This is a genomic window from Martinezella sp. CNPSo 3890 (assembly GCF_057784455.1).
In genome coordinates, this window is sequence record NZ_JBXSOR010000017.1 from 1 (window position 1) to 56,918 (window position 56,918).

A 56,918-nucleotide genomic window follows, 5' to 3' on the forward strand; every position below is an offset into this window, starting at 1 on the left:
TTCTCCCCGCTGGGGAGAAGGGGGACAGCGGCGATCTCCGCTCATATGCGATACCCCTGCCTTGAGGGGGGAGGGTCGGACCGAAGGTCCGGGGTGGGGTGACCATTGCAGACCTAAAGCCCACTCTCGGGTTCCACCCAACCCGAGCCCCTCAAGGGGAATGCCGAACCGCATCAGTCCGCCTTGTGGTTGCCCTTCGGAAACTGCGAGGCAAGCTCCCTGTACCACTTGCCGCTCTTCTTGATGGTGCGCACCTGGGTCTCGTAATCGACATGCACGAGGCCGAAGCGCATGCGGTAGCCTTCCGCCCATTCGAAATTATCCATCAGGCTCCAGGCGAAGTAGCCGCGCATCGGATAGCCGTCCTTGATGAGTTCGGCGACGACACCGAGATGCTCCATATAATAATCGAGACGAGGCTGGTCATCGACCTCGCCGTTGACGACGCCCATGTTGTAGCAAGCGCCGTTTTCGGTGATGTAGCACTCCGGCAGGTCGTAGCGCCTGTTGAGGTCTTCGACGACATGCTTCAGACCCGGCGAATAGACCTCCCAACCGATATCGGTCCTTACGTCGCTGACCGGCGGCGCTTCCTTCGTCCAGGGGAAATCGCCGCTCTTAGAGGCGTCGTCGGAGACGCGCATCGGCATATAATAGTTCAGCCCCCACCAATCGAGCTTTTGGTTAATGGTCTTGAGATCGCCATCCTCGATGACGGGCATGCGATCGCCGAGCGCCTCGACGAATTCCTTTGGATATTCACCCTTGAAGATCGGATCGAAGAAAGCGCCATTGTGGAACTGATGCGCGCGTTCTACCGCGGCCAAATCCTCGGGGGTGTCGGAGCCCGGCAGGATCGAAGCGGCGTTGAGCACGATGCCGACAGGCACCTTCGGCGCGACGGAGCGGATCGCCTCGACGCCAAGGCCGTGGGCAAGGTTCATATAGTGCATCGCATAGAGCGCCGCCTGCATGTTGCGCTCGCCGGGCGCATGGACGCCATAGAGGTGGCTCAGCCAAACGATACACCAGGGCTCGTTGAAGGTGGCGACAGAATCCAGGCGGTCGCCGAGGCGGGCCATGACGGTCTTGGTGTAGCGCTGGAAGGCATGCGCCGTCGAGCGCGCCGTCCAGCCGCCATCGCCGGCAAGCGCCAACGGCAGATCCCAATGGTAGAGGGTCGCAAAAGTCTTGATGCCGCGCGCCTTGCAGCCATCCACCAGGCGATCATAGAAATCGAGGCCGGCTTCGTTCACCGGGCCGGTGCCTTCGGGGATGATGCGCGGCCAAGCGATCGAGAAGCGATAAGCCTCGATACCCATGTCCTTAATGAGATCGAGATCCTGCTCCAGACGGTTATAGTGGTCGCAGGCGATGTCGCCATTATTGCGCTGATAGACGCGGCCCGGCATGTTGGCGAAAGCATCCCAGATGGATGGCTTGCGGCCGTCGGCCTTGGTGGCACCCTCGATCTGGAAGGCGGCGGTGGCAACACCGAATGTGAAATCGCCGGGGAAGCGATCGGCAAGAAGCTTCGGATCGATCATGGTGAAAATCCCGTCTGTTATGGCTTCGTTGGCTGCGGTTTAACCAAGCGGCAGGACAAAGTACAGTGCCGGCACGGGAAAACTGCAACGTTGCAGGCGCCGACAAACCAGGCCGGCGAAAGGCGCCTGAAAAAACTTCACCGGCAGCAGCAACACTCTTCGCACGGCTTGATAACAGCAATGTCAACAGTCGTGACTTGTCTTTCGGTATGGGATCAATTGAGGGTAGCATCCAAACTTGACAGTGAAAGGACACAAATGCTCCCTGCGATCCACGCCCTACATCCTCATCTTCTGAGCCTGCTACGCATCGTTGCCTCGCTCGTGCTCTTCAGCTATGGAACGCAGAAGGTGCTGCATTTCCCGGCGGCCGAAAATGTGCACGCTGTCGGATCGCTGTCCTGGATCGCCGGCCTACTCGAACTCACTCTCGGCTTCCTCGCCCTGATCGGCTTCAAGACGCGGATTGCAGCGTTCATTCTGTCAGGCCTGATGGCCTTTGCCTATTTCCTGCGTCATGCGCCGCAGAGCTTCTATCCCGCCCAGAACGGCGGCACATCTGCTATCCTCTTCTGCTTCATCTTCCTGTTTCTCGCCAGCGCCGGCGGTGGCCGGCTGAGTGTCGACGCGCTGACCAAGCGCAGGCAGGACATCGCCATCTGAATAAGCAGGTTCGAGGCGGCAAAACCGCCTCGAACCTCCCCAAACCTAGAGCTTGACCCAGGCGCCATTGCGCTTCGAGGACGCGACGCAGGCTTCGACGAAAGCCACACCTTTCACACCGTCATCGACGGTCGGATAGATCACGGCAGGATCGATGGCCACGCCCTTCTTACGGGCGTTGATGGCACGCGCAGCCTCGGTATAGATTGTCGCGAAAGCTTCCAAATAGCCTTCCGGATGGCCCGAGGGTATGCGCGAGACGCGCGCGGCTGCAGCGCCGGAGCCGGCACCGTTGCGGGTGATCAGCCGCTTCGGCTCGCCAAACGGCGTGTACCAAAGATAGTTCGGATCGGCCTGCGTCCACTCGATGCCGCCCTTGGTGCCGTAAACGCGGAGCTTCAACCCATTCTCATGGCCGGGCGCCACCTGGCTGCACCACAGCATGCCCTTTGCCGGCTTTTCCTTGCCCTTCGCCTTGAAGCGCAGCAGCACATGGCCGTTATCATCGAGGCGACGTCCTTCAACGAAGCTGTCGAGATCGGCGGCAAGACTGTCGAGCTCGAGACCAGTCACGAAGGAAGCGAGATTATAGGCATGCGTGCCGATATCGCCGGTGGAGCCGCCGACGCCCGACTGGGCCGGGTCGGTACGCCAGGCCGCCTGCTTCTGGCCGGACTGCTCGATATTTTCCGTCAGCCAATCCTGCGGATATTCCGCCTGCACAACGCGGATATCACCAAGCTCGCCATTGGCGATCATCTCGCGCGCCTGGCGGATCATCGGATAGCCGGTGTAATTATGCGTGAGGATAAAGAGCGCGCCGCTCTCGTCGGCCACCTTCTTCAGCTTCTTGGCGTCGGCAAGATTGGAGGTCAGCGGCTTGTCGCAGATGACATGGATGCCGCGCCGCAGGAATTCCTTGGCGGCGTCATAATGGACATGGTTCGGCGTGACGATCGAAACCGCCTCGATGCCGTTCTTCAGCTTCGCTTCGCGGATCGCCATGTCACGGTAGCTGGAATAGGTGCGCGAGGGATCGAGACCAAGATCGCGGCCGGATGCCTGAGCCTTTTCCGGCGAAGACGAGAGCGCGCCGGCGACGAGATCGAACTGGTCGTCAATGCGCGCGGCGATACGATGCACCGCGCCGATGAATGCGCCGGCGCCGCCGCCTACCATGCCGAGACGAATGCGCGGCTCCCGCGTCTGTTCCGATGATCCTTCGATTGCCATTTTGTCCTCCTGAATGAATGGAATTGTACTTCCCTTCTCCCCTGCGGGGAGAAGGTGGCCCGAAGGGTCGGATGAGGGGGACTCAGCAGACACTGCCTTTCGCTTGTCGCTCAAGGCACTCGTCGCGACGCTCCTCGTCCCCCTCATCTGTCCTTCGGACATCTTCTCCCCGCTGGGGAGAAGAAAAAGAGATTACAGCCCCAGCATGCGCCGGTTCGCCGCCTGGTCGGTGCCGCTGCCGGCGAAGTCGTCAAAGGCCTTTTCCGTGACGCGGATGATGTGTGCCTTGACGAATTCGGAGCCTTCGCGGGCGCCGTCTTCGGGATGCTTCAGCGCGCATTCCCATTCGACCACGGCCCAGCCGTCAAAATTATTGGCGGTCATCTTGGAGAAGACGGCGCCGAAATCGACCTGGCCATCACCCAGCGAACGGAAGCGGCCGGCACGCTCGACCCAGCCCTGATAGCCGCCATAGACACCCTGGCGTCCTGTCGGATTGAACTCCGCATCCTTGACGTGGAACATCTTGATGCGGTCCTTGTAGATGTCGATGTTCTCGAGATAATCGAGGCACTGCAGGACGTAGTGCGAGGGATCGTAGAGCATGTTGGCGCGCGGATGGTTTTTCACGCGCTCCAGGAACATCTCGAAGGTGATGCCGTCATGCAGGTCTTCGCCGGGATGGATCTCGTAGCAGACGTCGACGCCGTTCTCGTCGGCATGGTTGAGGATCGGCGTCCAGCGGCGGGCAAGTTCTTCGAAGGCGGTTTCGACGAGACCTGCCGGGCGCTGGGGCCAGGGATAGATGAAGGGCCAGGCGAGCGCACCGGAGAAGGTCGCATGCGCCTTGATGCCGAGATGCTTCGACGCCGTCAGCGCCATCTTCACCTGTTCGACCGCCCATTCCTGCCGAGCCTTCGGATTGCCCCGCACTTCCGGAGCGGCAAAACCGTCAAAGGCTTCATCATAGGCCGGATGCACGGCGACGAGCTGGCCCTGGAGGTGGGTGGAAAGCTCGGTGACCTCGACGCCGTTGGCGCGGGCGACACCGGCGAACTCGTCGCAGTAATCCTTGGAGGAAGCCGCCTTCTTCAGGTCGATGAGCTGGCTTGCCCAGGTCGGAACCTGCACGCCGATATAGCCGGCGTCAGCTGCCCATTTCGTGATCGAATCCCACGAGTTGAACGGTGCCGCATCGCCGGCGAACTGGCCGAGAAACAGGCCTGGTCCTTTGATCGTCTTCATCTGTATTTCCTCCCTAATCGCGTTCTGTAAACGTTTCCGATGCCTTTCGGACCCATATCCGAGGCGGCTGAGGTGCCGCAGCCTCCAGAAACTATAGGGTCGTCGGGCTGAAAGTCGAATGCCTTGCGACCTAATCACGGCACGCCGCAGACGGCAAGAGGTACGTGCCGCAAAATTTCCATCCGCCACAAAACGAGGGCTGATGGAACACTTAAAAAACGCCCGCCGAAACCGGCGGGCGCCCTTGAAGATGAACCGAGGAACCGATCAGAACGGTGAATCGGGGAAGTAGAAGTCTTTGGCATTGTCCTTGGTGACGAGCGTCGCATCCAGGATGTAGTTGCCGCGAACCGGAACCTGATCGTAGAAGTTGGCAGCCGTCAGTTCCATGGCGGTGCCGACCATTGCCGGCGGGTAAAGGACGTCGACGGGGATCAGCTTGTCGCCATCCATGACCTTCTTGATCATGTCCTTCGAGCCGGCGCCGGCGATGATATACTTGATATCGGTACGCTTGGCCTGCTCGATTGCCTGCAGAACGCCGACGGCCATGTCGTCATCCTGGCACCAGACGACGTCGATCTTCGGGAACTTGGTGAGGTAGTCCTGCATGACCTTGAAGGCGTCGTCTCGGTTCCAGTTGCCATACTGGCGGTCAAGAACCTTGACGTTCGAGCCGGCAATGCCCTTGTCGAAGCCGTCCTGGCGCTGCTGATCGATCGGGATCGGCAGGCCGCGGATGACGACGACCTGGGCATCCGGCGTGTTGGCCTTGATGTATTCGCCCGCGACCTGGCCGAGCGCCGGATTGTTTCCGGCGACATAGAGGTCACGGACGGAATTGTCGTTGTTGCTCGGCGCACGGTCGACGAGCGCCACGAACTTGCCCTTGTCCTTGACTTCCTTGATGGCATTGACGAGCGGATCCGGATCCGACGGCAGGATGACGAGCGCATCGATACCCTGCGTCTCAAGGTCCTGCACGGCGTTTGCCTGGCTCGCCGCGTCAGGCGAGGTCTTGACGATGACGTTCAGCCCCGGATGCTCCGCCATCAAGAGCTTGGCGACGCGCTCGGCATGGAAGACCACGCCCGAGGTCCAGCCGTGATCGGCGGCCGGAATGGAAACGCCGATCGTCACCTTCTTGTCCTCGGCATGGACCGTGCCGGCCAGAGCCGCCATCACGACAGCCAAGCCTATGAGTCTCTTTCGCATATTTCTTCCTCCCAGATAGAGACAGGGCCTTGTCACCAAGAACCGGGCGCCCCCTGACCCGGCTATTCGCTATTTGCGGGCGAGTGAACGCTGAACCAGCATGGCGATGATGATGATCGCGCCCTGGATGGCGTTCAGCAGATACTCGCTGATGAAATTGGAAAGCAGCATGATGTTGCCGACGAGCTCCAGGATGAAGGCGCCACAGATCGTGCCCCATACCCTGCCCGCTCCGCCCTTCAGCGCCGTGCCGCCGACGACGACCGCGGTGATCGCCTGCAGCTCCCAGAGACTGCCCGTCGTCGCCGACGTCGAACCAAGCCGCGGCACATAGAGAAGCACGGCGATCGATACGCACAGGCCTTGGATGACGAAGGCGACGGTGCGCACGCGATTGACCGCCACGCCGGAATAGCGCGCAACGTCGCGATTGGAACCGACGGCGATGACATGCCGCCCATAGCGGGTGCGGTAGAGAATGAAGGCCGCAATGCCGGTGACGACAAGAATGACTACGATCGGCACCGGCACACCAAACACGGTGCCATAATAGGCGGGCTTGTAGAGCGCCTGCAGATTGGCCGGACGCAAGGTGATCGCACCGCCCTGCGACAGCCAGGTCGTCAAACCGCGATAGACACCCATGGTGCCGAGCGTCGCAATGAAAGGCTCGATCTTGCCAACGGTCGTGATCAGCCCGTTGGCCAGGCCGCACAATATACCGGCAACGATCGAGAACAGCACGGCCGCCGCCAGCATCAGGGCGGGATCGGCGATGGCGCCCGAATTCATCAGGAGGATCATCAGGCTCGCAACGAAGGCAACCATCGCGCCGACAGACAGATCGAGATCGCCGGCCGAAATGACGAAGGTGGCACCAACCGCGATGATGGCGATGAAGGCGCATCTCGTCGCAACATTGGTGAGATTGGTAATGCCGATGAAGTTCGGATTGACCAGCGCGCCCACGATCAGAAGCAGCACCAAGGCTGCAAACGGCGCCACGGCCCTAAGATCGACATCCCGCCAGGAGCGCCCTCGCCGGCCTGTCTTGCCGCTGCTGTCTTCACCCACGCTCATAACCAAAACCAACCTCCCGTCCCATGATTGCTGGGAATTCGCCTTGCTCCGCCGCCGCCCTTCAGGCAGCCGTCTTTTTCTTCAGGCCCGCCGCATAACGCATGATTTCCTGCTCGGTGATCTCTTCGCCTTCGAGCACGCCGACGATCCGGCCCTCGCGCATCACGGCAACCCGTGTGCAAAGCCCGATGACCTCGGGCATTTCCGAAGAGATCACGATGATCGAATGACCGTCGCGCGCCAGCGCGGAAATGAAATGATAGATCTGCTGCTTCGTACCCACATCGATGCCGCGCGTCGGCTCGTCGATGATGATGATCTGCGGCTCGGTCTCCATGATCTTCGCCAGAAGCAGCTTCTGCTGGTTGCCGCCGGACATGCGGCCGGCAACGATATTGCCGTCACGAACGCGTATATCAAAACGGCGGCGCGCCCGCGCCAGCGCATCGGCCTCGCTGGAGGCGCTCAGATAGCCGAACTTGCCATGCCGGTCGAGCGACTGCAGGGTTAGATTGACGATCATGCCGGAATTCAGAAGCAGACCCTTCGACTTGCGGTCCTTCGTCATATAGGCAAGCCCGGCATCGATGGCTGCATGCACATCATGCGGCGGCACCGTTTGGCCGTTGGCGACGACCTCGCCGGCGGCACGCGAGCGCAGACCGACGATCGCTTCCATCAGCTCGGTACGCCCAGAGCCGATCATGCCGGAAAAACCCAGGATCTCGCCTTTTCGCAGCTCGAAGCTCGCATCATGGACGTAGCCGGTCGAGACCGAGGCAACGCTGAGCACCACCTTCTCGTCGACATCCGGCTCGTTCTTGGCCGGATAAAGGCTGGAAAGCTCGCGCCCGACCATTAGCTGGGCGATCGATTCGCCATCGAGCAGCGAGGTCGGTGATGTCTTCACCCATTGGCCGTCGCGCAGCACCGTGACGCGATCCGTCAGTTCCATGACCTCATCGAGCTTATGGGAGACGAAGACGAAGCTCGTTCCCTGGTCACGCAGCTTGCGCACCTGCTTGAACAGGAAATTGGTCTCCTCGCGCGAGAGAACAGCTGTCGGCTCGTCCATGAAGACGATGCGCGCATCGCGGCTGATCGCCTTGGCAATTTCCACCATCTGCTTGTCGGCGATGGAGAGTGTGCTGATGATGGCGTTCTCATCGACATGCGAGCCGAGAAGGTCGAGCACGCGCCGCGTTTCCGCGCGCATGAGCTTGCGGTCGAGCACGCCGAAGCGCGTGACTTCGCGGCCAAGAAATAGACTCTCGGTGACGGTCAGATGTTCCGCAAGATTGAATTCCTGGTGGATGATGACGATGCCGAGCGCTTCCGCCGCCCCATTTGGCGGCAATTTCACCGGCTTGCCATCGAGGAGGATTTCGCCCGAGGTCGGCTGCTCGAAACCGGAGAGAACTTTTACCAGCGTCGACTTGCCGGCACCGTTTTCGCCCATCAGCGCATGGATTTCGCCGGCCCGAAGATCGAAGTTGACGCTGAACAGCACCTGCACGCCGTTAAAGGACTTGGAAATCCCTCTCGCAGACAGCACGACCGCACCGTCGACGGCTTCCGAACTCATTGAATCCTCCCTGCGGTCCCACCCGCTTTCCACGCTATGTAAACCTTTACATACATCGTGTAAAGGTTTACATCATTGGATATCGTACAAAATTTCGCGGTTACCTTTGACCTCCACGTAAGTCTGTGTAGTCTCCAGCCCGAGACGAGACCCCAAGGCAGAGCGCAGTGTCGAATTCCACGCCCGCAACTATCGAAGACGTCGCCCGAATTGCCAATGTTTCGATAGCAACGGTTTCGCGGGCCATCCATACTCCGGAGAAAGTCGCCAATTCGACGCGGCTGAAAGTCAATCAGGCTATCGCCGTTACCGGTTATACTACCAATGCCATGGCGCGCAGCCTGAGACTTGGCCGCTCGAACATGATTCTCGTCGTGGCGCCCGATATCGGTGATCCCAATTTCTCGAATATTCTGATCGGTCTGGAAAACGAGGCGCGCGCGCATGGCTATGGCATCCTGATCGGCCACACGCAGAACGATGCCCAGCGCGGCCTGGAATATCTGAAGTTCCTGAACTCTAACCAGGCGGCGGGATTGATCCTCTTCACCGGCATCCTGCCCTTCGGACATCAGACGATGACAGCGCGGTTGCCGCCGAGCGTCGGTGTCTTCGAACCGGTCTTCAACGGCGGCATCCCTTATGTCGGCGTCGACGATATTGCCGGCGCGCGCAAGGCCGTGGACCTCCTGATTGCCGAGGGCCATCGCAAGATCGCCTTCATCGGCGATTCCCGCACCCGCCTCGCCTACAGCCGCCGGCGCATGGGTTACGAGGCCGGACTGGATGCGGCCGGCATCGGACAGGACCTGCGCATCGTCTTGGACGGCGACGGCACCATCGAGAGCGGGCGACTCTCCGTCGAGCAGCTTTTCATGCGAGACACGCTCCCGACGGCCTTCATGTGTGTCAACGACCAGACCGCGATCGGCGTGATGATCGGCCTGAAGGCACGCGGCTACGATATCCCCGAGGATTTTTCGGTAACCGGCTTCGACGACGTGCCGCAGGCCGTCTTCATGACGCCGTCGCTGACGACGATCCGGCAACCCCGCACCGCCATCGGCAAGCATGCGATGGCGCTTCTGCTGGAACTGCTTTCGGATGGCGAGCCGGCCGAGACGGAGATCCTGCTGCGGCCGGATCTGATCGTGCGGAACTCGGTCGGAGCTCCGCCGCGCAGTCGGCGCTAGGCAGTCGCAACGATGCCGCTTGGCAGAATCACCCTCTATGTCCGCGATGTCGAAGCGACGATCAGCTTTTACGAGAAGCATTTCGGATTCAAGCCACTCCGCCTGGAGGGCGATCGGATTGTTGAACTGCTCGCGCAGGATGGCGGCGCCAATCTGATGATCCATCCGGCGGGTAAGGCGCAGAAAATGGGCCAGGTGCTGGTCAAGCTGGTCTTCGACGTCGAGCATGTCGAAGCTTTCCGCGCTAAGTGTGCTGAAGAGGGGCTGGAGTTCGGACCCTTGCATCAGGCCGACGGCTATGTTTTCGCCAATGCCAAGGACCCCTCAGGGAATCCCATAGCCATTTCCAGCCGCGCCTTCAGGCGATAATCCGGGAGGCGATGAAGATCGCCTCCCGGACGCATCGATCAAACGTAGCGATTGACGATGTTTTCCAGCAGTTCCTGCTTGCCGGACTTCGGCTGCGGGTTGACGTCCTTGGTCTCGACCCACTGGGCGATCTGGTCGAGCGAATATTCGCCGCGCAGCAGCTTCTGGCCTTCGGCCGAATCCCAGCCGGCGTAACGGTCGGCGAGCGGCTTGGAGAGCGCCTTGTCTTCGATCATCTTGGCAGCAGCCTTCAGGCCGCGAGCGCAGCAATCCATGCCGCCGATGTGGCCGATGAGCAGATCTTCCGGATCGAGCGACTGACGGCGCAGCTTGGCGTCGAAGTTCGTGCCGCCGGTCTTGAACCCGCCGCCTGCCAGAACCTGGTAATAGGCCAGCGTCATTTCCGGAACGTTGTTCGGGAATTGGTCGGTATCCCAGCCGGACTGATAATCGTTGCGGTTCATGTCGATCGAACCGAAGATCCCGAGCGCATTGGCGAGCGCCAGCTCATGCTCGAAGGAATGGCCGGCGAGAATCGCGTGACCCTGCTCGATATTGACCTTCACTTCGTTTTCGAGGCCGTACTTCTTGAGGAAGCCGTAGACCGTGGCGACGTCGTAGTCATACTGATGCTTGGTCGGCTCCTGCGGCTTCGGCTCGATCAGGATCGTGCCCTTGAAGCCGATCTTGTGCTTGTACTCGACGACGAGATTGAGGAAACGACCCATCTGGTCCATTTCGCGCTTCAGGTCGGTGTTGAGCAGCGTCTCATAACCTTCGCGGCCGCCCCAGAGAACATAGTTTTCGCCGTTGAGCTTGTGCGTGGCGTCCATGCAGGTCTTCACGGTCGCAGCCGAGAAGGCGAAGACATCCGGATCCGGATTGGTCGCAGCGCCCGACATGAAACGACGGTTGGAGAAGAGGTTTGCCGTGCCCCAGAGCAGCTTTACGCCGGTATCGGCCTGCTTCTTGGCGAAGTAGTCGACGATCTCGTTGAGGTTCTTGGTATTCTCGGCGAAATTCTTGCCTTCCGGACGTACGTCGGCATCGTGGAAGCAGTAGTAGGGAGCGCCGAGCAGCGTGAAGAATTCGAAGGCGACATCGGCCTTCAGCTTGGCGGCTTCCATCGTCTCGTTGAACCAGGGGCGCAGGAAGGTCTGGCCGCCGAAGGGATCGCCGCCCGGCCAGGTGAAGGTGTGCCAGTAGGCGACGGCGAAGCGCAGATGGTCTTCCATGCGCTTGCCGGCAACGACTTCGTCCTTGTTGTAATAGCGGAAGGCCAGCGGATTGGTGCTGTCTGGGCCTTCGTATTTTACCTTGCTGATGTCACCAAAAAATCCGGTGCTCATATCTCATCTCCTTGGGTTTGGTGTTTCGGTATTGTTTTGTCACTTTGATGCCCCCTCATCCGACCCTTCGGGCCACCTTCTCCCCGAGGGGAGAAGGTATGGGTGACCGCAGTAAGCTCCGTCGTCCCCTCTCCCCTCGGGGAGAGGGCTAGGGTGAGGGGGTTGACCTCAAACCATGCTCAGCGGCTTGATTGCCGGATAAACCGCCCGATAGCGCTTGTAGGCATCCGCATAAGCATCCGTCAGGGACGCAACCGGATCGATCGTGCCGGCCGTCTGCGGCGGGGTGCAGACTGCAACCGGGTCGGCGCCGGTCGCCGCAATCAGGCCGAGGCGTGCGGCACCGAAAGCGGCACCGAAATCGCCGTCCGCCGGCAGGTCGACGGGTACGCCGAGCGCAGTGGCGATCGAAGCCAGCCAGTAGCGCGAACGCGAGCCGCCGCCGATGGCGGTCACGCGCGCAATGTCGGTGCCGGCCGAACGCAGCGCTTCCAGATTGTCGCGAATGGCGAAGGACACGCCTTCGAGCACGGCTTGCGTCAGCACGGCGCGGCCGCTTTCATGGCCGAGACCGATGAAGGCGCCGCGGATGGTAGCATCGTTGTGCGGCGTGCGCTCGCCCGAGAGATAGGGAAGAAAAGTAACGCTCGTCGGCGCTTTCAACGTGTCGCCTAGCTCCGTGGTGAGTTCGGCAGCGGATCTGCCCGTCACATGCGAGTGCCAGTTCAGCGCATCGGTTGCCGAGAGGATGACGCCCATCTGGTGCCAGGTGTTCGGCAGCGCGTGGCAGAAAGCATGCACGGCGCTTTCCGGCTTCGGCAGATAGGAACCATTGGCGGCAAAGAGAACACCTGACGTCCCGAGCGAAACGAAGGCGGCACCGTGGCTGACCGTGCCCATGCCGCAGGCCGAGGCCGCATTGTCCCCTGCCCCGCCGGCAACGACGACGTCGCCTCCGATACCCCATTTCGAGGCTAGTTCCCCACGCAGCTTGCCGGCAACGTCGGTGCCTTCGACCAGTGTCGGCATCTGCTTCTCGTCGAGATTGGTTGCCGCCAGCAGCTCGGAAGACCATTTGCGCTTGCCGGTATCGAGCCAGGAGGTGCCGGCCGAGTCGGACATTTCCGACATGTGCTCCCCCGTCAGCCAAAGGCGCAGATAGTCCTTCGGCAACAGCACCCAGCGCACTTTAGCGAAAATCTCAGGCTCGTGCTTGGCGACCCATGCAAGCTTCGGCGCCGTAAAGCCGGGGAAAACGATATTGCCGGTCAAGGCGCGAAAACGCGGGTCCGCGTCAAGCGCGGCGGCCTCCTGGTAGCTACGGGTATCGTTCCAGAGGATGCAGGGCCGCAGCACCTTGTCATCGGCATCGAGCAGCGTCGCGCCATGCATCTGGCCGGAAAGGCCGATGCCGCGCGCAGCCGCCAGCTCCTTCGGATGCGCAGCCTTCAGCCCGGCAACTGCTTCTTCCGTCGCGCGAATCCAATGCGCGGGATCCTGCTCCGACCAGCCTGGATGCGGGCGCGACACGTCAAGCCCGCCATTGGCGGAGCCGATGATCTTCTGATTGCCGTCGATCAGCATCGCTTTGACGCCGGAGGTTCCGAGATCGAGACCCAAATACATCAGATATTACTCCCTATGCTCTGCCGCGTTCGAATGCTCAGGGCAGATTATCCTTCAAGAAAATGTCGAGCCGTATGCGCTCCTGATCGGCAATGACGGCCTGGCCGTCGGCTGTTGCCTTCATGACGCGGATGGCGCTGCGGACTTCATGGCCGGCATCCTGATTGAGGACGGCATCGATCGTGCCGTCCAACAGCGCCGCCCGGGTATGCTGCGTCAGCTCATGCACGACCACCGTCAGCTCACGCTCGGGCCGCACGGCTTTCAGGGCCGCAATCAGACCACGGTTGCCGGCACCGAGGCTGTAGATGCCGATGATACTCTTATTTGCGGAGAGCGCCTTTGAAACGAGCGATCGGGCCTGTTCGGGATCGTCACGTCCTTCCAGCACAGGCAGCAGCCGCAGCTTGGGAAACTCTTCTGCCATCACGGCAGAAAAGCCCTGCAGGCGCTCGCGATGATCGCGCACCAGCATCGAGCCGGCGAGAACGGTCAGATCGCCTTCACGACCGCCAAGGAAGCGCCCGAGCAGCCGCGCGGCGGTCCGTCCGGCGGCGATATTGTCGATTCCCGCATAGTGATGACGGGCGGAATCAGTGAGATCCGAGACCAGCGTAATGACAGGAATACGCTCCGAGACGAGACGGTCGACGGCGGCTCGCACTTCCGGCGCATCGGTCGCCACGAGAGCGACGCCGGCGATATCCTGCCCCTGCAAGGCGTCCAGTGCCGTGACCAGCGCCGGCACATCGAACGGCGGCACCTCGACGATGCGGATATCGGTGCGCTCTATGCTGGCCCGCAAGGTTGCCTGATGCACCTCGAATCGCAGCCCATGCATGAAGGAATTGTCGCCGGTCGGCACAATGAAAACAAGAGGATAGACACGGCTCTTGGCCAGGTTGGCAGCAGCGACATCGCGGATATAGCCGATCTGCCGGATAGCGGCTTCCACCTTCTCCCGCGTCACCAGCCGCACGCCTGGCCGCTGGTTGAGGACTCGGTCCACCGTGGCAAGGCTGACGCCCGCAGCGGCGGCGATGTCATGCACGGTCGGTCTCATGGGTTCCTCCTGCGGAAACCCTTACTGCGATTTTTGATGTACGTAAATCAAAAATTTCGGGCCGGTGAATTTTTCCAAACGACCCCCAAAAGAAAAAGGCCCCTCCGAGGAGGGGCCATGCCTTGGGAGCATTATCAAGAGCCGGATTAGTGGCCTCCGCCACCACCGCCGCCGCCCGCCGCATTCGGCTTGCTGAGCATCAGAACGCCGAGGATCATCGCGAGAAACAGCACGGTCAGCATCAGGAAAATATCCCCGAAGGACATCACGACCGCCTGCCGCGTCGCCATATTGACCATTTGCTTCAGGGCGGCCTGATCACCGTCCAAGCCCGCTGCATTGAAGCTGGCGGCCATGTTGTTCAATTGGGTAACGGCGGCATGGCTGCCCCAATGAACATGGTCGCGAAGGTTGAAATAATGCTGGTCCTGCCGGTTCGTCAGAAGCGTGTTGATGATCGCAAGACCGACGGCTCCGCCGAGATTACGCGTGAGATTGAACAGGCCTGATGCACCGCGCATACGGGCGGGCGGCATGGTTCCGAGCGCGATATTGTTGATCGGCACCATGCAGAGCATCAGACCGAAACCACGCAGAATTTGCGGGATGAGCAACTCCCAGAAATCCCAGTCCACCGTCAGGTGCATCATGATGTAGGTACCGGCCGAGAAACTGGTGAAGCCGATGATCATCAGGATGCGCAGGTCGACCTTGCTCGACAGGAAGCCGGCCAGCGGCGCCGTGAAGAACATGGTGAGGCCGGAGACAAACATCGTCTCACCGATCTGCAGCGAATCGTAGCCGCGAATGCGCGCAAGATAGAGCGGATAGATATAGGTGAGGCCATAGAGGCCAATGCCCATGACGAAGGAGAATATCGACCCGAAGGAGAAGTTCTTGTTCGTGAAGGCTCTGAGATCGACCACGGGGAATTCGACCGTGAAGGCGCGATAGAAGAAAATCACGGCACCGATAGCGGACGCGATGGCACCCGCAACGATGTAATTGTCGTTGAACCAATCATTCGTATTGCCTTCCTCAAGCACATATTCCAGCGCGCCGAGGAAAACACCCATCGAAATCAGGCCCCACCAGTCGAACTTCTTCATCAGCGACAGCTCGGGCTTGTCGAAGTCGATGAAATTCCAGGTGACGATGGCAACGATGATGCCGGGAGGAATATTGACCAGGAACAGCCAGTGCCAAGAGAAGGCATTGGACAGATAGCCGCCGACGGTCGGGCCGATGGTCGGCGCAAGCGTCGCGATGAGGCCGATGATCGGCGAGACGACGTTGCGCTTGGACGGCGGAAAGATGGTGAAGGCTGCCGCAAAGACCGAGGGGATCATGCCGCCGCCGATGAAGCCCTGCAGGGCGCGGTAGATGATCATCTGATCGATGTTGGTAGCGGTCGCGGCAAGCGCGCTCGATATGGTGAAGCCGGCGGCCGAGATCGCGAACAGATAGCGCGTCGAAATGATGCGCGCCAGCGTTCCCGACAGCGGGATCATGATGACTTCGGCGATCAGATAAGCGGTCTGCACCCAGCCGATTTCATCCGAGCCGGCGCTGAGGCCAGCCTGGATTTCGCTGAGCGAGGCGGAGACGATCTGAATGTCGAGGATCGACATGAACATGCCGAGCACCATCGCCAGAAAGGCGATGAGCTTTCTCGGCTCGATATGATCAGCCGTAGGCGCGGCGGGGCCGGCCGCGCGTGGGGGCGACCCGGCTGTAGTGCTGGCGGACGACATGGCGCGTCTCTCCCGAGCTCGATCGTTTACTTGTCCGGCGCCGTGCGGGTATCGACGTCGACGACGACGCTGAGGCCTGCGCGCAGACGGCCGGTATTGAGCGCGTCCTGTGGCAATGCGATACGGACAGGCACGCGTTGGATGATCTTGGTGAAGTTACCTGTCGCGTTTTCCGGAGGCAGCAGCGAGAAGACTGAGCCGGAGGCCGGCGAGATCGATTCTACGGTGCCGACGATCGGATGATCGCTGAAAGCATCGACGTGAACATTGACCTTGGAGCCGGGAACCAGATGCTGGATCTGCGTTTCCTTGAAATTCGCATCGATATAGAGCTGCTTGGTCGGTACGATCGCCATCAGCTTCTGACCGGGGGAGACGAGATCGCCTTCCTGCACCGAGCGATTGCCGACGATACCGTCATAAGGCGCCTTCAGCACGGTGAAGGACAGGTCGCGGGCAGCCTTGTCACGGGCGGCTTCGAGACCCTTGATCGTGCTTTCGGCCTGACGGCGCTGGGCCTGCAGCAGGTTGATGTTGGCCTGTGCGGATGCGATGGCGGCGTCGCCGCCGACCAGATTGGCCTTGGCCTGATCCAGCGCGATATTGGCGCTGTCCAAAGCGGCCGTGGTGCCGACCGACTTCGACTGCAGTTCAGCAGCGCGCGTCTGGGTAATCTGGGCGCCGCGGACCGTGGCTTCCAGGGCAACCTTCTGCGCCTGCGACTGGGCAAGGGCTGCCTGGCCGGCAGCGATCTGTGCATCGATGGTATGGAGTGAAAGCTGCTCGGTGTCGAGCGAGGCCTGAGCCTGGCCGAGCGCAAGCTTGTAGTCGCCGTCGTCGAGCGTTGCGAGCACGTCGCCGGCCTTGACCTGCTGGTTGGCCACGACGTTTACCTTGGCGACATAGCCCGTTACCTTCGGCGATATCGTGGCGATGTCGCCGCCGATATAGGCGTCATCGGTGGAGACCATGAAGCGGCCGTTCGTCCACCAGTCATAGCCATACCAGCCACCGGCTGCGAGAGCCGCGACGATGATGATCGGAAAAACCAGGCTGCGCCGCTTCTTCTCCGATGGCGGTGGGGCCGCAGGGGCCGGAGCAGCAGGCGCAGCCTGGGCGGGGGCAGGGTTGCTGCGCGTTTCGGCCGCTGGAGCCTCGGCAGGCGCACCGGTTTCCCGGGCTTCTACTTCTGCATCAGCAGGCTCGTTCACGATGCGCGCTACATTGTTTCCATGACTTGACGACATTTCCCTACCACCGAAAATCTGGCAAAATAATCGAACCGAACGGTTCGGTTCAATTGACATAGAGCCTTTCTCACGCCATATCAAGAGATATCGAACTGAGCGGTTCGATTTATTTCGCGAATCTGTTTAAGATTCAGAAAAAGTGATCGAGTATCGCGTAAAGGAGACAGTGAAAGAGCCGATGAAACACGAATCCCAAAATGCCGCCGTATTGAACGCGCCTGCGCCGGGCTCCGGAGGACGCTGGGCAGCCGGCGAGGACCCTGCCAAGCGTCATCAGATTCTCGAAGGCGCCAAGCGTGTCTTTATGAAAATGGGCTTCGATGCGGCGAGCATGAACGATGTCACCCGCGAGGCGGGCGTTTCCAAGGGCACTCTCTACGTCTATTTTGCCAACAAGGAAGATCTGTTCGCCGCCATGATGGAGAGCGAGCGCACCCATTTCGTCAACCTTGTCCGCAATGCCCTTTCAGACGAAGCGGATGTCACGACCTCGCTTTATGATTTCGGCATCGTCTTCGTCACGCACGTCACCTCGGATAAGACCATCAGCGCAATGCGCACGGTCATCGGCGTGCGCGAACGCATGCCCTCGCTCTGTCAACGCTTCTTCACCGGCCCCGAAAATCTGCGCACGGTGCTGCGCGGCTTCCTCGAGCGGCAGGTTGCCGCCGGCCATCTCAAGATCGACGACTTCGACATGGCTGCCCGCCACTTCCTGGAAATGGCCAGCGGCGGCTATTTCAAGCTGCGGCTCTTCGGCGACATGGAACAGCCGCCGTCGAAGGAAGAGATCGACTATGTCGTGCGCGGCGCCGTCCGCGTCTTCCTGGCAGGCTACGGTCCGGATCGCAAGGATTAGAGCAATTCCAGGGAAAGTGCGCAGCGGTTTTTCGTCCGGAATTGCGTGAATAGAGCGGTTCGGAGATTCCGTGAAAAACTGAACTGCTCTGGGATGAACAGGCCTCTCCCGCCGGCCGCAACGGTGTAGTCATTCAACTCCGCAATGGCGATCAAGCATTGCCGCCGCCACAGGCCTATGACTGGCCCGGCAACCAGGGGAGTTGAAAATGAGCGCGATCGGCAGAGCGATATGGTTTATCGAAAGCCATTTTAAATCCGACATCTCGCTCGACGAGATCGCCGAGACGGCCGGGCTGTCGCGCTTTCATCTCTCGCGCGTCTTCGGCATGACGACCGGTCACTCGATCAGCAGCTATATCCGGAACCGCCGCCTCAGCGAAGCGGCTCTCGCACTGATCGACGGCTCCTCTTCCATTCTCCAGGTTGCCCTCGATGCCGGCTACGGCTCGCACGAGGCTTTCACCCGTGCCTTCCGCGAGCAATTCGGCATGACGCCGGAAAGCCTACGCAAACAAGGACACGTTCGCAACCTCGCTCTACAGGAGCCGATCAGAATGGACGACACCCGCCTTCCCAAGCTCGATGCACCGCGCTTCGAGACCCATCCCGCGATGCTGCTTGCCGGTCTTGCGGAAACCTATGCCTATGAGGCGACAGAGGCCATCCCCTCGCTCTGGCAGAAATTCAACGAGCATTTCGGCCATATTCCCGGCCAGATCGGCAATGTCGCCTATGGCGTCTGCACCCAGGCGGAAGAAGGTAGCGAAAGCTTCCGTTATATGTCGGCAGCCGAAGTTTCCGCCGCCGACGGCTTGCCAGAAGGCTTCGTGACGGTGAAGCTGCCGCAGCAGCGCTATGCGATCTTCACGCATCGCGGCCATATCTCCGGCATTTCCGCCACGGTGCATCAGATCTTCGGCGAATGGCTGCCGCAATCGGGTCAACAGCATGCCGGCACGCCCGACATGATGGAACGCTATGACGACCGCTTCGATCCGCGCACCGGCATGGGCGTGACGGAAATCTGGATACCCCTGGACGCCTGAAAACCAAGCCTGGGAACAGAGCCCTTGAAAGGCCGCCGCCACGAAATTGGTGGCGGCGCTTGTACGGACGGTTGTGCTCCTTACATTACGGCCATTCTGGAGCGGCCGTGCTGGGGGTCAGCATCGGCGAATGCTGATCAAAGGGGACATTCAATGGATATCATGGGGCTGATACAGGACCCGGGAGCGTGGGTGGCGCTCGTCACGCTTGTCGTCATGGAGGTGGTCCTCGGCATCGACAACCTGATCTTCATATCGATCCTCACCAACAAGCTGCCGCCGGAGCATCGGGACAGAGCCCGCAAGATCGGCATCGGCCTCGCCCTTATCATGCGCCTCGCGCTGCTCGGAACCGTCGCCTGGATCGTCCAGCTGACCCAGCCCGTCTTCGAAATCTTCGGCCAGGGCTTCTCCTGGAAGGACATGATCCTCATCGGCGGCGGCCTCTTCCTCGTCTGGAAAGCGACGAAGGAGATCCATCACAACGTCGACCCTCAGGAACAGGGCGAGGATTTCATCGCCAAATCGACGACCACGACCTTCGCCTCGGCGATCGGCCAGATCCTGCTGCTCGACCTGGTCTTCTCGATCGACAGCATCATCACCGCCGTCGGCATGACGCCGCACCTGCCGATCATGTTCGTCGCCGTTATCGCCGCAGTCACGGTCATGCTGGTCGCGGCAAATCCGCTCGCCAATTTCATCGAGAAGAACCCGAGCATCGTCATGCTGGCGCTCGCCTTCCTGCTGATGATTGGCACGACGCTGATCGCCGAAGGCATGGGCGTGCATGTTCCCAAGGGCTACATCTACGCCGCCATGGCCTTCTCCGCCCTGGTCGAAGTGCTCAACATGATGGCGCGCAACCGCCGCAAGAAGGCATCCGGCGGCCATTGACCGAGAAAGCCGCGCCAATAACGAGGTGCGGCTTCATCACATCGGTCAATCCTGAACATGGATGTCGACCCACTGGCCGACATCGCCATGTCCGTAGATATCGACCTTGATCCAGACATTGCCGCGCACGATGAGGTTTCCGGCATCGTTTGCGATATTGCCATTGGCCAGCATGGCTTCCAGATTCTGACGATTGGAAGCCTGCGAGAAGAAACTGTCGCCCTGGTCGCCACGGTCGCGGCGGCGATAGGCGTGATAGTTGGCGCGGTCCTGGCGGATGATCTGCCAGGGCAGCGTCAGGCGTTCGCCTTTGGAATTGTAAAGATCGTCATTGCCGATATAGGCGCGGTAGGACTCGATCAGTCGGGCGGAACTGTCCCGTGTGATGGTCGATTGGGCCGCGGCTGCGTCGACCATCGAGACAGCCAATAGCAAGCACAAAATCAGTTTCTTCATGGTATCCCCGGAATGAACGATTGAAAACCTATTTTGCCACTGCCGCGAAAATTGCAAATCAAATTCGGCAAGCGTAAGGCTTTTCTTCTGAAACACTTACGAAGAGTAAAGACGCTTGGCGAAATTGGAAGGCCGGCCCTTTTCGATGCAGCACAGCGTCCTCGGTGCCTCTGCCTGCTCTTACGGCGCAGTTTCCCTTGACGTCATCCTTTGAATATGGCCTAAGGCCAGCCATACGGAAAACGCTGATAGAAGCGGCAAGACGCCCTTTTCCGGCCGGTTTCCTGATCCAGATAGACATTTTCGGCTGGACGGCGCTTGTCCCAAGCGCGGCCCGGCCTTTTATGACGGGCAAACAAAATGACCACTTCAGGCGTTCGCGTCCGCATCGCACCCTCCCCGACCGGCGAGCCGCATGTCGGTACCGCCTATATCGCGCTGTTCAACTATCTCTTCGCCAAGAAACACGGCGGCGAGTTCATCCTGCGCATCGAGGATACCGACGCGACCCGCTCCACCCCGGAATTCGAGACCAAAGTGCTCGACGCTCTGAAATGGTGCGGCCTGAAATGGTCGGAAGGTCCCGATATCGGCGGCCCCTACGGCCCCTATCGCCAGAGCGACCGCAAGGACCTCTACAAGCCCTATGTCGAGCAGATCGTCACAAACGGCCATGGCTTTCGCTGCTTCTGCACGCCGGAGCGCCTGGAAAAGATGCGCGAGGCGCAGCGCGCCGCCAGTCTGCCGCCGAAGTATGACGGCCATTGTCTGAACCTTTCGGCCGAAGAAGTGACCTCACGCGTCGCTGCCGGCGAGCCGCATGTCGTGCGCATGAAGATCCCGACCGAAGGCTCCTGCAAGTTCCATGATGGCGTCTACGGCGATGTCGAAATCCCGTGGGATGCCGTCGACATGCAGGTCCTTTTGAAGGCCGACGGCATGCCGACCTATCACATGGCCAACGTGGTCGACGACCATCTGATGAAGATCACCCATGTCGCGCGCGGCGAAGAATGGCTCGCCTCGGTGCCGAAGCACATTCTGATCTATCAGTATCTCGGCTGGGAGCCACCGGTGTTCATGCACCTGTCGCTGATGCGCAATGCCGACAAGTCGAAGCTGTCGAAGCGCAAGAACCCGACCTCGATCTCCTATTACACGGCGCTCGGCTATATCCCCGAGGCGCTGATGAACTTCCTCGGTCTGTTCTTCATCCAGATCGCCGAAGGTGAAGAACTCTTGAGCATGGATGAGCTTGCCGCAAAGTTCGATCCGGAAAACCTGTCCAAGGCCGGTGCGATCTTCGACATCCAGAAGCTCGATTGGCTGAACGGCCGCTGGATCCGCGAGAAGCTCTCGGAAGAAGAGTTCCAGCACCGCGTCCTGACCTGGGCAATGGAAAACGACCGCCTGAAGGAAGGTCTGAAGCTCTCGCAGTCGCGCATCACCAAGCTCGGCGAGCTGCCCGACCTCACAGGCTTCCTGTTCAAATCCGATCTCAACCTCGATCCTTCGGCCTTCGCCAAGATCAAGTCGACGCCGGAAGAACTGCTTGAGATCCTCAACACGGTGCAGCCGGACCTTGAAAAGATCCTCGAATGGAATGTCGAGACGATCGAAGCCGAGCTGCGCGCCATTGCCGACCGCATGGGCAAGAAACTGAAGGTCATCGTTGCCCCGCTTTTCGTCGCCGTATCGGGCTCCTCGCGCTCCCTGCCGCTTTTCGATAGCATGGCGATCCTCGGCCGCTCCGTCGTGCGCCAGCGGCTGAAACTTGCCGCGCAGACCGTTGCGACCCTCGTCGGCCCGAAGAATTGAACCGGACTTTAAAACCATGAACGACAAGACCGAAGCATCCGCCCTCTCCTCCGACGCAACGGAAGTTCGCCGCCAGAAGCTGAAGCTGCTGCGCGAACAGATCGGCGACGTCTATCCGGCACATTTCCACCGCACGATGACCAATGCCGAGCTGGCCGCGAAATACGAAGGCCTGGAGCCGGATACGGAAACCGGCGATGTCGTCACCGTTGCCGGCCGCGTCTATTCCTCGCGCAACTCCGGCATGTTCATGGATATCCATGATGCGTCCGGCAAGATCCAGATCTTCAGCCACAAAGACGTGACTTCGGAAGAGGCACGCTCGCTGCTGCCGATGATCGATATCGGCGACATCATCGGCGTCACCGGTGTCGTGCGCCGCACCAAGCGCGGCGAACTGACGATCAACGCCCAGCAGATCACCATGCTGACGAAGACGCTGCTGCCGATGCCCGAGAAGTGGCACGGCCTGTCCGATATCGAGCTGCGCTACCGCAAGCGCCATCTCGACATCATGACCAACGAGGAATCGAAGCTCCGCTTCCAGCAGCGCAGCCGCATCGTTTCCGGCATCCGCCGCTTCATGGAGAATGACGGCTTCATGGAAGTCGAAACGCCAATGCTGCATTCGGTTTATGGCGGCGCCACCGCCGAGCCGTTCAAGACGCATCACAACACGCTGAAGCTCGACATGTACCTGCGCATCGCGCCGGAACTCTTCCTGAAGCGCACGCTGGTTTCAGGCCTCACCGACAAGGTCTTCGAGATTAACCGCAACTTTCGCAACGAAGGCGTCTCAACCCGGCACAATCCCGAATTTACCATGATGGAGTGCTATTGGGCCTATGCCGACTACGAGGACATCATGGATCTCGTCGAGCGGCTGTTCTCGACGCTCGCCATGTCAATCCACGGCAGCACCGAATTCGCTTTCGGCGACAAGCAGATCTCCTTCAAGGGCCCGTTCCGCCGCGTGCCGATGCCTGACGCCGTCAAGGAAGCGACCGGCATCGACTTCCTCGCGATCAAGACCGACGAAGAAGCCCGCGCCGCTTCCAAAGCCGCCGGCTTTGCCGTCGAGAAAGACGCGACCTGGGGCGAATGCCTTGCCTTCATCTTCGAAGAGAAGGTCGAGGGTACGCTGATCCAGCCGGCGCACGTCACGCATTTCCCGAAGGACATCTCGCCCTTCGCCAAGGAAGTGCCGGGCGAACCGCGCCTTGTCGAACGTTTCGAGACCTATTGCAACGCCTGGGAACTTGGCAACGCTTTCTCGGAGCTCAACGATCCGGAAGAACAGCGCGCCCGCATGGTCGAGCAGCTCGAGCAGGCGCATGCGCGCGGCGAAAAGCAGAAGGAACTCGACGAAGAATTCCTCGACGCGATCGATCAGGGCATGCCGCCCGCAGGCGGTCTCGGCATCGGTGTGGACCGCCTCATCATGCTTTTGACCAACTCGCCGTCGATCCGCGACATCATCCTTTTCCCGGCCCGCCGCAACAAGGCCGATTGAGGCCGGTTCCGTCCCTCGAACATCAAAGGTGCGTATCATGACGGGTAAAGAGATATCGGCGGCAGATGCCGACAGCGAGCATCAGCGGCTGGCCGATATTGCCGAGATCGGCGACATCGATCTCTCACAATACGCACCGGGAACGTTCGGTTGCCACGAAGCGATGCACACGGCGTCGATCATGCTCGACATGACCGACGACCAGCTGCTGCAGCACCCCGCCATTCTGGCGAATCCGGACTTCTACCGTCTTGCCGGCGAAGTCCACGAGGCGCTCTTCGCGCTCTACCAGGCTATCGGCGAGAAACATCTGGCGGAATGAGGCATCAGCCTTTCCGCCAGATAGCGCAAATCCGCTTTTGATCAGTTGGTGACGGGCGAGCGGCGGTCGGCGGCGCCCGTCATGGTCGGGTCCAATCCAGGTGACGGGCTTTTTTCCTTGGCTCCGGCATCGGCGCCGATGAAATCACCATTCGCATCATAGCCCGGCTGCACATTGCCGGTCGATTTCGGTTCCGGCAGCTGCGGTTTGGCATCGTGGCCCTCCGCTTGATTTGCGGCCGCTTTCTCCTCCGCGGCGATCGCCGCCTTCATCTTGTCCTTCTTGGCGTCGCCGCCATTGTCTGCCGCCAGCGCATTGTCGCAGTCGGTCAGATTCTTCAACCCGGCGATCGCCGCATCGATATCCTGCGGCAGCATAGTAATCTGCTCACCATAAAACAGGCCGGCATTGCTCGCACCGCCATCATAATAGCGTGCCGTCAGCGGTGCCTCGGAGCTGCCATCGACAAGCTTGTCTGGATGCGGCACGTAAACGACATCGGCCCCCAGCGCCCGGCCACGCAAGTCAGACCGCAATGTCGGCCCATTTCTGTCGAGAACCACAACCTGAACGAGATCCGGTTTCTGTTCCTGATAGACAGCCTTGGCAACCCGGAGCGCAGTCCTGACACGCGTCAGCCCATCGGTCGGCTCCGTGCGGATATATTTGCGAACCCAGAAACGGTTATCCTTGCGGATCGTGACGAGATTGACGTCAGTGCACTGAAGCCCGTTAGGAGATGCGGAGGCAAGGCCGAGCAGCCTGTCCTTGCCGACATAAAGCGCCAATACGCCGGAGCAGCCTATGAGAAAGGCCACTCCGCCGATCATGACGACAAACTTCCGGGGTATCCGGAAAATGTGCAGTAAGGCGCTCACGCCAACTGCTCCAGCATAGACCACTCCAAGCCGACAAAAATGATCAACCCTCACGTTAGGGAATTGGCGTTTCGGAATACTTAAAACTGAGGTGAAACTTGTGCTGTCCTCGACATCGTTACCAAAAAAGGTCCAAACTTTCACACCTATGACGGGCGCTTGCCTTCCGTGCCGCGAACATGCTCTAACCTTGGCATGGCCTTCACCTTGAGACAGCTGCAATACTTCGTCGCCGTTGCGGAACAGGGCTCCGTGACGCGTGCCGCGCAGAACCTGTCCATCTCGCAATCCTCAGTCACCGAAGCTCTCAAGGAACTGGAAAGCGATCTCGGCGTGGAGCTGTTCGAGCGCCATCCGCGTGGCCTGTCGATCACCCACAACGGCCACCAGTTCCTGCGCCACGCAACGAAGATCCTGGCGACGGTCTCCGACGCGCGTACCAGCTTTTCCGGCAAGCAGAACGAGGCCGGAGGCACGCTGAATATCGGCGTGACATCGCTTGTCGCCGGCTATGTTCTGTCAGATCTTCTGGCGCGCTATCGCCGCGCCTGCCCCGGGGTCGAAGTCAGTGCCATCGAGGACAATGGCGGCTATTTGGAACATCTTCTGGTTGGCGGTGAACTCGATGTCGCCGTCATGGTGATCTCCAATCTTCGCGACCGCATGGCCCTGCAGGCCGAGATTCTGGAAACCTCGCCCTACCGCCTCTGGCTGCCGATGGGCCACCCTCTCGTCTCGGCCGATATCATCAGTGTTGCGGACATCACCCGCGAGCCACTGATCATGCTGACCATCGACGAAATCGAAGAAAACACCGGCAAGCTTTTGACCGCGCTCGGCGCCCGCCCGCATGTCGCGTTCCGCACCCGCTCTGTCGAGGCCGTACGCAGCCTGGTTGCCACCGGCGCCGGTGTCGCACTGCTGCCGGATCTCGTCTATCGTCCATGGTCGCTGGAAGGCGATCGCATCGAAAGCCGCGACGTCTCCGGTTCGCTGCCTGTAGTGCAGGTCGGCATGGTCTGGCGCAAGGGCTCCAGCCTGCCGCAAGCGGCCCGCGATTTCGTCGGTGTCGCAGAAAGCATGCGCTCGGGCCGGCAGCGGTAGCACGCAGTATTCTTCCAACCCGACTGAGGGGAATACAATCGAAGATTGCCGCAAATGGAGGGTCAGGTATGAAGACCGCAATCATATTCGACTGTGAGTTTCTTTGCCTCGAAGGGTCACAACGCCGGTCCTGGTGTGCGGCGCATGATCCCGATCCGGTCGTCGCGCAAGTCGGAGCCGTCAAGCTCAGCCTCGAAGACGATTTCGCGATCCTGGACAGCTACAAGGCCTATGTTCGCCCGGTCGATCGGTTTGGCAGACAATATGCGCTTGATCCGTTCTTCACCGCACTGACGGGTGTGACCGAAGAGAACATCGAGACGGAAGGAATGGCCCTGCAGGACGCCATTGCCGGCCTGGATCGTTTCTCGGATGGTGCCCGTCTCTGGTCCTGGGGCAAGGACGAGCTGAACATGATGGCTATCAGCTGCTATGTCGCCGGTATCCAGCCCCTGATCCCCGCGCATCGTTTCGACAATGCCGTCAAGCTGCTGCTTGCGGCGGGAATGCCGGTCGAAGATCTGGCGAAGACGCCAAGCAACGAGCTTTCCCACTACTATGGCGTGCAGCATCCGCCGCTTAAGGGCCATGACGCGCTCGATGATGCCCTTTCCATTTCCTACACGCTGCAGCACCTCATGCGGGCCGAAAAGCTGCGGCCGGAGGTTTTCGATCTCTCAGCCACGCACAGTTAGGAATCGGAAATTCCGATATCACCTTTCTGATAAATGAATTTGCGAATGCGGCGAAATCGCGTCACCTTTTCTTCCGGGAACAGGAAGCCAGCCACTGGCTCCACGCCATCAAGGCTCAAAAACCGGGAGAGTCCGATGAAGCATCTGCTGAAATCATGCACGGCCGCACTCGCATCCTTAAGTTTCGCCACACAGGTCATTGCCGCCGAGCCGTTGAAGACGCTCGGTAAGGGTGAAGGTGCGGTCAGCATCGTCGCCTGGGCTGGCTATATCGAGCGCGGTGAAAGCGACAAGAATTACGATTGGGTCACCGGCTTCGAAAAGGAAACCGGCTGCAAGGTCAGCGTCAAGACCGCGGCGACATCGGACGAAATGGTGGCGCTGATGAACGAAGGCGGCTTCGATCTCGTGACCGCATCCGGCGACGCGTCGCTGCGCCTCGTTGCCGGCAAGCGCGTCCAGCCGATCAACACCGATCTGATCCCGAGCTGGAAGAACCTCGACGACCGCCTGAAGAATGCCCCTTGGCACACGGTCAACGGCGTCCACTACGGCGTGCCCTATCTCTGGGGCCCGAATGTGCTGATGTACAATACCGACGCCTTCAAGGGCCAGGCGCCGAAGAGCTGGAACGTCGTCTTCGAAGAAACGACGCTGCCTGATGGTAAGTCGAATAAGGGTCGCGTGCAGGCCTATGACGGGCCGATCTATATTGCCGATGCCGCCCTTTATCTCATGGCCCACAAGCCTGAACTCGGCATCAAGGACCCCTACGAGCTCAACGAAGATCAGTACAAGGCCGCCCTCGAGCTACTGCGCGGCCAGCGCAAGCTCGTCAGCCGTTACTGGCATGACGCTATGATCCAGACCGATGACTTCAAGAACGAAGGTGTCGTCGCCTCCGGCTCCTGGCCGTTCCAGGTGAACCTGCTGCAGGCCGACAAGCAGAAGATCGCCTCCACATTCCCGGATGAGGGAACGACGGGCTGGGCCGATACCACTATGCTGCATGCCGACAGCGAGCATCCGAACTGCGCCTATATGTGGATGGAACATTCGCTGCAGGCCAAGGTTCAGGGCGATGCCGCCGCATGGTTCGGCGCCGTGCCCTCAGTTCCGGCAGCTTGCAAGGGCAACGAACTCCTGACCGACAGCGGCTGCGCCACCAACGGCTATGATCACTTCGACAAGATCAAGTTCTGGAAGACACCTGTCGCGAAATGCAGCACGCAGGGCGAATGCGTGCCCTATCACCGCTGGGTCTCCGACTATATCGGCGTGATCGGCGGGCGGTGATCTTCACGCGAAACATACCTTCTCCTCTCGGGGAGAAGGTGGCCCGAAGGGTCGGGTGAGGGGGTGGCCCGGCATACGAAGGATTGCCTTTCGCTTGCCGCTCAATGCCCTCGTCGCTGCGCTCCTCGCCCCCTCATCCGCCCTGACGGGCACCTTCTCCCCGTTGGGGAGAAGGAAAAAACAACCCTTCCCTGGAGAAGCCAATGAACGCCGTTCGTTTCCAGCAGGTGTCGCGCCATTTCGGCCAGGTCCGCGCTGTGGACCGCGTCGATCTGGAGATTGCGCCCGGCGAATTCTTCGCCATGCTCGGCCCTTCCGGCTCCGGCAAGACCACCTGCCTCAGATTGATTGCCGGCTTCGAACAGCCGACGGGCGGCCATATCGAAATCTTCGGCGAAACTGCTGAAGGCGTTCCACCCTATAGGCGCAACGTCAATACGGTCTTCCAGGACTATGCCCTCTTTCCGCATCTCAACATCCTCGACAATGTCGCCTATGGGCTGATGGTCAAGGGTGTCGGCAAAGCCGAGCGGCTGCGGGCTGCCGAACAGGCGCTGGAACTGGTAAAGTTGCCGGGCTATGGCGCCCGCCGTCCGGGCCAACTCTCCGGCGGCCAGCGGCAGCGTGTGGCGCTCGCCCGCGCTCTCGTCAACAAACCGAAGGTACTGCTGCTCGACGAACCGCTTGGCGCGCTCGATCTGAAGCTGCGCGAGCAGATGCAGGAGGAGTTGAAGAGCCTGCAACGGGCGCTCGGCATCACCTTCGTCTTCGTCACCCACGATCAGGGCGAGGCCCTGTCCATGGCCGATCGCGTCGCCGTCTTCAACGACGGCCGCATCGTCCAGCAAGGCACGCCACACGATATCTACCAACGGCCGAAGACCCGTTTCGTTGCCGATTTCGTCGGCTCCTCCAACGTCATCGCTCCCGAAACCATGTCGTCGCTCGGCGGCGAACGGCGCTGGGCGAGCCTGCGCCCCGAGGCCATCCGGTTGACTGAGGAGAGCGGCGTGGCGGCGACCGTGAAGGCGACGAGCTTTCTCGGTGCCGCTACCCGCCTCTCGGTCGAGACGAATGGCGCCCGCCTGCATGTGACCGTACCCGCCGGCCAGCCGGCTCCGGATACAGGGGCCTCCGTCCGCCTCGCCTGGCTGCCGGCGGATGTGCATTATATGGACGACGCCGCATGAACGCCGCAGCCTTCCCCGCCTCGTCGAGCCAGGCACCGGCCTCGATCCTGCCGCGCCGCGGCGGCGTCTTTGGCCGTCTATCGGATATCTTCTGGCGACGGCCGAAGCTGCTGCTTTTCCTGATGCTGACGCCGCCGCTGCTCTGGCTTGGCATCATCTATATCGGCTCGCTGATCGCGCTGCTGCTGCAGAGCTTCTTCTCGATCGACGACTTCTCGGGAATGGTGAATTACGAATTTACCCTCTCGACCTATGCGCAGCTGCTGAATACAGCCAACTTCGACATTATCGTCCGCACGGTCGTCATGGCCGCCCTCGTCACCGTCGCCTCGGCCTTCGTCGCCTTCCCCATCGCCTATTATGCGGCGCGCTATGCGCAGGGAAAATGGAAGGCGCTGTTCTATCTCGGCGTCATGCTGCCGCTCTGGTCGAGCTATCTGGTGAAAGTCTATGCCTGGAAGCTGATCCTTGCCAAGGAAGGCATTCTCACCTGGATCTTCGATAGGCTGCATCTCGGCTGGCTGCTCGACGGCGTGCTTGCCTTGCCCGTCATCGGCGGCAACTCGCTCTCGGTCAGCTATATCGGCACCTTCCTCGTCTTCGTCTATATCTGGCTGCCCTACATGATCCTGCCGACGCAGGCAGCACTTGAGCGCGTGCCGGCAAACCTGCTGGAAGCCTCATCCGATCTGGGCGCGACGCCGAACCAGACCTTCCGTACAGTACTGTTGCCGCTCGCCCTGCCAGGGGTCGTCGCCGGCTCCATCTTCACCTTCTCGCTGACTCTGGGCGATTACATCATTCCGCAGATCATCGGCTCCTCTCGCCTCTTCATCGGTCAGGCCGTCTATACGCAGCAGGGAACCGCCGGCAACGTGCCGCTGGCCGCCGCCTTCTCGGTGGTGCCGATCGTCATCATGGCCATCTATCTCTGGATCGCCAAGAAACAGGGAGCTTTCGATGCGCTCTGATCGTGGCCAACGCGCCTCCTTCCCCCTGAAGATCGCAGCAGCAGGCGGCCTGCTCTTCCTGCATCTGCCGATCCTGCTGATTTTCGTCTATGCCTTCACGACGGAGGAAAAGAGCTATCAGTGGCCGCCGCCGGGACTGACCCTGCAATGGTTCGGTATCGCCTGGAACAGGCCGGATGTCTGGTCGGCGCTGGCACTCTCGGTGCAAGTCGCGACCATCGCAACCGCGATCGCATTGATCCTCGGCACGCTCTGTGCCGCAGCCGTCAGCCAGACGAAGTTCTTCGGCCGCGAGGCGATCTCGCTCTTGGTCATCCTGCCGATCGCGCTGCCCGGCATCATCACCGGCATTGCGCTGCGCTCCGCCTTCAGCCTGTTCGATATCCCCTTCTCGGTCTGGACGATCGTTCTCGGCCATGCCACCTTCTGCGTTGTCGTTGTTTATAACAACGCCGTCGCTCGCTTCCGCCGCACCTCCGGCTCGCTGATCGAGGCCTCAATGGATCTTGGCGCCGATGGCTTCCAGACCTTCCGCCATGTCGTCCTGCCGAATATTGGCACGGCGCTGCTGGCCGGCGGCATGCTCGCCTTCGCGCTGTCCTTCGATGAAGTCATTGTCACCACCTTCACCGGCGGCCAGCAGATGACCCTGCCGATCTGGATGCTGGAGGAACTCATCCGCCCGCGCCAGCGACCGGTGACCAACGTCGTCGCCATGGTCGTCGTGCTTGTCACCTTCCTGCCGATCCTGGCAGCCTACTATCTTACCCGCGACGGCGACCAGATCGCCGGCGGCGGCAAATGAAAGGGAGAGAATAATGGATACCCAAATGCTGATCGGCTCCCGCTTCGAAACCGGCACGGAGACGGAAGAACGCGTCCTCAACCCGAAGACAGGCGAGACCGTGCTAAATCTCCCGGAAGCCTCACTCGGCCAAATCGATGCCGCCGTCGACGCAGCCGAAAAGGCCTTCACGAGTTGGTCGCAGACGACCCCAAGCCAGCGTTCGGCCTATCTCCTCAAGATCGCCGACGCCATCGAGCGCGATGCCGAAGGCTTTGCTGCGCTGGAAGCGTTGAACTGCGGCAAGCCGATCAATGCGGTGCTCAATGACGAAATCCCGGCGATCGTCGACTGCTATCGCTTCTTTGCCGGCGCGGTGCGTAACCTGCACGGCCCGGTCGCCGGCGAATACCTGCCCGGCCACACCTCGATGATCCGCCGCGATCCGATCGGCATCGTTGGCTCCATCGCGCCCTGGAACTATCCGCTGATGATGATGGCATGGAAGCTGGCTCCCGCCATTGCCGGCGGCAACACCGTCGTCTTCAAACCCTCCGAACAGACGCCGCTGACGGCGCTAAGGATGGCGAAGCTGCTGGCGGATGTGCTGCCGGAAGGAGTCGTCAACGTGATCCTCGGCCGCGGCGAGAGCGTCGGCAATGCGCTGATCAACCATCCGAAGATCAGCATGGTCTCCATCACTGGCGATGTTGCCACCGGCAAGAAGGTCTTGCAGGCCGCGGCCAAGACGGTCAAGCGCACCCATCTCGAACTTGGCGGCAAGGCCCCCGTTATCGTCTTCGACGATGCCGATATCGACGCCGTGGTCGCCGGCATCCGCACCTTCGGCTATTACAATGCCGGCCAGGATTGCACGGCCGCCTGCCGCATCTATGCCGACGCCAAGGTCTACGACAATTTCGTCGCCGACCTCACCTCGGCCGTGTCAAGCATCAAGTTCAACCTCGCTGACGACACGGAGAACGAAATCGGCCCGCTGATCTCCAAGCGCCAGCGCGACCGCGTCGAAAGCTTCGTCACCCGCGCCGCCGAACACAAGCACATGGAAATCACCACAGGCGGCAAGATTTCCGGCGAGCACGGCTTCTTCTACGCCCCGACCGTCGTTGCCGGCGCCACGCAGGATGACGAGATCGTCCGCCGCGAAGTCTTCGGCCCTGTGGTCTCCGTAACCCGCTTTACCAATGCCGACGACGCCGTCACCTGGGCCAACGACAGCGACTACGGCCTGGCTTCCTCGGTCTGGACGAAGGACATTAGCCGCGGCATGCAGACCGCTGCCCGCCTGCAATATGGCTGCACCTGGATCAACACCCACTTCATGCTGGTCAACGAAATGCCGCATGGCGGCCTGAAGCAATCCGGCTACGGCAAGGATATGTCAGTCTACGCTATCGAAGACTACACGGCCGTGCGGCATGTGATGATCAATCATGGGTGAGAAGGGGTTCGCGACGTGAACGGCATTCTCCATTTTGCCGCATGGCTGTACCCCCCTCTGTCACTTCGTGACATCTCCTCCACATGGGGGAGATTGTTGGGGCACATCGCCAGCTCCTCAAAATGAGGCACCATCGTTCAGCGGATACGAGGTCTATTATTTTACGGTGACGGTGCCGTAGGTTACCAATCTCCCCCCTTGTGGGCAGGGTATCGCATATGAGCGGAGATCGCCGCCGTCCCCTTCTCCCCAGCGGGGAGAAGGTGCCGACAGGCGGATGAGGGGGTGCCCGCCAAGACCACAAAAATCCATGAATTCAAATCGATAACCCCCTCATCCGACCCTTCGGGCCACCTTCTCCCCAAGGGGAGAAGGAGCTTATGGTGCTCGTCCGCCTCCATATGCGATAGCCCTGCCCTTGTGGGGGAGATGTCACGAAAGTGACAGAGAGGGTATGCACCCTCAGCAGACTCGACAGCATCCGTCGAAGGCAACAATGCTCATTACCCCAAAACGCCTTTGGAACAATTCACCCTCCTCCCGCGTCTTTAAGAAGTACAACGCAGAGGAGATTGCTAAATGCTGAAATGGGCTCTCATTTTCTTTGTGATTTCTTTGATCAGCGGCTTTTTCGGCTTTTCTGGCGTGTCCGCGGCAACCGCAACCATTGCGCGCGTTCTCTTCGCCATCTTCCTGATCATCTTCCTGATATTCCTGATCCTGGCCGTCATGGCCGGCAATGCAGTCGTCTAGCAACATAAGCCGCAACCACCGAAGGGGCGGGCCTAGATCAGGCTCGCCCCGACATTTATGGCGAGCGCCAGGATCGTCGTATTGAACAGAAACGACAGGATCGCGTGCAGAAGCGCGAGCTTACGCATCGAAACGGTGGAAATACCGATATCGGCGGTCTGAGCCGCAACCCCGATCGTGAAGGAGAAATAGAGGAAGTCCCAATAGATCGGCTCCTCCAAAGGCTCGGCGAATTTCAGCCCCTGCCCCTTGCCCGGACTGCTGTAGAACCGATGCGCATAGTGGATGGTGAACAGCGTATGCAGGAAGGTCCAGGATATCAGGATCGTCACGATCGCCATCATCACGCGGTAGAAGGCGATTTCGGGTGAGGCGTCCTTGACGCCAAGCAGATCCAGCGCAATGCCGCCGATGCTGGCGAGCGCTGCCGCAATCGACAGGAACAGCAGGAATCCATCCGAGAAATCGAGATCGGCCGAGCGCTTGCGTATGCGCTGCGGGTCGGCCGTCAGCATCCTGTACAGGCTGTAAACGATATAGACGATTGCGGTCGTATCCCAAGCGATCAGCAGATTGCTGGCATTGAACTCGCGGGATGTCAGAAGCAGAAAGACGGCGATGCCGGCAAGAACCGCAATCAGGATGACATGATGCTTGCGCCACAGCACACGCCATCTGGAATGATGCAAATGTCCCTGCGCATCCATACCGCTCTCCCGATCGCAAATCGTCTTTCAAAACAACGATTCGCCGGCGAGAGTGGCAAATAAAAGGAAGCCTCGCAATACGGGGCCTCCGACCTTCAAAATGCAGCCTCAGCCCGTCCAGCCACCGTCGATGACGTGGATCTGGCCTGTCGTGAAGCCCGCCTCGTCGCCGGCGAGATAGGTCACCAGCGCGGCGATCTCTTCGGCAGTCGCGATCCGGCCCATCGGCTGGCGGGCGATAAAGTCCTTCATTGCCTTCTCGTAGTCACCGGTTGCCTTCAGCCGCTCATGCAGCGAGGGGCTATCGACCGTGCCAGGGCAAATCGCATTGGCGCGGATGCCCTTGGAGACGAAATCGGCGGCGATCGATTTGGTCAGGCCGATCACGGCAGCCTTGGAGGCGCAATAGGCGAAACGGTTCGGCACGCCCTTCACACTGGAAGCAACGGAGGACATGTTGACGATCGAACCCTTGCCCTTTTCCAGCATGCCCGGCAGGAAGGCCCGGCACGTCGTGTACATCGCCTTGGCATTGAGGTTAAAGGAGAAATCCCAATCCTTCTCCTCGCAGTCCAGGATCGTGCCGGCATGGACGAAACCGGCGCAATTGAAGAGCACGTCGATCGGGCCAAGCTCTTCCGCGTAGGCCTTGACGGCGGCGCTATCGAGCACGTTCAACACATGTTTGGTCGCGCCATCAAGCGTCGAGAGCGTCTGCTCGTTGATATCAGTGGCGTAGACATGTGCGCCAAGCGAGATGAAGCGCTCTGCCGACGCCCGGCCGATGCCCTGCCCCGCCGCCGTGATGACGACCTTCTTGCCTTCCAACCCGTGACCCATAATCCTGATCCTTTCTTCGGGAACCATGACCCCATCCATGCCGCCGGCTGCATCGCCGAAACCTCGGATAAGATCATGCTATAACAATCAGTTGGCGCAACCTCACTACGCTTCGAAAGACTGCGCGAAGCGATGATTCAGCTTGTCGATGAGGACTGTATGCCGCTCGCCGCTTCGCAGTCCATTGCTAATCATCTCGGATGCATCGCTTTGAAATGCCATGTAGCCATCATGCCGCGGCCGCACATAGGCGCCTTCCAGCGTCGCACGCGTGTTGCGGTAAAAATCGAGCGCCGGCGCATTGACCGCATCGCTGACCCAGCCGTCGGCATGGCCGGGTTGACCATTGCCACTCGCATAAACACCCGCCTGCACCGGCCCACTCGCAATCCAGCGCGCAAAAGCCTTCGCCTCTTCAGGCGCTTGCGTACGTGCCGACACCGCAATGCCGGTGCCGCCAAGTGCCGAGCCATTCGGCGCGCGTCCATCGATCACGGGCATATCTGCAAAAGCGATCCGCGCCGGCCTGAAACCGGCAAAGGAATAGTTCGCGTAGCCATAGATGAACGGCGACGCCACATAGGGGCCGTCAGGCTGGCCCATCAGATCGAGCACGGCGATCGGATCCATTTCGTAGCAGCTGGAATCCATGCCCGAAACGAGCTGCGCGATCCAGTCGAGCACCGCTTCGCCATCGGCCTTGGCAATGAAATCCGGCCCTTCGATGTTGCAGGGCGTGCCGAGGTGGGCAGCCAGCGTGATGAAAGTCATCAGCGAATGCGGCGGCCGCATCGGCAGGATTGCTTTGCCTTCCTTGGTGAGCGTCACGAATTCGGCGAGATTCTTGACCGGCGCGCTCAGCCGGTCGGGCCGATAGGCCTGCACCTGTGTTGCCGCATCGAGCGGAAAGGCCCATTGCCGGCCCTGCCAGTTGTAGCTCGGATAGGAGCGCCCAACGGTGCCGGCGGCGATCGCGGCAATTTCCTCCGCACAGCCTGCATCATCGAGCGGCAGCAGGCAGTTCTCGCGCGTGATCTGCCCGACATGCGGATGATCGATGACGATGAGATCGTATTGCGCGGCAAGCTCCTCCACCGGAAAAGTCTCGAAACCCTGCAGCGAGCGCTTTTCCCAGCTGATCTCGACACCGGTCTTTTCCCGCCACACCTTCGAGCAGGCGATCATCGGATCGTAGCCGCGCGGATGCGACCAGGTCATTCCCTTAAGTTCTACCATCATGCCTTCCCCGCGCTCGGCTTGCACTCGACGACCAGGATATGATCGGCGGCAAGCACGACTTCGTCGCGCTGGTTGAGCACTTCGCAACGCTCGACCACACGACCGGAAGCCGGCCGTTTCGGATCATCCTCCTTCGCCGAAATGGTGACGCGGGTGCGGATCGTATCGCCAATATGCACCGGGCGGACGAAGCGGAGCCGATCGTAACCATAGGAAAAGGCGACGGGATTGATGAGCGAGGCCGTTAGTCCGACGCCGATCGCAAAGATCATCGTGCCATGCGCGATGCGCTGGCCGCCGGGCAAGGTCTTGGCGAATTCCGCATCCATGTGATGTGGGAAGAAATCGCCGGTATGGCCAGCATGGACAACAAAATCCGTCTCGGTGATCGTCCGTCCCGTGGTCACCCTGACGTGGCCGACTTCATAATCTTCGAAATAGAGGGTTTGTTCTGCCATTGCTCAAGCCTTTGGAAGTTCGGCAATCGGCGTCGCCGGCGCGGCGCTCGATTGATAAGCGGCCTCGACGAGAGCCATGGTCTGCCAGGCATCCTCGACGGAACCGATCAGCTCCTGATCCTCGCCGGATGCAAAACGCTGCAGGTTGGCCATGCGATTGACAAAGGCATCCGGGAACCAGGCGCCCTCCAGCTTGACCTCGACCCAATCGCTGCCGCCCTCAGGTCGGATCCAAAGTTCGTCCGGCTCCCCGCTGGGATAGTCGAGATTGACACCGAGCTTGACATAGGCCGCCCCCTTGGTGCCGGCGATGCGAAACTCACAAGCCTGGAACTTGCGGCCGAAATCATGGTCGTGATTGACCGAGAGCACGCAGCGAACCTTGTCGCCATAATCGAGAATCGCAGCCGTCCGCGTCTGGGCGACATCATGGTTGGGATGGCCGATGGTCTTGGCGTGGATCCCTTGAGGATTACCGAGCAGCCCGCGAATGAAATCGAAATAGTGGATCGAATGCATGGCTATCTCGATGCGTGGCAAGCCTTTCAGGAACGGCCAGAAGCCCCAGGGTGTCGCAAGCGCCAGCCACGCATCGAAATCGACGACCTCGCCGAGATACCCTTTGTTCACGGCATCGTAGAGCGCCAGCATCATCGGCGCGAAGCGAAGTTGGAAGTTGACGGCCGCCTTGATATCCCTCTCGCGGCAGACCCGCAGAATTTCGGAGGCGCCAGCAAGATCGCTGCCCATCGGTTTCTGGATCAGCGCGAAGGAACCGCACGGCAACTTCGAAAGGATCGTCGCATGCGCTGCCGGCGGCGTCGCCAGATCGAAGATCGCGCCATCGACGGCAAGGGCTTCTGCCTCGGAGGCGAAAACTCGAATGCCCCATCGAGCAGCCAGTGCCACCGCCTTCTCGGTGTTTGGATCGTAGAGGCCCGCGACCGGAAAGCCGCCTTGTTTATAGGCAGGCAGATGCGCGTCACCGACGATGCTGCCGGCACCGAAAATCACGATCGGACGCGGATGCGACGGCATCGGCCACCATTGGCGCAGGGATTTGGGATCGAAGTTCATCTCATCCTCCCTGAAACCAAGGTCGGTTGACCTTTTGCCCGGAAAAAGGAGCCAGGAACATTGGCTTCGGAAGTTGTGGAAGCTACACACCCCCCTCTGTCACTTCGTGACATCTCCCCCACAAGGGGGGAGATCGCTTGAAGCGTTTCGCAGCACCTCGGGAAACGAATAGCTGTCGTGTCAGCAGATTCAATGTCTGTTGCTTGCCAGAGATAGCCGCGATTTACCAATCTCCCCCCTTGTGGGGCAGGGCTATCGCATATGGAGGCGGATGAGCACCATAAACTCCTTCTCCCCTTGGGGAGAAGGTGGCCCGAAGGGTCGGATGAGGGGGTTATCGATTTGAATTCATGGATTTTGGTGGTCTTGGCGGGCACCCCCTCATCCGCCTGGCGGCACCTTCTCCCCGCTGGGGAGAAGGAGGACGGCGGCGATCTCCGCTCATATGCGATACCCCTGCCTTGTGGGGGAGATGTCAGCGAAGCTGACAGAGGGGGGTATGCACTCCACAATCTCCCCGCTGGCGGAATAAGGGGCCCTGATTGGACGTCAGTCATGATGAAACACCTCCTCCATCATGGCCCACCACTCGCCCTCTTTGCGGGTCTCGAAGGGCTTCTGGCAGGGTATGCAGAAGGACCACCACTCTTGGTTCTTCGGGCGGGCAGCCATCTTCGCCATATCGGCCTCGAAATCCGTGCCGACATATTCCCAATAGCCGAAGAGCAGGTTTTCCGGCTCTTTCAGGAAGATCGAATAGTTGGTGATGTTGCATTCGGAGATCAGCGCCAGGATCTCGGGCCAGACGGCCGCGTGAAGCGCCTTGTATTCCGCCACTTTGGCCGGCTCCAGGCCGATCACCATTCCCATCCGCTGCATGGTTAGCTCCTCCTCAGCCGTGAATTTCCCGGGTGAATTCGCCGATCGAGCGCGCCTTCACGGCATCCCAGTCCCAGGCAATGCCGATGCCGGGCTCTGATGGGGCCACCGCCTTGCCATCGACGATGTCCATACCCTTGGTGGTGAGATCGTCGAGCTGCGGGATGTATTCGACATATTTGCCATTCGGCACGGCGCAGGTGAGGCTGACATGCAGCTCCATCAGGAAATGCGGGCAGACGGGAATGTCGAAAGCTTCGGCGGCATGCGCCACCTTCAGCCAGGGCGTGATGCCGCCGATGCGGGCGACATCCACCTGCACGATCGAGCAGGCGCCCTTCTGCATATATTCGCGAAAATGCCGGATCGAATACATGGATTCGCCGACCGCGATCGGCGTCGGCGTCGATCGCGTCAACCGGATATGGCCATCGAGATCGTCGGCCGGCAGCGGCTCCTCGATCCAGGCAAGGTCCAGCTCCTTGAGGCGTGCTGCCCGGCGGATCGCCTCATCGACGGTGAAGCCCTGATTGCAGTCGGTCATGATTTCGAAGCCGGAGCCGAGTGCCAGACGCATCGCGGCCAGCCGGTCGTAATCCTCGGAGCCATGCGGCTTGCCGATCTTCACCTTCGAGCCGGAAAAGCCCTTGGCCTTCGCCTGCAGGGCGTCTTCGACCAAAGCTTCCTTCTCGATATGCAGCCAGCCACCTTCCGTCGTGTAGAGCGGGCACCGATCCTTGGCGCCACCGGCAAGCTTCCAGAGTGGCAGCTTCTGCTTCTTGGCTCGCAGATCCCAAAGCGCCGTGTCGATGGCCGCAAGCGCCAGCGCCGTGATGGGACCGATCGTCGTAGCATGCGTGGCGAATTCCAGTCTGTGCCAGATCGCCTCGATGCAATCGGCATCCTCACCGATCAAGAGCGGCACCAGATGGTCGGACAGCAGCCGCATGACGGACGAGCCGCCGGTGCCGATCGTATAGCTGTAACCGGTGCCGGCTGCCCCATCGCTGTCGGTGATGGTAACGATCGGCGTTTCCTGGCTGACGAAGCTCTGGATCGCATCCGTCCGCTTCACCCTCGGCGGCAGATCGACCATGCGCAGTTCAATTTTCTCGATACGTGCCATGGGAGCTATTCCTCAGTTTGCCAGGCTCTTGCCGGTTTCGGCGGAGAAGAGATGCGCTTGGCTGAGATCGAAGCTCATCTTCAGCCGCTCGCCACTCTTCAGCGCGCGCGGATTGAGCATGCGCGTCACCCATTCGCGCCCGGCGAATTCGACAAAGACGAGTGTTTCATTGCCGAGCGGTTCGGTGATGGCGACCGGCAGGGTCAGCTCGTAGACGGCAGATTCCGCGCCCGAATGCAGGCCGTGGCCAGTCGGGAAGATATCGTCAGGCCTAAGACCGAAGGCGACCTTTTCTCCTTCCCTGACCTTGCCGGCAAACTGGTTCGGCAGCGGCAGACGATCACCGTTCTTGAAGATGAGTTCGCCTGCCTTCAGTGTCGCCTCTTCGATATTCATCGGTGGTGAGCCGATGAAGCCGGCAACGAAGCGGGTGGCGGGCCGCTTGAACACCTCGTCCGGCGTGCCGACTTGTTCGATGTAGCCGTCGCGCATGATGACGATGCGGTCCGCCAGCGTCATGGCCTCGACCTGATCGTGCGTCACGTAGACCACCGTCGACTGCACCTTGGCATGCAGTTTCTTGATCTCGGTGCGCATCTGCGTGCGCAGCTTGGCATCAAGGTTCGATAGCGGCTCGTCGAAGAGGAAGACCTCCGGCTGGCGCACGATGGCGCGGCCCATGGCGACGCGCTGACGCTGGCCACCGGAAAGCTGCGCCGGGCGGCGATCCATCAGCGCTTCAAGGCTCAAAATAGCAGCGGCCTCGTTGACGCGCCGGTCGATCTCGGCCTGCGGCTGCTTAGCGATCTTCAGCGAGAAACCCATGTTCTCGCGCACGGTCATATGCGGATAGAGCGCATAGGACTGGAACACCATGGAGATGTTGCGATCGCGCGGCGGCAGGTGGTTGACGACCGTATCGCCGATCTCGATCGTGCCGTCGGACACATCCTCCAAGCCGGCGATCATGCGCAGCGTCGTCGACTTGCCACAGCCGGACGGGCCGACAAGCGCGATGAACTCCTTGTCCGCGATGTCGAGATCGATCCCGTGGACGATTTCCAGCGCGCCGTAGCGCTTGACGAGTTTTTTGAGGGAAACCTGAGCCATGGAGATCAACCTTTGACCGCACCAAATGTCAGACCCGACACCAGATGCTTCTGAATGATGAAAGTGAGAGCGAGAGCCGGAATGATCATCACGACCGCCAATGCGCACATGCCACGCCAGTCGATGGTGAACTCGGCCGTGTAGTCAAGGAGACCGACCGGCAGCGTCTTGGAATCGACGGAACGCGTCAGCTGCGAGGCGAGAGCATATTCATTCCAGCAGGTGAGGAAGGCGAAGATGCCGGCCGATGCGATGCCGGGGCCGGCGAGTGGAAATTCCACCTGCCAGAACGCCTGCCAGCGCGTGCAGCCGTCGATCTGCGCGGCCTCGGCGAGATCCTTCGGCACCTGCCGGAAAAAGCCGTCGATCAGCCAGATCGTGAACGGCACATTCAGCGCGACATAGGTGAGGATCAGGCCGAAATGCGTATCGATGATGCCGAGCCGCGCATAGACCATGAAGAGCGGCAGCGATAGCGCCACACCGGGCACGGAACGCGTCAGCATCAGCCCGAGGAACACGGCCGACTTGCCTGCGAAACGAAAGCGAGCGAAGGCATAGCCGCCGGACATGCCGATGACGAGCGCAATGGCGGTCGAGGTGACGGAGATGATGAGCGAATTGCGGAAATAAACCCAGACGGGAATGCCGCCCTGCCCGACGCCGCTGAACATGGCGCGATAGGCTTCCAGCGACAGCTCCTGCGGTATCCAGACCGGCGGCTTCGCCATGATTTCCACGGTCGGCCGTAGCGAGCTGATGACGATCCAGAAACCGGGCAGGCAGATGATAAGCATCGCGAGGAAGAGGCCGATGAGATAGGCGATCTTCCAGAGGCGGCGCTGCAGGCGTTGTTGAGCGTTGCGATCCATGATTACCACTCCGCTCCGATCTGGGTGCGGGCAAGCGCCAGCTTGCGGAAGAAATAGACGGTGAAGACGATAGAAAGAATGATCGAGACATAGGCCATGGCATTGGCAAGCCCCATCTGCGCATCGGCATAGGCAGTGCGCCCGACCAGCGTCCAGATCAGCTCGGTGCGCCGCGCCGGCCCGCCATCGGTCATGATCTTGACGATGTCGTAGGCGCGGGCGACGTCGAGCGAACGGATCGTCATGGCGATGAAGGCGAACGGCATCAGGAATGGCCAGGTGACGTAGCGGAAGGTCTGCCAGCTGGTACAGCCATCTACCTTGGCGGCCTCGACCGGCTCTTGTGGCATGGCGAGCAGGCCTGCGAGGATAAGGATCGCGAAGACCGACGTCGACGACCAGACTTCGGCAATGACGATGGAAAACAGCGCCAGATTGCCATCGATCAGCCAGGGAATGGCCGTTTCCGTGATCCCTAGCGACTGCAGGGCATTGTTGATGATGCCGACATTGTCGTTGAACATGAATTTGAACTGGAAGCCGACGAGAACGGGCGAGAACATCATCGGAAACATCATCAGCGTGCGCAGCACGCGCTTGCCGTAGGTCGCCTTGTTGACCAGCAAAGCCAATCCGAGACCAAGCAGCATTTCCAGATTAAGGGCAATCGTCAAAAGCACGACGGTGCGCACGAAGGCGGCCAAGAACACCGGATCAGACAGGATGCGCATGTAGTTGCGCAGACCGATGAAGGTGAAAAGCGTCGCCGGCCGCGTCAGGCGAAAGGGCGTGAAGCTGGAATAGAAGGACAGAAGCAGCGGAAACAGAACCACAGCCACGAGGACGATGATCGCCGGAAGAAGAAGCAGGACCGGTGGAGATATTCTTTTGAGCATGGTTTGCACCTGTCGGCATTCCTCGGCAGCATGGCCCGGACTGCGTGGAATGGATTGCTTGGGACCGAGAAGCCGGCAGCAAACCGGCAGAGCAGACCGGCCCCTTGCGGTGCCGATCGAAAACCATTCTCGAACTCAGTTTTGCGGAAATCCCGCACGCCCGAGACGCGCGGGATTTCGAGTGCACCGCTTAGAGGGCGCCAGCGTCCTTCAGGACATCGGTTGCCTTTTGCGCAGCAGCATCAAGCGCCTCCTTCGAGCTCTTGTCGCCGAGGATCGCGGCCTGAAGCTCAGGATAGACGACGTTGGAAATCTCGATCCATTGCGGCGTGCGCGGAACCGGAAAGGCATACTTCATGGCTTCCTGAAAGGTGCTCAGCACTTCCTTCTTGTAAGGGTCGGATGCAGCCTGCTGGATATCCCAGTCCCATACGGCCTTGCGGGTCGGCAGCGTGCCGTTGGCGGCTTCTAGCTTCTGCGAGTCGTCGTTCGTCAGGAACCAGACGAGCGAAGCGGCTGCATCCTTGTGGGCACAGGCTTCGGTTACCGAGAAGCCATGATGACCGGACCAGCCGGTGTGCTTGCCAGAGGAACCGGCGGGCTGCACAACGACACCGACATTGCCGGCGATCTTCGAAGACTTCGGATCATTGAAATAGGTCGCCCAGCCCGGCCAGTCGAGATCGAGAGCGATCGAACCAGAGGCAAAGCCGGCACCGAGGTCGTCCCAGAGATAGTTGGTCGTGCCGGCCGGAACGGCCTTGGCCTTGTACATGTTGACGAACCAGTCGAGCGCGCGTACCCCGGCTTCGGAGTTGAAGGCAGGCTTGCCGTCCTTGTCGAGATATTCGCCGCCTTCGGCGACCAGCATTTCATAGAAGCGGCCATTGATCGCCTCTTCCTTGCCGGGGAATTGCGTGCCGAAGAAGTTCGGCGGGTTGGAGAAGAAGATCGCCTGATCGGAGACTTCCTTCCAAGTCTTCGGGGGCGCCAGATCGTAGCCATACTTCGCCTTGAACGCCGTCTTCTTGGCCTCGTCGTTATAGAGGCTCTTCTGATAGTAGAGCGCCGAAACGTCAAACTGCGCACGCGGCAGCATGATCAGGCGGCCGTCGATGGTCGAGGCCTGGATGGTCGAATCGACGAACTGGCTAATTTCTTCCTTCGGCAGCAGCTTGCCGAGGTCGGTGTAGAGGTCGGGATACTGCGGCGCGAAGGACGAGTGGTTCGAGCCGACGCACCAGGAGATGCTGCCCGAGGCCATGTCCGATTTGATTTCCTTGTCGAGTTCGAAGTGGTTCTTCTTCGAGAGAATGTTGACCTTGGCGCCCGTCTCCTTCTCCCACTCGGCGATGCGCGCGTAAAGCGGCTCGTATTGCTGACCGCCGATGAGTTTGGCGTCGATCGTCACGCCCGGAAATCTGCCTGGCAGATCGGCGGCGAAGACCGCCGTGCCGGCAAGCAATGCCATCGTGCCGGCAGCAAGACCGGCTTTCCAATTCCTCATCGAACTTCCTCCCTTAAAATCGGACCCCTTGCCCGATTGCCCTCTCGATCCAAATATGGATCAATGATTTATAAGTAAACATCTTATTCATTGGCCGTCAAGCCGCGATCGCACGCTTGTAAAATGCCTTCATTCATATATGAATGATGATTCATGTTTCTTCACATGGGGACTTGTTGATGAGCATAGAAGACGACAGTGATCGCTACCGCGCACCGGCGCTGGACAAGGGGCTCGACATTTTGGAGCTGCTGGCAACGATCGACGGCGGCTTGACGCAGGCCGAGATTGCCAAGGCGCTCAACAAGAGCCCCAACGAATTCTACCGCATGCTCGATCGTCTCGTACGGCGCGGCTATGTGCAGCGGCAGGATGGCGATCGTTTCTATCTGACGCTGAAGCTCTTCGGCCTTGCGCATTATCATGCGCCGGTGCGCCGCCTCGTCTCCTTCGCCACACCGCTGATGCGCGAATTCTCCAACCGTGCCGAGCAGGCCTGCCATCTGGCCATCTATGACCGCGGCTCCGTCGTCGTCATCGCCCAGCAGGATTCCCCGACCTATTGGGGCATCTCCATCCGCGTCGGCGCGCAGATCAATCTCTATAATACCGGCTCCGGCCATATTCTTCTGGCATTCCGGGATGCAAAGCAGCGCCGGATGATGATCAACGAGCAGAGACGCCAGGAACAGGATCCGGAGGAGCCGCCTGCCGATCTCGAGGAAAAGCTCGCAGCAATTCGTGAAAAGGGCTTCGAAACCATGAGCAGCCTGCAGACGAGCGGCGTACACAATATTTCCGCGCCCGTGCTGGCGATGGACGGCAACGCCCTTGCCGCCCTCACCTGCCCCTATATTGAGCCAGTGAACCCGAAGGCACCTACGCGCGAGCAGGTGGTCGAATATGTCCGGGAAGCCGCCAAGCAAATCTCCGAAACCGTGGCCGGCACGGTGGACAAGGCCGAGTTATAATTTTTATTTGAATAAACTATTCTTCTGTGAGTATATGTTGAGCAAGCAGGTATGGGAGGAACGCCATGCTTTTCGACAGCCATCTGCACATCGTCGACCGGAAACGTCTCGCCTATCCCTGGCTGGCTGGCGCCGGCGCGCTCAATCGCGACAGCCTCTATGAAGACTATGCGCGCGAGGCCAAGCGGCTTGGGATCACCGATACGCTTCACATGGAGGTCGACGTCGCCGAGTATGATATCGAGCGGGAAACAGATTACGTCAAAGGCCTGAGCCGTGAGCCCGGCAGCCTCCTCAGGGGTGCCATCGCCGCCTGCCGTCCTGAGAGCACGAACTTCCCCGCCTATCTCGAACGCGTACTTGCCGATCCCTTCGTCAAAGGTTTCCGCCGTGTACTGCATGTCGTGCCAGATGACGTCTCCGAGGGCGCCCTCTTCCGCGAGAACCTGAAGCGGCTCGGTGGCACGCGGCTCACCTTCGACCTCTGCGTCCTACCGCATCAGATGTCCAAGGCGCTCGCGCTCATCGACCTCAATCCCAATGTCCGCTTCGTCCTCGACCATTGCGGCGTACCGGCGGTGAAGGATGGCTTCAGCGAAAGCTGGGTGGCGGCGATCACGGAAGTGGCGAAGCGCCCGAATGTCACCGTTAAGATTTCCGGCGTCGTCGCCTATGCCGATCCGGACAGCTGGACGCCGGAAACGCTGCGTCCCTTCGTCGAACATTGCATCGCAAGCTTCGGCTGGGACCGCGTCATCTGGGGCAGCGACTGGCCAGTCTGTACGCTCGGCGGCAATCTTTCCACCTGGGTCGCCGCCACCCACGCGCTGATGCAAGGCGTAAGCACCGACGAACGCAGCCGGCTCTATCACCTCAATGCCAAGCGCCTCTGGTCTCTTTGAGATCAGAGGTTTTCCATCGAAAGACATGCCATGACCGCCACCGTCGGCATATCCAGCACCTGTCCGAAGACCATGCCGGCCGATCACGCCGAGATTCCTGTCTGGAATGCGGAAAACTGGTTCTACGAAGATTTCGAAATCAGCCACAGGATCCGCTCGCTGCGTCGCACGATCTCAGAAGGCGAATCCCAGCAGTTCAACGCGCTGGTGCTCGACATGCATCCTTACGTCAGCGACCAGATTTTTGCGGAAACCGAGGGCCTGTTCGGCAAGCGGCTCGTTGCCGGCGCCTTCGTCTTTTCCGCCGGGCTTGGGCTCGTCGCCACCAATTGCGTCAACGCCTTTTCCTATGGATACGACAAGTTGCGCTTCATCAAACCCACCTTCATCGGTGAGACGATTTACACCATCCGCACCAATCTCGATAAGCAGCCAAAATATGCCGAGCTCGGCCTGATCCGCTCCTCTTACGAAGTCTTCAAGGGCGAAGGCGAATTGGTGCTCTATTGCGAGCATATCCAGACCGTGCGCTACAGGAACGGCCGGCCCGCGGACGCGCCGCCGCTGAAAGTCCGACATGACCAAGGATAACGAAGAAGGCCTGCTCTCCGGCATCATCGTGCTGGATATGAGCCAGTTTCTTGCCGGCCCGATGGCGGCACTACGGCTCGGCGATCTCGGCGCGAGGATCATCAAGATCGAGCGGCCCGATGGCGGCGATCTCTGCCGCCGGCTCTATCTCAGCGACACCGAGATCGGCGGCGACTCCACGCTGTTTCATGCCATCAACCGCGGCAAGGAGAGCTTTGCCGTCAATATGAAGGATGAAGGCGATCTGCAGGAACTGCGCGCGCTGATCGCCAAGGCCGACGTCGTCATCCAGAATTTCCGCCCCGGCGTCATCGAAAGGCTTGGCCTCGATTATGCCGCCGTTGCCGCAATCAATCCCCGCATCGTCTATGGCAGCATCACCGGATACGGCCCTGACAATGAATGGCGCCATTTCCCCGGGCAGGATCTGCTGGCCCAGGCCCGCTCCGGCGTCATGTGGCTGAATGGCGAGGCGGATGACGGGCCGGTGCCTTTTGGGCTCGCCGTCGCCGACATGCTGGCCGGTAATCTCCTGGTTCAGGCCATCCTTGCCGGACTGGTGCGCCGCGGCGTCACCGGCCACGGCGTGCATGTGGAGACGAGCTTGCTGGAGGCGCTGGTCGATTTCCAGTTCGAAGTGCTAACCACCCATCTGAACGACGGCGGCCGACTGCCGAAGAAATCCGCCGTGCGCAATGCCCACGCCTATCTCGCGGCGCCGTATGGCGTCTATCGCTGTGCCGATGGCTGGCTGGCATTGGCGATGATGCCGCTGGAAAAACTCGCGCCGCTGCTCGATCTGCCCGCTCTTTCCGGTTACACGCCGGATGATGCCTTCCAGCGTCGGGACGAGATCAAGACCATGATTGCGAGCCGCCTGCAGGAAAAGACGGTTCGCGAATGGCTCGATCTCTTGGAGCCAGCAGACATCTGGGCGGCCGAAGTGCTCGACTGGCCGAAATTGCTGCAAAGCGCTGCTTTCCGTAAGCTCGATATGCTGCAGACGGTAACCCGCGACGATGGCGCCTCGGTACGCACGACGGCAAGCCCGATCCGGGTGAATGGTGTTCGAGCCAAGAACGATATGGCGGCGCCGACGATCGGCGGGCAGTCGGAGAAGGTCAGGGCGGAGTTTCTTCGCTAGGTTCTCTACGCAACGCCCGTGATACCCCCCTCTGTCACTTCGTGACATCTCCCCCTTGTGGGCAGGGGTATCGCATATGAGCGGAGATCGCCGCCGTCCTCCTTCTCCCCAGCGGGGAGAAGGTGCCGACAGGCGGATGAGGGGGTGCCTGCCAAGACCACCAAAATCCATGAATTCAAATCGATAACCCCCTCATCCGACCCTTCGGGCCACCTTCTCCCCAAGGGGAGAAGAAGCTTATGTTGCTCGTCCGCCTCCATATGCGATAGCCCTGCCCACAAGGGGGAGATTGGTAACCTGCGGCACCGTCATCGAAAAATAATAAGCCTCGTATCCGCTGATACGATCGCGCCTCATTTTGTGGAACTAGCGATGCGCCCCACCGATCTCCCCCCTTGTGGGGGAGATGTCACGACAGTGACAGAGGGGGGGTATCACGGGTGCCGCAAGCGCGAAGTCCCTGACATATCTTCCAAAATAAAAAGGGCACCGCATCCCTGCGGCACCCCTTCTCTAACAACGCCTCTCATAAGAGGGGAAGCCAAGTCGCCTCAAGCCGCAGCGAGCTGCAGTTCCTTGCTGACCATGGCGCGCAGCGTGCCGAGATCCTTGGCGAAAGCGCGGATGCCTTCGGAAAGCTTCTCGGTTGCCATTGCGTCTTCGTTCATCATCCAGCGGAAGGTCTTTTCGTCGACGGCGATCTTTTCGACCGAGCCCTTGGGCTCCGGCGAGAGCTTGCGCTCCAGCTTGCCTTCGTCCTTGGAAAGTTCGTCGAGCAGGTTCGGGCTGATCGTCAGGCGATCGCAGCCGGCCAGCGCTTCGATTTCGCCAGTGTTGCGGAAGGAGGCGCCCATGACGATCGTCTTGATGTCGTTGGCCTTGTAGTAGTGGTAGATCTCGCGCACCGAGATGACGCCCGGATCTTCCTCAGCCGTGTAGTCCTTGCCGGTCGACTTCTTGTACCAATCGAGGATGCGGCCGACGAAGGGCGAGATCAGGAAGGCCTTGGCGTCGGCGCAGGCAATCGCCTGGGCCTTGCTGAAGAGCAGCGTCAGGTTGCAGTCGATGCCTTCCTTCTGCAGCACTTCGGCGGCGCGGATGCCTTCCCAGGTGGAGGCGAGCTTGATCAGGATGCGGTCGCGCTCTATGCCGCGCTCCTTGTAGGCGGCGATGATGGCGCGGGCCTTGGCAAGCGAAGCTTCGGTGTTGAAGGAGAGATCAGCATCAACTTCCGTCGAGACACGGCCGGGAACGAGACCGGAGAGCGCTGCGCCGACGGAGATTGCCAGACGGTCGGCAACGGCGGCAACGACGGCTTCGGAGGCACCGCCCTGCTTCTTGCCCCAGGCAACGGCTTCCTTGATCGCATCGGCGAACATCGGCGTGCCGAGCGCCTTCAGCACGATGGTCGGGTTGGTGGTGCAATCCACCGGCTTCAGGCGAGCGACTGCCTCGATATCGCCGGTATCGGCCACGACCGTCGTCATGGCGCGGAGTTGATCAAGCTTGGAAGTCATAACAGGTATCCTTGTTGAATGAAGCCCATTGGAATGGGAGATGTCGGGCGGCAGATCCGGTCTTGCGCCGGGCGGGGACCGAAGGCGTCAGGGGAGTGCGGCCTTCCTTCTCCTATGTTTTGGTAACGGGATAAAAACAGCGAAAGTTCCATTTCCGGTGAACGGCCGAGCGATGAGGAGACAACCTTCCGAAAACAAGCTTTCCGCCGGTATCGGGCGCCCTATATGGCTCCCCGTCCGGCCCGGCACTTGCTCGCGGCAGCACTCGCACATTGTCCTCCTCGACTGGACAAGACCGAATTCCTCAGCGCTGACTATCAGCAATCTCGCACGGAAAAGTCAAGGACATTTGTGCAATTCGATTGACATAAGTTTCATGTCATAGAATATCGGCAGCAGAAGAGCGGATCTCGCCTGCTCCTGTCATCCGCCATCATTCCGTTTCGCATCTCAGGTGGATCATGACGTTAAACGGCGCATGCGACAATCTTGCCGGAGGACCTGTGGCCAAACTGAGACGCGGAACCCATACCGCCTATTCGGAGACCTCCTCCCTGAGGCTTCGCGCCGCCTGGCTCTATTACAATCAGGGCCTGACGCAGAAGGATGTTGCCGAGCAGCTCGGCATCAGCCGCACCACGGTCATCCGCCTGCTGGACGAGGCCATGCGCCGCGCCGAGGTGCAGATCTGGATCACCGAAGGCATCGACGACTGCGTGGAACTGGCGATCAAGCTCGAGCGCACCTATGGGCTCGACGAGGCGATCGTCGTTCCCGAGCCGGCCGGTGGCAATGTCAACGCCCAGGCAAAGAGCGTCGGCCTGGCGCTCGGCCAGTTCCTGACGGAGGCCATCCCCGACAATTATACGATCGGCGTCGGCTGGGGCCGGACGATGACCGCTTCGCTCGCGAGCTTCCGCCCGACCCGCCGCGACAATTGCAAGGTGGTCTCCCTGCTCGGCGGCATCGTTGCCGTCCACCAGACCAACCCGATCGACTATACCTGGCGTCTGGCAAGCCAGCTGGGTGCCGAATGCTACATGTTCCTGGCGCCGCTTCTCGTCGACTCCGTCGAGACCAAGCGCAATCTCATCGAGAAATGCGGCCTGGAGGCCATCTACCGCCTGGCGGAAAACCTCGATCTCGCCATCGTCAGCTGCGGCGATATCGGCCCGCAATCGACCTCGCTATCGGAGGGTTTCATCTCGAAGCGCGAGCTGGAAGAATTGATCGACATGGGTTGCGTCTGCGACACCATGTTCAACTTCCTTGATGCCGACGGAAATTCCGTCGATCACCCGATCAACAAGCGCGTCATGTCGGTCGATCTCGATACGCTGAAAAAGGCAAAGCACATCGTGATCTCTTCCGGCGGCGCTCACCGCGCCCAGGCGATCAGCGCCACCATCAAACGCATCGGCTGCAATACTTTGATTACGGATGAGAGCGCTGCCAAGGCGCTGCTGCAGATGGCCATGGCGAAGGCGGCTTGAGGGCGTTTCGGCTGCCAGTTCCGAGCGGGTCGAAGGTGCGTACCCCCCTCTGTCGCTTTCGCGACATCTCCCCCCACAAGGGGCAGGGCTATCGCATATGAGCGGGAGATCGCCGCCGTCCCCTTCTCCCCAGCGGGGAGAAGGTGCCGCCAGGCGGATGAGGGGGTGCCCGCCAAGACCACCAAAATCCATGAATTCAAAGCGATAACCCCCTCATCCGACCCTTCGGGCCACCTTCTCCCCAAGGGGAGAAGGAGCTTATGGTGCTCGTCCGCCTCCATATGCGATAGCCCTGCCCCTTGTGGGGGGAGATGTCGCGAAAGCGACAGAGGGGGTATCAGAGCATCAGCGATCGCAGAACTTTCCAATGCACCCCTCAAGCATCCCCCGCTTCCCACCCCAGCATCGCCCGCTTGCGCGTAAGCCCCCAGTGATAGCCCGTTAGCTGCCCGTTCTTGCCGAGCGCTCGGTGGCAGGGCACGACGAAGGAGATCGGGTTGCGGCCGACGGCAGCACCTACGGCCCGCATGGCCGTCGGCTGACCGATATCCTTTGCGATGTCGGAATAGGTCACGGCACGGCCCATCGGGATCTTCAACAGGCTTTCCCAGACGCGGAGCTGGAAATCCGAGCCGATCAGCACGACGCGCAGCGGCTGGTCACTCGACCAGTTCGAGCGCTCGAAGATGCGTGCCGCATAAGGTGCCGTCGCATTCGGATCCTCGATGAACTCGGCATTCGGCCAGCGGCAGGTCATGTCGGCGAGGCAAGCCTTCTCATTGCCGGAATCGCTGAAGGCGAGACCGGCAAGGCCACGATCCGTGACCATGATCAAAGCGAGGCCGAAGGGCGAAATGTGAAACGCATAGCGCATCACCAGGCCGCTTCCCCTTGCCTTCCATTCGCCCGGCGACATCGCCTCATGCGTGACGAAAAGATCGTGCAGTCGGCTGGGGCCGGACAAGCCGACCTCGAAGGACGTTTCGAGCAGCGGTAGATCCTCCTTGCGCAAAAGGCGTTTGGCATGATCGAGCGTGACGGCCTGCAGGAAGGCCTTGGGCGAGAGCCCGGCCCAGCGCGTGAATGTCTTCTGCAATTGTGTCGGCGACTGGCCGAGCCTCTCGGCGAGCATCTCCAGCGATGGCTGGTCGCGATATTCCTCGGTGATGAGCTCGATGACCTCCCGGACGGTGTCGTAGTCCTGACCTTCCGGGGTGATGTCTTTCTTCAGCTGTGCAATCGCATTCATGATCTTTCTCCTTAAAAAGGAGAAAACCACGGCAAGAGGGCTAAAACCACCCGTTTCTTGCGCAAGTGGTCTCTCTGCAAAAATGTGATACCGCCGGGTTGGGAAGACCGCTCATATCCGTTGTGTCACGGTCGCCAATGCCCGCTTGAAGGCTTTGGCGAAACTCTCGCGATCCTCCGGATTGAGGAAGGAGCCGACATCGGTGTCGTGGCTCCTGTCGCGGACATGCATCGACACGACCCCGATCTCGCGGTGGCGGCGAACGAGGAAGCGCGTCCAGAACGGATTGAAATCATGTTCCACCATGCGGCCCGTCGGCGAGAATTTGCGGATGGAAACATTGGTGCGCGATATCGTCACCTCTTCGCGCACACGGCCCGACCGATAATTCAGCCAGAAGGCGCCATAGAGCAGGAAGAAATCGGCGCCGAAGAAAATCCCGATCGGCCAGGCGCCTCGCGTGACGAAGAGAATGCTGTAGATGAGACAGAAGCCGCCCGCCAAGGCCAGCATGACCCTGAACCCCTTTCGCGGCAGCGAGCGATGGGGAAACAATTCGGCGGCAAAAACCGGCCTGTTGCCGTCTGCAGCCGTATCGGCGTTGCGTTCCGTCATAGGACTTGAGTATAGGTCGTTTATGGCAAATCCAAAGATCAAATCCAGCGCCCAAACCGTGAAAAAGTCAAATGCGACCGCAGGCCGCAAGCCGGCGGCCAAAAGCCTCTATTCCAAGGCGGACCTGGAAGAGATCTTCCGCCGCTTCTCCATCCAGCGGCCGGAACCGAAGGGCGAGTTGGAGCACGTCAACCCTTTCACGCTCGTCGTCGCCGTCGCGCTTTCAGCACAGGCGACGGATGCTGGCGTCAATAAGGCGACGCGCGCCCTCTTTGCCGTTGCCGACACACCGCAGAAGATGCTCGATCTCGGCGAGGAGCGCATTCGGGAATACATCAAGACGATCGGCCTTTACCGCAATAAGGCGAAGAACGTCGTCGCGCTATCGGAAAAGCTGATTACCGATTTCGGTGGCGAGGTGCCGCGAACGCGCGAGGAGCTGATAACCCTGCCCGGCGTCGGCCGTAAGACCGCGAACGTTGTCCTGTCCATGGCCTTCGGCCAGGCGACGATGGCGGTCGACACGCACATTTTCCGCATCGCCAACCGGCTGCTGCTCGCCCCCGGCAAGACGCCCGACGAAGTCGAGCAGCGGCTGATGAAGATCATCCCCGATCAGTATCTCTACCATGCCCACCATTGGCTGATCCTGCATGGCCGCTATGTCTGTAAGGCGCGCAAGCCCGAATGCGAGCGCTGCGTGATCGCAGACCTCTGTCGCTCGCCGGAAAAGACCTGGGACATCCCCGCTCCCCTGGTCGAACTTCCGGCGCAGATCATCGGGGCTGAAGCGGCAGGCTGAACCTATCGAAGGCGCGGGTTCGCTTCCTTGTGCGAAATCAGCTTGTGCAGATGCACCATCATGCCGGCGGCAAAGAGCGGCGTCAGCAGATTGAGAAGCGGAATTGCTAGAAAGGCCGCGATGACGAGGCCTGCCAGAAAGACCGTGAAGGCGTGTTTGACGCGGAATTGCCGCGCCTCGTCCGGTGAGCGGAAGCGCATGGCGGCGAATTCGAAGAATTCGCGTCCGAGCAGATAGCCGTTCACCAGAAAGAAGGCGATCAGGTTGACGCCCGGAATGAACAGCAGGAACAGCGCCACGATATTGCCGACGATGACGACGCCGAGAAACCGCACCGAGCTTTTCATCGCCGCGACGATCGGCATCGCCGTTCCGGGCGCATCGCCTGGATAGTCGCGCTTTTCTACAACTTCGGCGACATCATCGAGAAAGAGTCCGGCAATCAGGGCTGTGACCGGCGAAATCAGCAGCGCCATGGCCAATGCCAATGCGATGCCGGCGAAGATGGCGAGGAAGAGCGTAAGCCAACCCGTCCAATCCGAGGTGGACGGCATAAAGCCCTGCAGCCAAGGCAATACGAAAGAATTGAAGGCGCCTCGCAGGACGAACCAGAGCACGAGAAGCGCCAGCAATGTGAGACCCAGAACCTTCCAGAAAACCTTGCGCGTCTCCGGCGCAAAGAGATTTTCCAGGGAGAGGCGGGCAGCAAGGCCAATCATTCGGTCTACCTCTTTTGGTGGCAGTTGGACACTTAAGAAGCGGTTGCATCGATATCAATATCCCGTGCAGATATATGAATGTGCCAATTAAAAATTTGAATTATTGTAATACAGTTTGCACTAATATATCCTGTACGCCACATTAAGAACAACAACCGCAACAAGATCGGCGACCCGATCGAAATTGAATGGCTGATTGACATAGAAATTGACGCAATAGAACATCGAAAAGACCACCAAAGGGGCGCAAAACTTGGAAGACCTTAGTCAGAAACTTAGACAATATATAAAGATCGGCACTCCGGCCGAACGAAGAATTGCTAAGTATTTCTCCGAGCATCTGAATGAACTACCGTTTGAGACGGCTTCCTCCGTTGCCGACAGGCTGGAACTGAGCCCGATGACGGTAGGACGGTTTCTGCGGTCGCTCGGCTATCACGGTCTGGATGGGATAAAGGTGCATCTCAAGGAAAATGCACCGAGCCTCACGTCGCAATTGCCCAATATCCTCGAACAGCTTCAGAAGGACGCAAGCGAAGGTCGCCCGCTCGCAACGCAAATTGCCGAACAGGTCGAGATGCTGCAGCATATCTACAACCTCGCCGGCCAGCCGCAATGGCGCGACGCGGTTGCGACAATTCTGTCCTCCGGCAATGTCTTCATCACCTCCCATCCCAGTCTCGCGGGGATCGGCCACTATTTCCGCGACCGCCTGACCTTTGCCCGTGATCAAGTCCTTTTCCTCGACGGCGCCAATGGCAGCTATATCGAGCTGTTCGGCAAGCCATCCGAGGATGCGCTGCTCGTTGTCATCGATTCCCCGGGTTTCGTCACATCGCGTCTTCTGGCGCGCTCGGCTCGTCGCGCGGGCTGCAAGGTATTGCTGGTAACCGGTCAATTCACGGAATGGGCGCATGAATTCGCAAACATCACGCTGTCCTTGCCGCCACAACGAGCCAATAGCCGCGAAAACCTTTCAGCCATAATGGCGCTGATGGAATATCTCGCGATTTCAGTCGCTCACGCCGCAGGTGAAGCGGCGGAAATGAGAACGCGCCGCATAGAAGAACTTCAAGGTATATTCGCCCAGGCGCCGCTCCGGTAAGCCGCCTATTCCATAGCGTCCAGTTCTGCGCGGTGGCGGTACATGGCGAGGAAGCGCCGGTAATCGCGATCGTAGAGTTCTTTCTTTTCCGCATTCGGCAGCCGTTCATGACCGCCCGGATACATGGCGGCGCCGGCAACTCCGAGGCTTTCGTGAATCCCGCAGGCGACCGAGGCGGCGATTGCGGTGCCGAGCAAGACCGTCTCGTTCATCTTCGGGATAACGACCTTGCAGCCGGTCACGTCGGAATAGAGCTCCATCAGCACCGAATTCTTCACATGGCCGCCGGCGACATGCAGCGTGTCGGGCACGTAGCCGTAATCCCGCATTCGCTCCAGGATATGACGAATGCCGAGTGCGATGCCGACGCTGGTGCGCCAGTATAGCCGGCAAAGACCATCGAAGGAGGCGTCCAGCGTCATACCGCTGATGACGCCCAATGCATGCGGATCGGCAAGCGGCGAGCGATTGCCGTGAAAATCGGGCAGCACATGGATACGCCCGCCGAAGGAAGCACCCTCCTCCAGCCGCAATTCGGCGATCCGCCGGACGATGCGGTCATGCAGTGCCGCTGTTGGATGTCCGCCGGCTGCATGCATGCTGACGATATGGTCGAGGAGCGCACCGGTGGCAGATTGTCCGGCTTCGGCAAGCCACATGCCCGGAAAGACTGCTTCGTAATAGGGGCCCCACATGCCGGTGCTGCGCTTGCGCTCCCGCGCAAAGGAAACCACGCAGCTCGAGGTTCCCGCAATCAACGCGAGTTGATGCTCCAGCATGTCGGCATCGCCGGCATGTCCGGCGAGCGCGCCGAGCGCGCCCGCATAGGCATCGATCAAGCCCGCACCGACATGGCATTCACGGTCGAGACCCAGCGCTTCCGCCGCCTCGGCCGTCAGTGTGCCGATGGATCGACCGACTGCAACACTTTCGTCGGGCAAACTGCCGCGCTCGCGCAGATCGCCAAGGCCGATCACGTTGAGAAAATCGGCCTGCCAGCCCGGTTGGCGGTGCGCCAGATAATTCCATTTCGCCACCAGCGTGGAGCGCGACCGCGCAAGCGAACCGGTCGCCTTCCAGGTCATGAAATCGGCAAGGTCGAAAAAGTAGCCGGCTTCGGCCCAGCTTTCCGGAAGGTTCTCCTTCAGCCACATCAGCTTCGGCATTTCCATTTCCGGCGACATGAACTCGCCGGAATATTCAAGAACCGCGTGCTTCGTCGCCGTACAGTAATCCGCTTCGGCCAGCGCCCGATGATCGAGCCAGACGATGGTATCGAATCTCTTCTCGCCACCGGTGGAAACGGTGAGCTGCCCGCCACCGCGATCGCGCACGACCAGCGAGCAGGTCGCATCGAAGCCGATAGCGCCGATAGCGGATGCAGCAATGCCGGATACCTTCACGGCTCCGCGAACGGCGGTGCAGACGGCAGTCCATATATCTTCGGAATCATGCTCGGCGTGGTTCTCGCGCGGGCGGTTCATCAGGATCGGATGTTCACTTTTACCCAGCAGTGAACCGCCCGCGGTGAAGACACCAGCGCGTGCGCTGCCTGTGCCGATATCGACCGCAACCACGTGATCACGCATGCAAAAGAGGTCCCGCCCACTTATCTCTTGTTGCGGACAAGTTGTATCAATTCCGGCATCGCGTCAAACACGACTTCCGGGGAAAGCTGCTCCAATTCAGCCCGATAACTCGGCGAATGAGCATGCGAACCACCGGTGAAGGCAAAGACCGTCATGCCGGCCGCGCGCGCTGCCGTGATCCCCGCAGGACTATCCTCGACGACAATGCATTCCTTCGGCGGTACGCCCATTTTTTCCGCCGCATAGAGAAAGAGATCTGGCGCAGGCTTGCCACGCTTGACCATGCTGGCGC

Annotated in this window: 54 protein-coding genes (1 of these 54 running past the window's edge); 24 read left to right on the forward strand and 30 right to left on the reverse strand. The window is 60.2% G+C overall.

Features of this window, described 5'->3' with window-relative positions; genetic code table 11:
* Positions 1-173 precede the first annotated feature (173 nt).
* Positions 174-1,547, reverse strand: coding sequence for a GH1 family beta-glucosidase (locus AC13RC_RS27555; RefSeq protein WP_488559149.1), 1,374 nt, complete (start codon positions 1,545-1,547; stop codon positions 174-176).
* A 258-nt stretch (positions 1,548-1,805) separates the two neighbouring features.
* Between AC13RC_RS27555 and AC13RC_RS27560 the strand changes: the two genes are divergently transcribed.
* Positions 1,806-2,210, forward strand: a complete 405-nt coding sequence (locus AC13RC_RS27560) for a DoxX family protein (protein WP_488559150.1) — start codon at positions 1,806-1,808, stop codon at positions 2,208-2,210.
* 45 nt (positions 2,211-2,255) lie between these two features.
* On the opposite strand, the gene AC13RC_RS27565 is transcribed toward AC13RC_RS27560, so the two are convergent.
* The 5 genes from AC13RC_RS27565 to AC13RC_RS27585 form a co-directional block, all read right to left on the reverse strand.
* Positions 2,256-3,443 (reverse strand): Gfo/Idh/MocA family protein, encoded by a 1,188-nt coding sequence (locus AC13RC_RS27565; protein ID WP_113354915.1) that lies wholly within the window; start codon positions 3,441-3,443, stop codon positions 2,256-2,258.
* 192 nt (positions 3,444-3,635) lie between these two features.
* Complete coding sequence (locus tag AC13RC_RS27570; protein WP_112343252.1) at positions 3,636-4,688, reverse strand: sugar phosphate isomerase/epimerase family protein; 1,053 nt, start codon at positions 4,686-4,688, stop codon at positions 3,636-3,638.
* Between the two features lie 267 nt (positions 4,689-4,955).
* Positions 4,956-5,903, reverse strand: coding sequence for a substrate-binding domain-containing protein (locus AC13RC_RS27575; protein ID WP_069616012.1), 948 nt, complete (start codon positions 5,901-5,903; stop codon positions 4,956-4,958).
* Between the two features lie 69 nt (positions 5,904-5,972).
* Entirely contained in the window at positions 5,973-6,983 is a 1,011-nt protein-coding gene (locus AC13RC_RS27580; RefSeq protein ID WP_145315977.1) for an ABC transporter permease, read from the reverse strand.
* Positions 6,984-7,044: 61 nt separating this feature from the next.
* Complete coding sequence (locus AC13RC_RS27585) at positions 7,045-8,568, reverse strand: sugar ABC transporter ATP-binding protein (RefSeq protein WP_113330555.1); 1,524 nt, start codon at positions 8,566-8,568, stop codon at positions 7,045-7,047.
* Positions 8,569-8,735: 167 nt separating this feature from the next.
* On the opposite strand from AC13RC_RS27585, the gene AC13RC_RS27590 reads away from it, so the two are divergent.
* Positions 8,736-9,761 carry a LacI family DNA-binding transcriptional regulator gene (locus AC13RC_RS27590; protein WP_113330556.1) on the forward strand — a complete coding sequence of 342 codons (1,026 nt, stop codon included), beginning with the start codon at positions 8,736-8,738 and terminating at the stop codon, positions 9,759-9,761.
* A 12-nt stretch (positions 9,762-9,773) separates the two neighbouring features.
* On the forward strand, positions 9,774-10,130 hold the full coding sequence (locus AC13RC_RS27595; protein ID WP_488559151.1) for a VOC family protein: 357 nt from the start codon (positions 9,774-9,776) through the stop codon (positions 10,128-10,130).
* Positions 10,131-10,168: 38 nt separating this feature from the next.
* On the opposite strand, the gene xylA is transcribed toward AC13RC_RS27595, so the two are convergent.
* The 5 genes from xylA to AC13RC_RS27620 form a co-directional block, all read right to left on the reverse strand.
* A complete protein-coding gene (xylA, locus tag AC13RC_RS27600; RefSeq protein ID WP_113330558.1) occupies positions 10,169-11,479 on the reverse strand; it encodes a xylose isomerase in 1,311 nt (436 codons plus the stop codon).
* Positions 11,480-11,647: 168 nt separating this feature from the next.
* Complete coding sequence (gene xylB / locus AC13RC_RS27605; RefSeq protein ID WP_488559152.1) at positions 11,648-13,105, reverse strand: xylulokinase; 1,458 nt, start codon at positions 13,103-13,105, stop codon at positions 11,648-11,650.
* Between the two features lie 37 nt (positions 13,106-13,142).
* A complete protein-coding gene (locus tag AC13RC_RS27610; protein ID WP_488559153.1) occupies positions 13,143-14,168 on the reverse strand; it encodes a LacI family DNA-binding transcriptional regulator in 1,026 nt (341 codons plus the stop codon).
* Positions 14,169-14,314: 146 nt separating this feature from the next.
* A complete protein-coding gene (locus tag AC13RC_RS27615; RefSeq protein WP_113395318.1) occupies positions 14,315-15,922 on the reverse strand; it encodes a DHA2 family efflux MFS transporter permease subunit in 1,608 nt (535 codons plus the stop codon).
* Positions 15,923-15,948: 26 nt separating this feature from the next.
* Complete coding sequence (locus AC13RC_RS27620) at positions 15,949-17,169, reverse strand: HlyD family secretion protein (protein ID WP_113330562.1); 1,221 nt, start codon at positions 17,167-17,169, stop codon at positions 15,949-15,951.
* 181 nt (positions 17,170-17,350) lie between these two features.
* Here AC13RC_RS27620 and AC13RC_RS27625 point away from each other — a divergent pair, with 181 nt between their 5' ends.
* The 3 genes from AC13RC_RS27625 (at position 17,351) to AC13RC_RS27635 (ending at position 19,976) form a co-directional block, all read left to right on the forward strand.
* Positions 17,351-18,031, forward strand: coding sequence for a TetR/AcrR family transcriptional regulator (locus AC13RC_RS27625; RefSeq protein ID WP_069616002.1), 681 nt, complete (start codon positions 17,351-17,353; stop codon positions 18,029-18,031).
* Between the two features lie 208 nt (positions 18,032-18,239).
* Positions 18,240-19,079 carry a GyrI-like domain-containing protein gene (locus tag AC13RC_RS27630; protein WP_145631842.1) on the forward strand — a complete coding sequence of 280 codons (840 nt, stop codon included), beginning with the start codon at positions 18,240-18,242 and terminating at the stop codon, positions 19,077-19,079.
* Between the two features lie 153 nt (positions 19,080-19,232).
* Positions 19,233-19,976, forward strand: coding sequence for a TerC family protein (locus AC13RC_RS27635; protein ID WP_269244989.1), 744 nt, complete (start codon positions 19,233-19,235; stop codon positions 19,974-19,976).
* Positions 19,977-20,021: 45 nt separating this feature from the next.
* Here the strand turns inward: AC13RC_RS27635 and AC13RC_RS27640 are convergent, their stop codons facing one another.
* Positions 20,022-20,432 carry a hypothetical protein gene (locus AC13RC_RS27640; RefSeq protein WP_113395321.1) on the reverse strand — a complete coding sequence of 137 codons (411 nt, stop codon included), beginning with the start codon at positions 20,430-20,432 and terminating at the stop codon, positions 20,022-20,024.
* Between the two features lie 360 nt (positions 20,433-20,792).
* On the opposite strand from AC13RC_RS27640, the gene gltX reads away from it, so the two are divergent.
* The 3 genes from gltX to AC13RC_RS27655 are packed head-to-tail and all read left to right on the forward strand — an operon-like array spanning position 20,793 to position 24,085.
* Positions 20,793-22,250 carry a glutamate--tRNA ligase gene (gene gltX / locus AC13RC_RS27645; RefSeq protein ID WP_488559154.1) on the forward strand — a complete coding sequence of 486 codons (1,458 nt, stop codon included), beginning with the start codon at positions 20,793-20,795 and terminating at the stop codon, positions 22,248-22,250.
* 16 nt (positions 22,251-22,266) lie between these two features.
* Positions 22,267-23,763 (forward strand): lysine--tRNA ligase, encoded by a 1,497-nt coding sequence (lysS, locus tag AC13RC_RS27650; protein ID WP_488559155.1) that lies wholly within the window; start codon positions 22,267-22,269, stop codon positions 23,761-23,763.
* 37 nt (positions 23,764-23,800) lie between these two features.
* Positions 23,801-24,085, forward strand: coding sequence for a hypothetical protein (locus AC13RC_RS27655; protein WP_113354866.1), 285 nt, complete (start codon positions 23,801-23,803; stop codon positions 24,083-24,085).
* Between the two features lie 41 nt (positions 24,086-24,126).
* On the opposite strand, the gene AC13RC_RS27660 is transcribed toward AC13RC_RS27655, so the two are convergent.
* The gene (locus AC13RC_RS27660) at positions 24,127-24,963 is read right to left on the reverse strand and encodes a hypothetical protein (protein ID WP_113354864.1); all 837 of its coding nucleotides are present in this window, start codon (positions 24,961-24,963) and stop codon (positions 24,127-24,129) included.
* Between the two features lie 195 nt (positions 24,964-25,158).
* Here AC13RC_RS27660 and AC13RC_RS27665 point away from each other — a divergent pair, with 195 nt between their 5' ends.
* The 8 genes from AC13RC_RS27665 to AC13RC_RS27700 all read left to right on the forward strand — a co-directional run bounded on the left by AC13RC_RS27665 (position 25,159) and on the right by AC13RC_RS27700 (position 33,218).
* A complete protein-coding gene (locus AC13RC_RS27665; RefSeq protein ID WP_113230838.1) occupies positions 25,159-26,067 on the forward strand; it encodes a LysR family transcriptional regulator in 909 nt (302 codons plus the stop codon).
* A 68-nt stretch (positions 26,068-26,135) separates the two neighbouring features.
* Positions 26,136-26,762, forward strand: a complete 627-nt coding sequence (locus AC13RC_RS27670; protein ID WP_488559156.1) for a 3'-5' exonuclease family protein — start codon at positions 26,136-26,138, stop codon at positions 26,760-26,762.
* 135 nt (positions 26,763-26,897) lie between these two features.
* Positions 26,898-28,058 carry an ABC transporter substrate-binding protein gene (locus AC13RC_RS27675; protein ID WP_113395324.1) on the forward strand — a complete coding sequence of 387 codons (1,161 nt, stop codon included), beginning with the start codon at positions 26,898-26,900 and terminating at the stop codon, positions 28,056-28,058.
* A 203-nt stretch (positions 28,059-28,261) separates the two neighbouring features.
* Positions 28,262-29,248 carry an ABC transporter ATP-binding protein gene (locus AC13RC_RS27680; protein WP_112722590.1) on the forward strand — a complete coding sequence of 329 codons (987 nt, stop codon included), beginning with the start codon at positions 28,262-28,264 and terminating at the stop codon, positions 29,246-29,248.
* Entirely contained in the window at positions 29,245-30,219 is a 975-nt protein-coding gene (locus AC13RC_RS27685; RefSeq protein ID WP_488559157.1) for an ABC transporter permease, read from the forward strand. The genes AC13RC_RS27680 and AC13RC_RS27685 overlap by 4 nt, the downstream gene beginning before the upstream one ends.
* Positions 30,209-31,024 (forward strand): ABC transporter permease, encoded by an 816-nt coding sequence (locus tag AC13RC_RS27690; RefSeq protein ID WP_113230843.1) that lies wholly within the window; start codon positions 30,209-30,211, stop codon positions 31,022-31,024. Before AC13RC_RS27685 ends, AC13RC_RS27690 begins: the two co-directional genes overlap by 11 nt.
* Positions 31,025-31,037: 13 nt before the next feature.
* The gene (locus tag AC13RC_RS27695) at positions 31,038-32,465 is read left to right on the forward strand and encodes a gamma-aminobutyraldehyde dehydrogenase (RefSeq protein WP_488559158.1); all 1,428 of its coding nucleotides are present in this window, start codon (positions 31,038-31,040) and stop codon (positions 32,463-32,465) included.
* A 579-nt stretch (positions 32,466-33,044) separates the two neighbouring features.
* Positions 33,045-33,218, forward strand: coding sequence for a DUF1328 domain-containing protein (locus AC13RC_RS27700; RefSeq protein ID WP_069615987.1), 174 nt, complete (start codon positions 33,045-33,047; stop codon positions 33,216-33,218).
* Between the two features lie 32 nt (positions 33,219-33,250).
* On the opposite strand, the gene AC13RC_RS27705 is transcribed toward AC13RC_RS27700, so the two are convergent.
* The 11 genes from AC13RC_RS27705 to AC13RC_RS27755 all read right to left on the reverse strand — a co-directional run bounded on the left by AC13RC_RS27705 (position 33,251) and on the right by AC13RC_RS27755 (position 43,929).
* The gene (locus AC13RC_RS27705; RefSeq protein ID WP_113330574.1) at positions 33,251-33,925 is read right to left on the reverse strand and encodes a DUF1345 domain-containing protein; all 675 of its coding nucleotides are present in this window, start codon (positions 33,923-33,925) and stop codon (positions 33,251-33,253) included.
* A 108-nt stretch (positions 33,926-34,033) separates the two neighbouring features.
* Positions 34,034-34,765 carry an SDR family oxidoreductase gene (locus tag AC13RC_RS27710; protein ID WP_488559210.1) on the reverse strand — a complete coding sequence of 244 codons (732 nt, stop codon included), beginning with the start codon at positions 34,763-34,765 and terminating at the stop codon, positions 34,034-34,036.
* Between the two features lie 105 nt (positions 34,766-34,870).
* The gene (locus AC13RC_RS27715) at positions 34,871-36,004 is read right to left on the reverse strand and encodes an extracellular solute-binding protein (RefSeq protein WP_488559159.1); all 1,134 of its coding nucleotides are present in this window, start codon (positions 36,002-36,004) and stop codon (positions 34,871-34,873) included.
* Positions 36,001-36,462 (reverse strand): MaoC/PaaZ C-terminal domain-containing protein, encoded by a 462-nt coding sequence (locus tag AC13RC_RS27720; RefSeq protein ID WP_488559160.1) that lies wholly within the window; start codon positions 36,460-36,462, stop codon positions 36,001-36,003. The genes AC13RC_RS27715 and AC13RC_RS27720 overlap by 4 nt, the downstream gene beginning before the upstream one ends.
* Positions 36,463-36,465: 3 nt before the next feature.
* A complete protein-coding gene (locus AC13RC_RS27725) occupies positions 36,466-37,539 on the reverse strand; it encodes a Gfo/Idh/MocA family protein (RefSeq protein ID WP_488559161.1) in 1,074 nt (357 codons plus the stop codon).
* Positions 37,540-38,088: 549 nt separating this feature from the next.
* Complete coding sequence (locus AC13RC_RS27730) at positions 38,089-38,418, reverse strand: L-rhamnose mutarotase (RefSeq protein WP_488559162.1); 330 nt, start codon at positions 38,416-38,418, stop codon at positions 38,089-38,091.
* 13 nt (positions 38,419-38,431) lie between these two features.
* On the reverse strand, positions 38,432-39,544 hold the full coding sequence (locus AC13RC_RS27735; protein ID WP_488559163.1) for a mandelate racemase/muconate lactonizing enzyme family protein: 1,113 nt from the start codon (positions 39,542-39,544) through the stop codon (positions 38,432-38,434).
* A 12-nt stretch (positions 39,545-39,556) separates the two neighbouring features.
* Entirely contained in the window at positions 39,557-40,654 is a 1,098-nt protein-coding gene (locus AC13RC_RS27740) for a sn-glycerol-3-phosphate ABC transporter ATP-binding protein UgpC (protein ID WP_113420175.1), read from the reverse strand.
* A gap of 5 nt (positions 40,655-40,659) precedes the next feature.
* Positions 40,660-41,526 carry a carbohydrate ABC transporter permease gene (locus tag AC13RC_RS27745; RefSeq protein WP_488559164.1) on the reverse strand — a complete coding sequence of 289 codons (867 nt, stop codon included), beginning with the start codon at positions 41,524-41,526 and terminating at the stop codon, positions 40,660-40,662.
* A 2-nt stretch (positions 41,527-41,528) separates the two neighbouring features.
* A complete protein-coding gene (locus tag AC13RC_RS27750; RefSeq protein ID WP_113354502.1) occupies positions 41,529-42,422 on the reverse strand; it encodes a carbohydrate ABC transporter permease in 894 nt (297 codons plus the stop codon).
* Between the two features lie 190 nt (positions 42,423-42,612).
* Complete coding sequence (locus AC13RC_RS27755) at positions 42,613-43,929, reverse strand: type 2 periplasmic-binding domain-containing protein (RefSeq protein ID WP_488559165.1); 1,317 nt, start codon at positions 43,927-43,929, stop codon at positions 42,613-42,615.
* Positions 43,930-44,108: 179 nt separating this feature from the next.
* On the opposite strand from AC13RC_RS27755, the gene AC13RC_RS27760 reads away from it, so the two are divergent.
* From AC13RC_RS27760 to AC13RC_RS27775, 4 genes are all read left to right on the forward strand, one after another.
* Positions 44,109-44,900: an IclR family transcriptional regulator gene (locus AC13RC_RS27760; protein ID WP_488559166.1), complete on the forward strand. Its 792-nt coding sequence runs from the start codon at positions 44,109-44,111 to the stop codon at positions 44,898-44,900.
* Between the two features lie 65 nt (positions 44,901-44,965).
* The gene (locus AC13RC_RS27765) at positions 44,966-45,802 is read left to right on the forward strand and encodes an amidohydrolase family protein (RefSeq protein WP_488559167.1); all 837 of its coding nucleotides are present in this window, start codon (positions 44,966-44,968) and stop codon (positions 45,800-45,802) included.
* 30 nt (positions 45,803-45,832) lie between these two features.
* Positions 45,833-46,393, forward strand: coding sequence for a MaoC family dehydratase (locus AC13RC_RS27770; RefSeq protein WP_488559168.1), 561 nt, complete (start codon positions 45,833-45,835; stop codon positions 46,391-46,393).
* Complete coding sequence (locus tag AC13RC_RS27775; RefSeq protein WP_488559169.1) at positions 46,380-47,537, forward strand: CaiB/BaiF CoA transferase family protein; 1,158 nt, start codon at positions 46,380-46,382, stop codon at positions 47,535-47,537. The genes AC13RC_RS27770 and AC13RC_RS27775 overlap by 14 nt, the downstream gene beginning before the upstream one ends.
* Before the next feature lie 551 nt (positions 47,538-48,088).
* Here AC13RC_RS27775 and tal read toward each other — a convergent pair.
* Positions 48,089-49,054, reverse strand: a complete 966-nt coding sequence (tal, locus tag AC13RC_RS27780) for a transaldolase (RefSeq protein ID WP_113420170.1) — start codon at positions 49,052-49,054, stop codon at positions 48,089-48,091.
* Between the two features lie 503 nt (positions 49,055-49,557).
* On the opposite strand from tal, the gene AC13RC_RS27785 reads away from it, so the two are divergent.
* Positions 49,558-50,547 carry a sugar-binding transcriptional regulator gene (locus AC13RC_RS27785; RefSeq protein WP_113333625.1) on the forward strand — a complete coding sequence of 330 codons (990 nt, stop codon included), beginning with the start codon at positions 49,558-49,560 and terminating at the stop codon, positions 50,545-50,547.
* Between the two features lie 376 nt (positions 50,548-50,923).
* Here the strand turns inward: AC13RC_RS27785 and AC13RC_RS27790 are convergent, their stop codons facing one another.
* Together AC13RC_RS27790 and AC13RC_RS27795 are read right to left on the reverse strand one after the other, a co-directional pair.
* The gene (locus AC13RC_RS27790) at positions 50,924-51,796 is read right to left on the reverse strand and encodes a bifunctional helix-turn-helix domain-containing protein/methylated-DNA--[protein]-cysteine S-methyltransferase (protein WP_169645740.1); all 873 of its coding nucleotides are present in this window, start codon (positions 51,794-51,796) and stop codon (positions 50,924-50,926) included.
* Between the two features lie 111 nt (positions 51,797-51,907).
* Entirely contained in the window at positions 51,908-52,411 is a 504-nt protein-coding gene (locus tag AC13RC_RS27795) for a DUF2244 domain-containing protein (protein WP_145315933.1), read from the reverse strand.
* A 22-nt stretch (positions 52,412-52,433) separates the two neighbouring features.
* On the opposite strand from AC13RC_RS27795, the gene nth reads away from it, so the two are divergent.
* A complete protein-coding gene (gene nth / locus AC13RC_RS27800) occupies positions 52,434-53,213 on the forward strand; it encodes an endonuclease III (RefSeq protein WP_173002423.1) in 780 nt (259 codons plus the stop codon).
* A gap of 2 nt (positions 53,214-53,215) precedes the next feature.
* On the opposite strand, the gene AC13RC_RS27805 is transcribed toward nth, so the two are convergent.
* Complete coding sequence (locus AC13RC_RS27805; protein WP_113332437.1) at positions 53,216-53,932, reverse strand: sulfate transporter family protein; 717 nt, start codon at positions 53,930-53,932, stop codon at positions 53,216-53,218.
* A 253-nt stretch (positions 53,933-54,185) separates the two neighbouring features.
* Here AC13RC_RS27805 and AC13RC_RS27810 point away from each other — a divergent pair, with 253 nt between their 5' ends.
* Positions 54,186-55,037 carry a MurR/RpiR family transcriptional regulator gene (locus tag AC13RC_RS27810; protein WP_113332525.1) on the forward strand — a complete coding sequence of 284 codons (852 nt, stop codon included), beginning with the start codon at positions 54,186-54,188 and terminating at the stop codon, positions 55,035-55,037.
* Between the two features lie 5 nt (positions 55,038-55,042).
* Here AC13RC_RS27810 and AC13RC_RS27815 read toward each other — a convergent pair whose 3' ends face one another.
* Both AC13RC_RS27815 and AC13RC_RS27820 read right to left on the reverse strand, forming a co-directional pair.
* Entirely contained in the window at positions 55,043-56,626 is a 1,584-nt protein-coding gene (locus AC13RC_RS27815) for an FGGY-family carbohydrate kinase (RefSeq protein ID WP_488559170.1), read from the reverse strand.
* A 20-nt stretch (positions 56,627-56,646) separates the two neighbouring features.
* A protein-coding gene (locus AC13RC_RS27820; RefSeq protein ID WP_113332439.1) for an HAD family hydrolase crosses the window boundary here: on the reverse strand, positions 56,647-56,918 show its 3' portion. Its footprint extends 403 nt past the window's final position; 272 of the gene's 675 nt are visible here — the last part of the coding sequence; its start codon lies beyond the right edge, outside the window — the gene reads right to left on this strand; it ends in the stop codon at positions 56,647-56,649.

Coding starts and splice junctions, on each gene's coding strand:
- AC13RC_RS27705 (WP_113330574.1), bottom strand. CDS start 33,925: ATGGATGCGCAGGGACATTTGCATCATTCCAGATGGCGTGTGCTGTGG.
- AC13RC_RS27595 (WP_488559151.1), top strand. CDS start 9,774: ATGCCGCTTGGCAGAATCACCCTCTATGTCCGCGATGTCGAAGCGACG.
- AC13RC_RS27635 (WP_269244989.1), top strand. CDS start 19,233: ATGGATATCATGGGGCTGATACAGGACCCGGGAGCGTGGGTGGCGCTC.
- AC13RC_RS27695 (WP_488559158.1), top strand. CDS start 31,038: ATGGATACCCAAATGCTGATCGGCTCCCGCTTCGAAACCGGCACGGAG.
- nth (WP_173002423.1), top strand. CDS start 52,434: ATGGCAAATCCAAAGATCAAATCCAGCGCCCAAACCGTGAAAAAGTCA.
- tal (WP_113420170.1), bottom strand. CDS start 49,054: ATGACTTCCAAGCTTGATCAACTCCGCGCCATGACGACGGTCGTGGCC.
- AC13RC_RS27710 (WP_488559210.1), bottom strand. CDS start 34,765: ATGGGTCACGGGTTGGAAGGCAAGAAGGTCGTCATCACGGCGGCGGGG.
- lysS (WP_488559155.1), top strand. CDS start 22,267: ATGAACGACAAGACCGAAGCATCCGCCCTCTCCTCCGACGCAACGGAA.
- AC13RC_RS27575 (WP_069616012.1), bottom strand. CDS start 5,903: ATGCGAAAGAGACTCATAGGCTTGGCTGTCGTGATGGCGGCTCTGGCC.
- AC13RC_RS27620 (WP_113330562.1), bottom strand. CDS start 17,169: ATGTCGTCAAGTCATGGAAACAATGTAGCGCGCATCGTGAACGAGCCT.
- AC13RC_RS27715 (WP_488559159.1), bottom strand. CDS start 36,004: ATGATGGTAGAACTTAAGGGAATGACCTGGTCGCATCCGCGCGGCTAC.
- AC13RC_RS27615 (WP_113395318.1), bottom strand. CDS start 15,922: ATGTCGTCCGCCAGCACTACAGCCGGGTCGCCCCCACGCGCGGCCGGC.
- AC13RC_RS27625 (WP_069616002.1), top strand. CDS start 17,351: ATGAAACACGAATCCCAAAATGCCGCCGTATTGAACGCGCCTGCGCCG.
- AC13RC_RS27700 (WP_069615987.1), top strand. CDS start 33,045: ATGCTGAAATGGGCTCTCATTTTCTTTGTGATTTCTTTGATCAGCGGC.
- AC13RC_RS27720 (WP_488559160.1), bottom strand. CDS start 36,462: ATGGCAGAACAAACCCTCTATTTCGAAGATTATGAAGTCGGCCACGTC.
- AC13RC_RS27670 (WP_488559156.1), top strand. CDS start 26,136: ATGAAGACCGCAATCATATTCGACTGTGAGTTTCTTTGCCTCGAAGGG.
- AC13RC_RS27555 (WP_488559149.1), bottom strand. CDS start 1,547: ATGATCGATCCGAAGCTTCTTGCCGATCGCTTCCCCGGCGATTTCACA.
- xylB (WP_488559152.1), bottom strand. CDS start 13,105: ATGTATTTGGGTCTCGATCTCGGAACCTCCGGCGTCAAAGCGATGCTG.
- AC13RC_RS27765 (WP_488559167.1), top strand. CDS start 44,966: ATGCTTTTCGACAGCCATCTGCACATCGTCGACCGGAAACGTCTCGCC.
- AC13RC_RS27775 (WP_488559169.1), top strand. CDS start 46,380: ATGACCAAGGATAACGAAGAAGGCCTGCTCTCCGGCATCATCGTGCTG.
- AC13RC_RS27730 (WP_488559162.1), bottom strand. CDS start 38,418: ATGCAGCGGATGGGAATGGTGATCGGCCTGGAGCCGGCCAAAGTGGCG.
- AC13RC_RS27640 (WP_113395321.1), bottom strand. CDS start 20,432: ATGAAGAAACTGATTTTGTGCTTGCTATTGGCTGTCTCGATGGTCGAC.
- AC13RC_RS27755 (WP_488559165.1), bottom strand. CDS start 43,929: ATGAGGAATTGGAAAGCCGGTCTTGCTGCCGGCACGATGGCATTGCTT.
- AC13RC_RS27805 (WP_113332437.1), bottom strand. CDS start 53,932: ATGATTGGCCTTGCTGCCCGCCTCTCCCTGGAAAATCTCTTTGCGCCG.
- AC13RC_RS27685 (WP_488559157.1), top strand. CDS start 29,245: ATGAACGCCGCAGCCTTCCCCGCCTCGTCGAGCCAGGCACCGGCCTCG.
- AC13RC_RS27745 (WP_488559164.1), bottom strand. CDS start 41,526: ATGGATCGCAACGCTCAACAACGCCTGCAGCGCCGCCTCTGGAAGATC.
- AC13RC_RS27570 (WP_112343252.1), bottom strand. CDS start 4,688: ATGAAGACGATCAAAGGACCAGGCCTGTTTCTCGGCCAGTTCGCCGGC.
- AC13RC_RS27560 (WP_488559150.1), top strand. CDS start 1,806: ATGCTCCCTGCGATCCACGCCCTACATCCTCATCTTCTGAGCCTGCTA.
- AC13RC_RS27750 (WP_113354502.1), bottom strand. CDS start 42,422: ATGCTCAAAAGAATATCTCCACCGGTCCTGCTTCTTCTTCCGGCGATC.
- AC13RC_RS27610 (WP_488559153.1), bottom strand. CDS start 14,168: ATGAGACCGACCGTGCATGACATCGCCGCCGCTGCGGGCGTCAGCCTT.
- AC13RC_RS27795 (WP_145315933.1), bottom strand. CDS start 52,411: ATGACGGAACGCAACGCCGATACGGCTGCAGACGGCAACAGGCCGGTT.
- AC13RC_RS27585 (WP_113330555.1), bottom strand. CDS start 8,568: ATGAGTTCGGAAGCCGTCGACGGTGCGGTCGTGCTGTCTGCGAGAGGG.
- AC13RC_RS27725 (WP_488559161.1), bottom strand. CDS start 37,539: ATGAACTTCGATCCCAAATCCCTGCGCCAATGGTGGCCGATGCCGTCG.
- AC13RC_RS27760 (WP_488559166.1), top strand. CDS start 44,109: ATGAGCATAGAAGACGACAGTGATCGCTACCGCGCACCGGCGCTGGAC.
- AC13RC_RS27680 (WP_112722590.1), top strand. CDS start 28,262: ATGAACGCCGTTCGTTTCCAGCAGGTGTCGCGCCATTTCGGCCAGGTC.
- AC13RC_RS27790 (WP_169645740.1), bottom strand. CDS start 51,796: ATGAATGCGATTGCACAGCTGAAGAAAGACATCACCCCGGAAGGTCAG.
- AC13RC_RS27665 (WP_113230838.1), top strand. CDS start 25,159: ATGGCCTTCACCTTGAGACAGCTGCAATACTTCGTCGCCGTTGCGGAA.
- gltX (WP_488559154.1), top strand. CDS start 20,793: ATGACCACTTCAGGCGTTCGCGTCCGCATCGCACCCTCCCCGACCGGC.
- AC13RC_RS27675 (WP_113395324.1), top strand. CDS start 26,898: ATGAAGCATCTGCTGAAATCATGCACGGCCGCACTCGCATCCTTAAGT.
- AC13RC_RS27580 (WP_145315977.1), bottom strand. CDS start 6,983: ATGAGCGTGGGTGAAGACAGCAGCGGCAAGACAGGCCGGCGAGGGCGC.
- AC13RC_RS27690 (WP_113230843.1), top strand. CDS start 30,209: ATGCGCTCTGATCGTGGCCAACGCGCCTCCTTCCCCCTGAAGATCGCA.
- xylA (WP_113330558.1), bottom strand. CDS start 11,479: ATGAGCACCGGATTTTTTGGTGACATCAGCAAGGTAAAATACGAAGGC.
- AC13RC_RS27655 (WP_113354866.1), top strand. CDS start 23,801: ATGACGGGTAAAGAGATATCGGCGGCAGATGCCGACAGCGAGCATCAG.
- AC13RC_RS27565 (WP_113354915.1), bottom strand. CDS start 3,443: ATGGCAATCGAAGGATCATCGGAACAGACGCGGGAGCCGCGCATTCGT.
- AC13RC_RS27740 (WP_113420175.1), bottom strand. CDS start 40,654: ATGGCTCAGGTTTCCCTCAAAAAACTCGTCAAGCGCTACGGCGCGCTG.
- AC13RC_RS27815 (WP_488559170.1), bottom strand. CDS start 56,626: ATGCGTGATCACGTGGTTGCGGTCGATATCGGCACAGGCAGCGCACGC.
- AC13RC_RS27735 (WP_488559163.1), bottom strand. CDS start 39,544: ATGGCACGTATCGAGAAAATTGAACTGCGCATGGTCGATCTGCCGCCG.
- AC13RC_RS27770 (WP_488559168.1), top strand. CDS start 45,833: ATGACCGCCACCGTCGGCATATCCAGCACCTGTCCGAAGACCATGCCG.
- AC13RC_RS27630 (WP_145631842.1), top strand. CDS start 18,240: ATGAGCGCGATCGGCAGAGCGATATGGTTTATCGAAAGCCATTTTAAA.